The organism is Nocardia sp. NPDC055321 (assembly GCF_053645575.1).
The window spans coordinates 287,053-343,008 of sequence record NZ_JBSHMS010000005.1 but is presented as its reverse complement, the minus strand read 5'-3'; the positions used below and the strand labels follow the sequence as shown (position 1 = coordinate 343,008).

Genomic DNA, 55,956 nt, shown 5'->3' with positions numbered 1-55,956 from the left:
GCAGGTAGCGATGACCTCGTCGGGGGTGAGGGCGTCGCCGAATTCGGCGGCGGCCACCAGGTTCGACAGCAGATCCCCCGCGGGGCGCGTGCGCCGGTCCCGCACGAGTCGCGCGAAGTAGTCGTGGAGTTCGTTGTTGGCGCGCAGCAGTTCTCCGGGGTCGGGCGCGAAACCGGTGGCGGCCGCCGAGACCGGGTCCAGCGACCGCGCCAGCAGGGTGGACCAGTGCCGTAGCCGCGGCTCGTCCTCGAGTGGGACGCCGAGCAGTTCACAGATCACGGTGATGGGCAGCGGATAGGCCAGATCGGCGACGAGGTCGAACGTTCCGCGCTCGGCCGCGCGATCGAGCGCCGCGTCCACGATGGCGGTGATGCGCGGTTCCAGGTTCCGGACCGTGGCCGGGGTGAACGACTTGGCGACAAGGCCGCGCAGCCGGGTGTGGTCCGGCGCGTCCCGAAAGAGCATGGACCGAACTCCCGCGAGTTCCCCGACCCGGTCCCCCACGAGGTCGTGTACCGGCGTGGGCCCCAACGGGATCGTCGCGTAGTGCCGGTCCACACCGGCCGAGCCGTGCCGCAGGATCGTCGCGCAGTCCCGGTACGAGGACAGCACGACCACCGGCGCGTGCCCGAGCCGCACCGGCCCCTGCTCGCGGATGGCCGCGTACAGCGGATAGGGGTCGGCACGGTGCGCGGGATCGAGCAGGCCGGCGAAGAATCCGGGGGTGGGCGTTGCGGTCATCGGAAGCTCCCGGCGCGGCCGTGCCGGATGGCGCGATGGGCGAAGGTCGGCGAGGTGCCCGGATTGAGCAGCGCGCCGGTCAGTTCGCTGGAGGGGAAGTACTGCGGGAACCGTGAGTCGATCTGGGACACATCGGCGATCGTCTTCTCGATGATCAGCGAGTTGTACTGCTCGTAGGTGGTCTCGATGGTGTTGGCGTTGAGGATGACCTCGTGCCCCCACGAGCGGGCCGCGCGGGCGAGGCCGGGAATGCGCGAGTGTTCAGGGGTGAGACATTCGGCGGCGATCGCGTTCTCGCTGATCGCCCAGATCCCGGTGTCGGTGTTGAGGACCAGGGTCTGGTTTCCCATGGCATGCCCGGGGGTGGCGATCAGCGCGACGCCCGGTCCGAGCAGCACACTGCCGTCCAGCGGGACGATCTTCTCCGGCGCGATGTCGACGAAGGTCGCGGGCTGGTACCAGGGGCGCTGGTAGGGGTGCAGGTCCGCCATCGCCTCGAGTTCGTCCCGCTGGGCGAGCAGGACGGCGTTCGGGAACGCCGCGGGCACAGGAGCTTCCGGGCTGATGTCGGGCTGCGGGGCGGTGGTGCCCAGCCAACGGCGCACATCCTGGGTGTGCAGGTGATCGAAGGCGAGGTAGTCGACCTCGGCGGGGTCGAGGCCCGCGTTCCGGCACGCGGTCAGAACGTCGCTGTGCTCTGTGACGAACAGGGCGCGCAACGGCCCCGGGGAGTACCGACCGAGTTCGGCGAAATAGGGCGTGTAGGAGTCGAGTTCGTGATCGCTGGGTTCGAACAGTAGCGTGCGGCGGGTGCCGTCGGTTTCGGTCCAGCGCACGATGAGCATGCGATTGGAGATCGTGACGAACGGCGCCGGGCTGATCGCGGCGCGGAAGAGCCCGTAGCCGGTCGGATACGGCAGCGAGATCAGATCGTGGGTGCGCACCGAATCCGGTGTTCCGGTGGCGGCGAACTCGCGGCGGAAGTCCAGGGCGGCCGTGCGTGCGGCGCGCAGGCGCGGGCCGAAACCGCCGGGTGCGGTGCGTACCCCGTCGAAGGTGTCGATGCGAGCGAACGGGGCGGTGGCGACCGGTCGCGGGATGGCCAGTGGCTCGGTGACCAGTCGTTCGGCGATACTCATCGGAGGCTCCCGGTTACGAAATAGTTTGTCTTCACAGGGTTCTCGGTCGCATCCGGGTCATAGTGAACAGCGGAGTCAGCGGGCGCAGTGGAATCGGGGGTACCCACACGCCCGGGAGGTCGACGCGGTGCAGGCGAGCCTCGATTACGCGGCCGATGCCCAACTGGTCGAGCGGATCGCGTTCGGAGCCTTGGACTTCGAGGTAGAAGTCGTCGACTCGGCGCACCTCGACCACGCTCTCGCGCGGGGTGAACCCGACCAGGAAGGACGGAAAGAGCCCGGCGGCGCCGACGACGTTGCGATGTGGGCGGCCCAGAATGGGCGGCGGGTCGGCGATGAGCTCGCCGAGGCGACCGCCCATCCGCAGGAGGGTGTGCCCGCGCCGGGTCGCCGTCGCGTGAATGTCGATATCGGTGACGGACCAGTCGATCTCGCCCAGTTTCTTGGGGTAGCCCAGCAGCTCGCGGCCGATGATCAACGCCACGTCGTCGTCGAGAATCATCCAGGGGCAATGGATTCCGGTGCCCTGGACGGTGTCGATGTGCACGAACAGCCCGGCTTCGTGGTAGCCCGGGGAATCGAAGTTGTTGTCCGGGAAGCAGGCCGTGAACAGGTCCGCCCGCGGTGTACCGGTCAATCGCACACCGGCCGGCAGCCACTGGCGCATGACCTCGGGATCGATCTCGACCGTGGCGCTGAAGTAGTGGGCGTCGCGGTAGAGGCTGCGGCGCGGATCACCGAGCGCCAGGGCGCGGCGCAGGTCGCCGCCCAGCGAGCGTCCCGCGGTGCGCAGGGCGGGTTCCCATCCCATGTCACTTGACCTTTCGATAGACGGTGCGCAGCAGCGGGCCGCTCACCGCGCGCGGGGTGTACTGGCCGCCGACCGTCTGGACCTTGGCGAATACGCCGGGCACGACGCGACGCCGTCCGGCGGCCATACCCGCGATCGCCTCCGCGGCAGCGTGTTCCGCACTCACCCACAGCGGGCCGGGCAGCAAACGATCCAGATTGGGGATCTCGGCGGCTTCGGCGTATTCGGTGCGCACCGGACCGGGGGCGAGCAGGGTGCATCCCACCCCGGTGCCCGCCAGCTCCCCGTGCAGTGATTCGGCCAGGGTGTTGGCGAACGCCTTCGAGGCGGCATAGGTGGCGTTGCCCGGACCCGGCTGGTTGCCCGCGGTGGATCCGGTGATCAGGATCGCGCCGGCGCCCCGGCGCACCATGCCGGGCAGCACCGCGATCGTGAGGTCGTGCACGGCAACGACATTCAGCTCGACCTGCTGCCGCTCGCGGGCGATATCGGCGTGTACGAGTTCGCCGTAGGTGGCGAACCCGGCGTTGTTGCACAGCACGCCGATGTCGCGGCCGGTCAGCTCGTCGCACAGTTTGCCGCGCGCGTCGTGATCCGACAGGTCGACGGGGCGGATCTCGACCTCGACGCCGTGGGAGCCGGTCAGCCGGGCGGCCAGTGCGCGGAGCCGGTCCTCGCGGCGCGCGATGAGGATCAGCGAATATCCGCGCCGGGCCAGGTTTTCGGCGAGCGCGACACCGATGCCGGAGGAGGCGCCGGTGACGACGGCGCGCGTCGTAGGAGTGGGTGCGGGCAGGCTCATGGGGATTCCTTCGGCTCAGAATTGGGTGAGGGCGCGGACGGTCATCGTGGTGGCGGCCGCGGCCAGGGTTCGCACCGCTCCCGGTCCGCTCACCTGCTCGTCGCCCGCCGCGATGCGGCGGAAATTCGCCGCGTGCCAGGCGAGTTGGAGATAGGAGTTGATCGGCGGCAGCGGCAGCGGAATCCGCGGCGCCGTGGGCAGGGTCACCGGCTCACCGGCGCCCGCCAGCAGTTCCCCGGCGATACCCGGCCGTATCGCGAACGGGCGCCCCAGGCCGATCACATCCACCGATCCCTGCTCCAGCACCTCGTTCATGAAGTCGAGGCTCCGGATGCCACCGGTCAGCATGAGCGGAATCGCGGAGCGAGCACGCAGGTTCCGCGCGTATCGCAAGAAGTACGCCTCCCGCTCGCGCGTGGCGTCGCTCACGACACCCGTCATGGCCGGAGCCTCGTAGTTGCCGCCGGAGATCTCCAGCAGGTCGACACCGGTCGCTTCCAGGGCGACGGCGACCGCGAGTGACTCGTCCTCGTCCAGCCCGCCCTGCTGGAAGTCCGCCGAGTTCAGCTTTACCGACAGGACGGCGTCCGGCCCGATCGTCGCGCGCACGTCGCCGATCACCTCGAGCAGCAATCGACGGCGGTTCTCGGGACTCCCGCCGTACTCGTCCTCGCGCCGGTTGGCCCGAGGTGACAGGAACTGCGAGAGCAGATAGCCGTGCGCGGCATGCACCTGCACGCCGGAGAAGCCCGCCGCGACAGCCAGTTCGGCGGTCCGCGCGTACCGGCGGCGCAGCTCGGCGATGTCGTCGACGGATAGCTCACGCGGCTTGCGCAGGTTGTAGCCGATCACCTCCGGTCGCAGCGCCGAGGGGCCCACCGGTCGCCGGTGCAGCGGGCCGACGGCCACGCGCCCGGGGTGGTTGATCTGCATCAGCATCACCGCGCCGGCGCTCGATCCCGCACGGGCCCAGCGGTTCACCGCGTCCAGGTGCCGCTCGTCCTCCAGTGAGACGTTGCGCGGCTCGACGTAGGCGCGGCGGTCGATCATGACGTTGCCGGTGATGAGCAGGCCCGCGCCGCCCCTGCCCCACGCGCTGTAGAGACGGGTCAGGGTCGGGCTGGGCGAGCCGTCGATCTCGCCGAGCTGTTCACTCATGGCGGCCTTGGCGATGCGGTTGGGCAGGGTCACCCCGCACGGCAGGGTCAGTGGGCTGCCGACGGTGGTGACGCGGCGGCTGTTTCTCGTGGATGGCATGAGCGAGACTCCTTGTCTCCGAAGTTGTTCCGGGTCAGGCGGACAGTCGGGCGGCGGCCAGGATCGGGCGCAGCACACGAAGCGGGCGCGGGCGCGCCTCCCCCGGCGAATCCGACGCCCGGTCGTCGATCGAGGTCGCGGCGCCGGCGAGCAGTGCCCGCAGGGTCAGGAACTCCGACATCGACCGCACCAGCCAGCGGCCGCGCAGGGCCTCCCAGCGCAGTTCGGGTCCGCCCGCGAGGATCTGGGAGGAGGGTTTCGCGATGTGCGCGTAGAGGTCTCCGACCGGGGTGCGCAGCCGCTGCTGGAGCAGCGCGGCCTCGGCGAGCAGGCGGGCGCTGTTCATCAGCAGCATGCCCGCGCCCGAGCGCGGTGCGACCAGCCCGGCGAAGGACAGGTTCGCCCAGCCCGGCGCGAAGGTGTGCGCCACCAGTCGCGGCTGGCCGCGCTCCCAGTCGAGCAACCCGTCGCGCAGGAACGGGAAGGTCGTCCTGAATCCGGTCGCCCACACGATGGTGTCGTAGTCGCCGCTGGTGCCATCGACGAAATGCACTGTGCAGCCGTCGAATCGGGCTATCTCGGGCCGGACGGCGATGCGGCCGTGTTTGAGGAAGTAGGGCAGCTGCTGGTTGACCACCAGGTCCTGGTCGAGGATCCCGTGCGCGGGCTTCTCCAGGCCGAAACTCGCGAAGCTGCCCATGCCCATCGCGACGACGGACCGGAGCACGACCTCCTGCACGATCTTGGGCACCGGCACCGAGCCGATGTCGAACTTGCCGCTGGGCACGCCCAGGACGTATTTGGGAATGAACCAGTAGCCGCGGCGCAGCGAGAGCTCCGAGGTCCCGAACGTGGTGGCGGCCTCGACGGCGAGATCGCAGCCCGAGTTCCCAGCCCCGACCACCAGCACACGGGTGCCCTCCAGGTCGGCGGGACGTTTGTAGTCCTTCGAGTGGATCTGCTTGCCGGTGAATTCGCCGGGGTACGAGGGAATGTTGGTGTCCCAGTAGTGACCGTTGGCGATCACCACGCCCGTGTACTCCCGCGCGGTGCCGTCGGCGAACGTCACGCGCCAGCCGGTCAGGCCCGAATCATCCAGGGGCGCGACATCGGTGACCACCGTGCCGAATTCGATCCTGCGTTCCAGGCCGAACTCCGCGGCGAAGGCGCGCAGGTAGTCGCGCATCTGCGCGGCGCTCGGAAAGTCCGGGTAGTCGGCGGGCATCGGATAGTCCGGGTAGCCGGTGATGTCCTTGGAGCTGATCAGGTAGGTCGAGTCGTACACCCCGTGTGACCAGTTGCCGCCGATGGCATCGGTGGCCTCGATGTGGTCGTAGTCCAAGCCGAGGTCGGCGTGGGCCTTCGCCACCGCCAATCCCGTGTATCCCGCCCCGATGATGCAGTACCGGCGCGTCATTGCGACCTCCTCAAAAGCTACGCTCTCTGTAGCTACAGTGAGTGTAGTATTTGCTCCGAGAGTCGTCCGTGTCAAGACTTCGGGAATGAGAGACCGGCACCCCGCACATCGAGGAGGACAGTCGTGACGAGCGCTGACACGCGTAGAAACAGGTCGTACGCACCGCGCATGACGGCGGAGGAACGCCGCGAGCAGCTGCTGGACGCCGTGCTGGCCATCATCGTGACGCAGGGCGTGCACAAGGTCTCGATGGATACGGTGGCCCGCGAGGTCGGCGTCACCCGCCCGGTGGTCTACAGCGTGTTCACCAACAGCGACGACATGCTGCGCGCCTCCCTGGATCGCGAACAGGCCGCGGCCCTGGCCCAGGTAGCCCCCCTGCTGTCCCGGCTACGACAGTCCGACGCCCCACCCGAGGCGCTCCTGCGGTTCCTCGACGGCTTCCTGACCGCAGTGACCGAGTCCCCCGACCGCTGGCGCGCCGCCTTCAGCCTGGTGGACAGCACCACCCCGAAGTTCCGCCGCCGCGTCGACAAACAACGCACCGCCGCAATAGCTTTCATCGAGTCCTACCTCCGTGAGACCCCACTTCCCCCCGGCATCGACATCGAGGTAACCGCCCGCGCGATCTTCACCCTCAGCTGGGAGGCGGGCCGCCTACACCTGTCCGAGCCGCAGGTGTTCACCCGCGAACGGCTCCTGTCCTTCGCCGCCGGCGTACTGGCGGAGCACCTGCCGAACCAGGCGGACTGAGCGGGAGCGGAGCGATCAGACGGGCTCCCCACGTTCTCCGGGCTATCGGGTCCCGGATTCGTCAGTCACGAGCCGGTAGATGACGTAGGCGTTGAACCACAGCGTCAACGCCACACAGAGAACGAACATGACCTCGACCGCGTGAACAAGCATCGCTCTCCTCCGAATCCGAGCCGGGCCACCCTGCCCGCACTCCGCGTCCGGCCAATGTAGAACTCGCTACGACCATGCGATGCGAGCAATATCTCGGAGCGAGAAAGCTCACGCGACAACAGCATTCGACGAGATCGGACGGACGAGCGCGGATGCTCGGGCCAGGGTCCGGGAATCCGACGCCCCACCGCACATAGGCAATGACGTCCCCGGACTGTCCGGCGTCACTTGGATTTCGTTCCCGGGCGGTATCTGGCGGTGTCCCCGGCCAGGATGGCTCCCACGGTCGGCGGTTCGTGCGGGTCTGCGAACGGGCAGCCCTCGGCCCCGGTGTGCAACCGTAAAGCGCTGTCCGTCAATGCGGTCCAGAACACTTTTCCCGACTCCAGCCAAGGGCGCAGATCGAAATCCTGTTCCGAGGCGGAATCGACATGGCTGCCCCACCCGAGCCACGCACCGTTGTCGTCGTAATCCTGATAGGTGTGCGTACCCCACTCGTTGACCAACGGTACGCCGGCGGGCCGGGGGCCGAAATAGGTTATGGCCCAGCCGTGATGCGGCCCCAGCGCCAGCTCCCGGACCACCGCGCTCACCCCGGGGCGCTCGAGTAGCCGGGGGACCACATACGGCAGGCCCGGACCGGGAAACCGATGGAACGGAACCGATTTCACGGGCTCGACCACGCGCATCGCCCCGGTCATCGCCAGCCACGTGGCGGGCAATCGGTCCGGATGCCTGCGAACGGGCGCGTCCAGGTTCCAGAACCAGCCGTCCAGGTCGGCGACGTCCATCGGAAACAGCACCAACTCACCGGTGACAGGACACCGAGCGGTAGCGACCTCGGGCAGGGTCGACCGGTACCGCTGCCGCAGACCCTGCAACCTCCGCCGAGCCGCGTCGTGGGCTGGCCCGCCGACACCCTCCTCGTGATCCCGCAGGACCCCGAGGAGGGCGTCCCCTTCCTCGAGCAGCCGCCGGCGCTCGGCAACGAATCCTTCGGCGAAGTCTGCCGTCACAACCGTGTAGCCCCCGTGCTCGGCCGGTCGGCATGGATTCGCGTGCCGGTCACCTCATGGTAGGGACCCCTAACTGACGCAGCCGAGGGCATCGACTCTCGGTGATCGCAACCCTGCAACCGTCCGGCATCGGCGCGCACACTCGATGCGGGAGAGCATGCGGGAGCACCGGGACCGACGAAGAGGGATCATGCGGATCGAGCAGCTCGAGTACTTTCAGGCGGTGACCCGGCTCGGGTCGTTGCGGCGGGTCGCCGAGGAACTGCACCTGTCGCAGCCGGCGTTGAGCGAGACGCTGCGGAACCTGGAGCGGGAGCTGGGGGTCGACCTGCTGGACCGGCGGCGGTCGGGGGCGCGGGTCAGTGACCAGGGGCGGGAGCTGCTGCCGTATATCGCGCAGGTGGTGGAGGCGGTGGACCTGCTGCGGCGCGCGGCCGACGAGCAGCACCGGGTCAGTCGCATGGTCCGGGTGGGGACCGTCAACGCCGCGACGGTGTCGCTGGTGCTGCCCGCGATCAGGGAGTTCCGGGAGGCGCATCCGCAGACGCAGGTGGAAGTGGTGGACGCGCAGCAGTCCGAGATCCACACCGCGCTGCGCGAGGGCAGTTTCGATCTGGGACTGGTGAACTACCTGCACGGTGACGATCTCGCGCCGGAGTTCCACAGCACCGAGCTGCTGCGGGGCCGGCCGGTGGTGTGCGTGCGGCCGGACAGCCGGCTGGCGAGACTGCCCGAGGTCGGGGTCGAGGATCTGCTGGGCGAATCGCTGATCGTCATGCGGTCCGGGTACGTCATGCACCGTTTCGTGCACCGGCTGCTCGACGGGCGGCAACCGCTGTTCTCCTATTCCACCGACGGCGCGGAAATGGGCAAGATCATGGTGGCGAATGGCTTGGGGGTCACCGTTCTTCCCGACTACAGCATTGCCGGCGATCCACTCGAGCAGAGCGGCGTGATCACCTGGCGTCCGCTCGATTGCCGCGCCACGGAGGTAATGCTGGTGGCACAGCGGCGCAAATCCGGGGCGCTCCCGCACGCGGCGCGTTCACTGCACGACGTCCTGGTCCGGCGGGCGGGTTCACTCGGCGCGCGAGCGGCCTGACCGCAGCCTGCCGCGCGTGGTAGGGAAAACTTATCACGGAGTCGAATTTGCCTGTTGGACAGTATATTTCACTACTCCTAGGCTGGTGATCATGAGCAACCAGAGCTGTTGTCGCGGCACTTCCTGATCGCGCCACACTGCGCGCGCGGGAATTCCTTCCAGTTCACCGACTTTCACGATGGAGAGCCCTGTGTCCGCGGACAAACACAATGACATCTACGCCGAACCCTTGAAATTCGCCTATTGGGTGCCGAATGTGAGCGGCGGCCTCGTCGTCTCGAATATCGAGCAGCGCACCGATTGGGGCTACGAGTACAACAGGAAACTCGCAGTTCTCGCCGAGAACAACGGTTTCGAGTACGCGCTCACCCAGGTCCGCTACATGGCCAGCTACGGCGCCGCCTACCAGCACGAGTCGACGAGCTTCAGCCTCGCGCTCCTGCTGGCCACCGAACGCCTCAAGGTCATCGCCGCCGTGCATCCCGGCTTCTGGCAGCCGGCGGTCCTGGCCAAGCTCATCGCCACGACCGACCACCTCTCCGGCGGCCGCGCCGCGGTCAACGTGGTGAGCGGCTGGTTCAAGGGCGAATTCACCGCCCTGGGCGAACCGTGGCTCGAACACGACGAGCGCTACCGGCGTTCGGAGGAGTTCATCGAGGTGCTGCGCCGCAGCTGGACCGAGGAGTCGGCCCAGTTCGCCGGCGACTTCTACCGCCTGCGCGGCTACGACCTCAAGCCCAAACCCCTCGCCTCGGAAGGCCGCCCGCATCCGGAGATCTTCCAGGGCGGCAATTCCACCGCCGCCCGCGCCATGGCCGGGCGCGTCTCGGACTGGTACTTCAGCAACGGCAAGGACTTCGACGGCATCACCGAGCAGATCACCGAGGTCCGCGCCTCCGCCGCCGAGCACGGCCGCACGGTCCGCTTCGGACTCAACGGCTTCCTCATCGCCCGCGACACCGAGGCCGAGGCGAAGGAGACCCTGCGCGAGATCATCGCCAAGGCCGATCCCGAAGCCGTGGAGGGCTTCCGGGGCGCGGTGCAGCAGGCGGGCAGCTCCACCGGCGACAAGCGCGGCATGTGGGCCGACTCCAGCTTCGAGGACCTGGTGCAGTACAACGACGGCTTCCGCTCCAAGCTCATCGGCACACCCGAGCAGATCGCACACCGGATCGTGGAGTACAAGAAGCGCGGGGTGAACCTGCTGCTGCTCGGATTCCTGCACTACCACGAGGAAGTCGAGTACTTCGGGAAGAACGTGCTGCCGATCGTGCGCGAACTGGAAGCCGAATTGGCCTCCGGCGCGGGCACCCCCGAGCCGGTGGGAGCGACGCGATGACCACCGTCGAGACACAGACCACGACCGACGCCGAACTCGACGCCATCTTCGGCCCGATCTTCGAGCGCATCGCCGCGGGCGCGGTGACCCGCGAGATCGACCGGCGGCTGCCGTTCGACGAGGTGAACTGGTTGCGCGCGGCCAAGTTCGGGGCCCTGCGGGTACCGGTGGCCGACGGCGGCTACGGCGTCACGGTGCGCCAGCTGTTCCGGCTGCTGATCGAACTGGCCGCCGCGGAATCGAATCTGCCGCAGGCGCTCCGGGTGCAGTTCGCGTTCGTCGAGGATCAACTGCTGGCCGCCCCCGGACCGGTGCGCGAGCACTGGCTGCGGGCGGTGGCCGACGGCACGCTGGTCGGCAACGCCATCACCGAGCCGGGCGTCGGCGCGGTCGACCGCTATCGGACCCGGCTGACCCGCGACGGGGAACACTGGCGGCTCGACGGCACGAAGTTCTACAGCACCGGTTCGCTGTACGCCGATCAGATTCTGGTGGCGGCGGATCGGGACGGCGAGCGAGTCGGCGTGCTGGTCGACGCGAACGCCGAAGGTGTACGCCAGCACGATGATTGGGACGGGTTCGGCCAGCGACTCACCGCCAGCGGCAGCACGGAGTTCACCGCGGTCGCGGTGAGCGAGGACCGTATTCTCGGTCCCGGGTACGGCGCGCCCGGCCCCACCTACGCCACGTCCTACCTCCAGCTCGTGCAGCTGGCGGTGCTGGCCGGCATCGCCCGGCGCGCGGAACGCGATACCCGCGAATGGGTGTCGGCCCGCACTCGCGGCTACACCCATTCCGCCGCGGACCTGCCCCGCCGGGATCCCCTGGTGCAGCAGGTGATCGGGCGACTGTCCGCCGCCGCGTTCGCGGCCGAGGCGAGCGTGCTGGCGGTGGCCGACGTGCTCGACGAGGTCCTCGCGGACGGCGCGCGGGACGAAAGCCTGGTCGTGGCAGCCGAACTCGCCGCCGCCCGGGCCCAGCTGGCGGTCATCGACCTGGTCCTGCCCGCGACCACGCTGCTGTTCGAGGTCGGCGGCGCGTCGTCGGTGTCGGAGGGTCTGCGCCTGGACCGGCACTGGCGTAACGCCCGCACCATCTCGGTGCACAATCCGGCCATCCAGAAGGCCCGCGCCATCGGCGATCATCTCCTGAACGGCACGGACCTGCCGTTCGCATGGAGCGCAGGGGACCGCACTCCGTCCACCGAGGCCCCGTCATGACGCGCCGAATCCGGTTCAACGCCTTCGACATGAACTGCGTCGCGCACCAGTCCCCCGGCCTGTGGCGCCATCCCGAGGACCAATCGCACCGGTACACCGACCTCGCCTACTGGACCGAACTGGCGAAACTGCTCGAGCGCGGGCGATTCGACGGCATCTTCATCGCCGATGTGCTCGGCACCTACGACGTGTACGGCGGCGACGATGTCGCGGCCCTGCGCCAGGGTGCGCAGATCCCGGTGGCCGATCCGCTGCTGCTGGTCTCGGCCATGGCGGCGGTGACCGAACATCTCGGCTTCGGCATCACCACCGGCACCGGTTTCGAGCATCCGTATCCGTTCGCGCGCCGCCTGTCGACCCTCGATCATCTGACGAAGGGCCGGGTGGGCTGGAACGTCGTGACCGGGTATCTGCCGTCCGCCGCAAGGAATTTCGGCGCGGATGATCAGCTGGACCACGACGACCGCTACAACCAGGCCGACGAGTACCTCGAGGTGCTGTACAAGCTGTGGGAGGGCTCCTGGGAAGACGACGCGGTGGTCCGCGATGCCGTCCGCGGGGTCTACGTGGATCCGGCGAAGGTGCATCACATCGGACACCGGGGCGAGCACTACACCGTGCCCGGCATCCACCTGTCCGAACCCTCACCCCAGCGCACCCCGGTGATCTACCAGGCGGGCGCGTCCCCGCGCGGGGTGCGGTTCGCCGCCGAGAACGCCGAGGCGATCTTCGTGGCCGGTCCCTCCAAACGGGTTCTCGCGCAGACGGTGTCCCGCATCCGCGACGCCCTGGAAGCGGCGGGCCGGGACCGTTATTCGGCCCGCGTCTACGCGCTGGCGACCATCATCACCGACGCCACGGACGCGGTGGCACACCGCAAACACCGGGAGTACCAGTCCTACGCCAGCGTGGAGGGCGGGCTGGTGTTCATGTCCGGCTGGATGGGCATCGACCTGTCCACCTACGACCTGGACGATCCGATCGGACAGGTCGAGAGCAACGCGATCCAATCCGCGGTGGCAGCCTTCCAGGAGTTCGACGACGACGGCCGCGAGTGGACCGTTCGCGATATCGGCCGCTGGGCCGGAATCGGCGGTATGGGACCGGTTTTCGTCGGCTCCGGCGAGACGGTCGCCGACCAGCTGCAGGACTGGGTGGCCGACACCGACCTGGACGGGTTCAACCTGGCCTACGCCATCACCCCCGGCAGCTTCGAAGACATTGTCCAGCACGTGGTTCCGGCGCTGACCGAACGCGGCGCCTACGCCACCGACCACACTCCGGGCACGTTGCGCAACGCACTGTTCGAGGCGGGCGATCGACTGCCGCCCGAGCATCGGGGCGCACGCTACCGCCTCGGCGGGCCGGGCTCCACCGCCCTGCCCCCATCGGTGTCCCGCACCGAATCCGCCATCGCACCTTCCCCGACAGGACGGGAGATTCACGCATGACCACCTCGCACACCTCCACCCGCTCGGCCGCCGTGATCGGGGCCGGGCAGACCGGCGTCACCGCTGCGCTGGGCCTGCTCGACGCCGGGTTCGAGGTCACCCTCTACAGCGACCGCGATCAGCGCGCACTGCGCGACGACGTCCCGGCCACCGGCACCGCCCTCGAGTTCGGCGAAACCCAGCAGGCCGAAGCCGCCCTCGGACTGGACACCTACACCGCACGCGCACCCCGCCACACCGGCCTGAGCGTGCGCATCGCCGGACCCGAGCGCGAGGAACTGATCCAGTTCGACGGGCATTTCGAGGGGTACGTGGGCGTCGCCGTCGACACCCGGCTCAAGGCCGACGAGCGCCTGACCGCGTTCCTCGAACGCGGCGGCCGCTTCGTCGTCGAGCAGGTCACCCCGGAGTCCCTCGACGCCATCGCCGCCGCGGCCGATCTGACCCTGGTAGCCACCGGGCGCGGCGGACTGTCCGAGCTGTTCCCCGTGGACGAATCACGCAGCCCCTACGCCGCCCCGCAGCGCTCGCTGCTGACGGTCACGGTCACCGGCCTCGGGCACGACGAGAGCGTGTTCGCGCACCGCAGCCGCGCGGGCGGCGCGCACAGCGGTTTCTCCATCCTGGCCGACCAGGGCGAGGGCTGGTGGGGACCGTACCTGCACAAGGACGCCGGCCCCAGCTGGGCGTTCCTGGGCTGGGCGCGTCCCGGCAGCGAGTGGGAGCAGCGGTTCGCCACGGCGGATTCCGCGGAGTCCGCGCTGCGGGTCGTTCAGGATCTCTACCGCGATCACATCGACTGGGATCTGCCCGAAGTGCTGGCCGCGCAAGTGATCTCCGAGGATCCGCACTCGTGGCTGAAAGGCGCTGTGCGACCGGTGGTCCGGGCCGGAGTCGGTCATACCTCGGGCGGGCACGCGGTGGCCGCGCTCGGCGATACCGCCGCCGCCTACGATCCGATCGCGGGACAGGGCGCGCAGAGCGGGCTGATCCAGGCGCAGCGGCTGGTCGCGGCCGCGGCCGTGCACGACGGGCCCTTCGACGCGGAGTGGATAACCCGGCAGTACCGCTCCTTCCTGGCCGCGCGCGGTGACGCGGCGAACCGGGTGACGCGGCTGTTCCTGGGCGATCCGGAATTCGCCGAGATCGGCGGAGCGCTCTTCGCCGCGGCGGCGGTGGAGCCGGTCTTCGCCTCGGCGCTGGTCGGGCTGCTGCATCTGCCCAAACCGTTGCTGCCGGTGGATTCACTCGACGCGGCGAAGCGGTTCATCACCGATACGACCGGCGAGGACGCCGACGCGATTCTCGCCCGTTTCGAACCCGCCGGGCGGTTCGGCCGTTCGGCCTACGCGGGCGGCCTCACCACCGCCTGATCCGTACCCGACACCGTCACGCACCCGCCGTGGCGATCACCGAGAACACCTGGGGCACAGCATGACCGAGATCGCCGAACGACCGTTGACCGCGCGGGTGATCGCCGACGCCGAGGAGGCGCTGGCGGTCGCGGCCCGGTTCGCGATCCGGCTCGCCGCCGGTGCGGCGGATCGTGACGCCCGGCGCGAACTGCCCCGCGCCGAGCTGGAGGAGCTGTCTGCCAGCGGGCTGTTCGGCATCACGGTGCCCCGGGAGTTCGGCGGGGCGGAGGTCTCGACAGCCGTTGTCGCGGAGGTGTTCCGGCTCCTGGCCTCCGGCGACCCGAATGTGGCGCAGATTCCGCACAGTCACTTCGTGTACGTGAACGCGCTGCGCCAGAACGGGACCGCGGAGTTGCAGCGGCGGCTGTTCGCGGAAGTGCTGGCGGGCAAGCGATTCGGCAACGCGCAGTCCGAGGTCGGCACCAAACACGTACAGGACTACCGCACCCGGCTGCGGGCGCGCGCCGCGGGCGGGTTCGTCCTGGACGGAGTCAAGCACTACTCGACCGGCGCCCTGTTCGCGCACTGGATTCCGGTGCTGGCCAAGGACGACGAGAATCAGATCGTGGTGGCCTACGTCCCCGCCGACGCCGGCGGGCTCACCGTCGTCGACGACTGGGACGGCATGGGCCAGCGCACCACCGCCAGCGGCACGGTGCGGCTCGAGGGCGTCCGGGTGCCCGCCGAGTACGTCGTTCCGCACCACCTCACCTTCACCGGGCCACAGCTCTACGGGGCCCGAGCCCAGATCCTGCACACCGCGATCGACGCGGGTATCGCGCGCGGGGCGCTCACCGAGGCGGCCGAGTTCGTCCGCACCCGCAGCCGGCCGTGGTTCGAGGCCGGGGTGGAGAGCGCGGCCGAGGATCCACTCACGGTGCAGCGCTTCGGCGAACTGGAGGTGAGCGTGCGCGCGGCGGAGGCGCTGCTGGCCGTGGCGGGTGCGGCCGTCGACCGGGCGCAGGCCGATCTGGACGACAGCACCGCGGCGCACGCGTCCATCGCGGTCGCCACCGCCAAGGCCGCCGCCGATCGCGCCGCGCTGGAGGTCACCAATGCCCTGTTCGAGGTCGCGGGCACCCGGTCGGCGCTGGATTCGCTGAACCTGCACCGGCATTGGCGCAACGCCCGCACCCACACCCTGCACGATCCGGTGCGCTGGAAGATCCAGCACATCGGTCGCTACCTGCTCACCGGCACGCCGCCGCCGCGCCACGGCGTGCTCTGAGGGAGTTCGCGGTCCGCCCCTGCACCACGACGCTATCGACAGCGCGCCCGGGCTGCTGGGGGTCCCGTGCCACCCACCGGCGCGTCCGGCTCTCGATCTGCTTCGGCACGTTGATCCCGAGGCGGGCTCCGCTCCCGGTCCGCCCGGCAGCGGAACGCTCAGACGGCGGTTGCGGGCTCGATTCCGGCTGCCTCCCGACCCCTAGAACGGACGAAACATGTTGCGGTTCCACTGGTTCCTGCCCACCTACGGCGACAGTCGCTATCTCGTCGGCGGCGGGCACGGCACGGCCGTCACCGCGGCGAGCGGCGATCGCCCCGCCGATATCGGCTACCTGTCCCAAATCGCGCGCGGCGCCGAGCAATTGGGCTTCGAGGCGGCCCTGACCCCGACCGGCGCATGGTGCGAGGACGCCTGGCTCACCACGGCCATCCTGGCCCGCGAATCCGAGCATCTGAAATTCCTGGTCGCCTTCCGGCCGGGTCTGGTGTCGCCGACGCTGGCCGCCCAGATGGCCGCCACCTACCAGCGGCACACCGGCGGGCGACTGCTGCTCAACGTGGTCACCGGCGGCGAGGATCACGAACAGCGCGCCTACGGCGACCATCTCGACAAGGATCAGCGCTATCGGCGCACCGACGAGTTCCTCACCGTGGTCCGCCGACTGTGGGCCGGTGAGCGAGTCACCCTGGCGGGCGAGCACATTCACGTGGTCGACGCGGCCCTGGACCGCGTCCCTCACCCCATCCCGGACATCTACTTCGGCGGTTCCTCCCCCGCCGCGGGCGGGGTCGCCGTACGGCACAGCGACGTCTACCTGACCTGGGGCGAGCCCCCGGAGGCCGTCGCCGCCAAACTCGACTGGATCCGCGCGCAGGCCGCTGCGGCGGGCCGCACCCCGCCGCGTTTCGGCATCCGCCTGCACGTCATCAGCCGCGACACCGCGGAACAGGCCTGGGCCGAGGCCGACCGCCTCGTCTCGGCCCTGGACCCCGCGGCCATCGCTGCGGTCCAGGCGGGCCTGTCCCGCAGCGGTTCCGAGGGCCAGCGGCGGATGCGCGCGCTGCACGGCGGCACCACCGCGGATCTGGAGGTCTCCCCCAACCTCTGGGCCGGGGTCGGTCTCGTGCGCGGCGGCGCGGGCACCGCCCTGGTCGGCAACCACACCGAGGTCGCCGAGCGGATCGAGGAGTACCACGCCCTCGGGATCGAGGAGTTCATCCTGTCCGGCCACCCGCACCTCGAGGAGGCCTACTGGTTCGGCGAGGGCGTCCTGCCGATTCTCAGCCGAAAAGGGTTGTGGCGGCATCCGTTCCGGAACGCGGATACCGCGGCCGCCGCGCGGGTGCCGTTCGCCAACTGATCCTGCCGAAGATCTCGGATCCGTGTCGCGGTGGGCCGCCGTACCGGTCCGTGTCGTCGGTACGAGACCCTCTGCTCCCGGCTTCGGCTCATCACGCCTTACCTCGGAGCCGCGAGGTGAGGCGTGATCGCATCCACGAAACTGTCGGACCCGCCCGGTACCTTGGGCGCACCCATAGCTGCCGCCGGCATCGGTCGGCGGAGCTCGACCGTGGTTCGCTGAAAGGGTTCCGATGACGCCTCTGGTTCGTGTGCAGAACTTCGCCGTGTCCACCGACGGGTACGGCGCGGGCGAGGGGCAGAGCCTCGACCGGCCGTTCGGTCACGCCGATCCCGCCGCGCTGATGTCCTGGGCCGGGGCAACCGCGCACTGGCCCAATCGCACCGAGCCCGGCGGCACATACGGCCTCGACGACTACATCACCCGCGACTACGCGAACAACATCGGCGCCGAGATCATGGGCCGTAACAAGTTCGGTCCCCTGCGCGGCCCGTGGCAGAACGAGGACTGGCAGGGCTGGTGGGGCGACGAGCCCCCGTTCCGCACCCCGGTGTTCGTGCTGACCCACCACCCCCGCCCGTCCTTCTCCCTGTCCGACACGACGTTCCACTTCATCGACGCCTCCCCGAAAGACGCTCTGGCCCAGGCCCTCGAAGCCGCCGACGGCAAGGATGTGCGCATCGGCGGCGGTGTGGCGACGGTGCGCCAGTTCCTCGACGCCGACCTGATCGACACGATGCACGTCGCCGTCGCGCCGGTCGAACTGGGCCGCGGCGAAAAGCTGTGGAACGGTCCCGACGATCTGACCGACCGGTTCCACCTGGAGCAGGTCCCCAGCCCGAGCGGCGTGATACACCACTTCTTCTGGCGCCGCTGAGCGGTTCGCCCGCGCCCTACGGCGCAGGTGCGGTCAGCTCAGACCGCTGATCTGACGGAGCATGAAGGTCTCGATGCGGTCCAGCGGGCGGGTGCTGCGCTGGGCGCGGGCCATGATCAAAGCGCCTTCGATCGCCGCGACCGCGGTGGTCGCCAGCTCCTCGGCGGTCGCGCGGTCGAGGCCGTGTTGCCACAGGGCCGAGGTGAGGGTCGACTCCCATTCGGCGAAGGCCTCACCCGCCCGTTCGCGCGCGCCCGGGGTGTCGGGGCCGGACATGCCGCCCGCGGCCACCGGGCAGCCGGCGGTGAAGTCCGACTCGAGCAGCTGGTCACGAAAGTGGTTCACGAAGGCCGTGACGGCGCCGGCCGGGCCTTCGGCAGCCAGGAGCGCGCTGATCATCCGGCCCATCGTCCGGCCGGCGAGGTCGGTGGCCTCCTCCGCCAATTGCGCTTTGCCGCCGGGGAAGTAGTGATAGACCGAGCCGCGCGGCGCGCCGGTGCGTTCCATGATGTCGGCCAGCGCGGTGCCGGCGACGCCTCGCTCCCGGAACAGCAGGGTCGCACCGGTCAGCATCCGGTCCCTGGACTCACCTCGCTGCGCCACCCGCACCTCCTCGATCGATCTTCGATCGATACTAGTCTATACCGTTCGACATAGAACAAAGTGCCGCCTTCTTCGCCCAATAACGCCTGCAAACAGCTTTACGCGACGTATTGACAGGCGAAACCGGGCCGCCTTAGTCTCAAGAACTATATCGATCAGCATAACTTTCGTGGGGAGCACGCCATGCCGATAATCGATCTGACCGTGATCGAAGGTTCGATCGCACCGTCGAGAACCCAGCCCCTGCTCGACGAGCTCGCGACAATCCTGCTGCGCTGGGAAGGCGCGCCCGATACCGAGTTCTTCCGCGAGGTCACCTGGGTGTACCTGCACGAGATCGCCGCGGACCGGCTCGCGGTCGGCGGCCGCGCGGGAGGCGCGCCGCGATTCCGGGTCGACATCACCGTCCCCGCGGGCGCGCTGTCCGAGCGCCGGAAGGCCGGTTTGATCGGCGACGTCCACACCGCCGTCCTCGCGGCCGCCGGACTCGACCCGCACAGCGTCCACGCGATGCACGTGTGGACCCTCATTCGTGAAGTGCCCGAAGGCAGTTGGGGTGTCGCGGGGCAGCCCGTCACCTATCAGGCATTGAAGAGCGCCTCCGCGGCCGAGCGCGAACGGACCGGCGCCGCCGGATGACGACCACCGCCCTGAACCCCCTCGACATCGCGTTCCTGTGGGGCGAGTCCGACACCAATCTGATGAACATCGCGCACCTGGACATCTTCCGGTTGCCGCCGGATGCCGGACCCGAGTTCGTATCGGACCTGGTCGACGAGCTCCGCACCCACACCACCGCGACAACACCTTTCGACCGGCGCGTCGACAGCAGCGCGCCCGGGCGGATCGTCCCGCGCTGGGCACGGGTCGACTCGCCCGATCTCGACTATCACGTCCAGCGCCACGTGCTGCCCGCACCCGGTAGCGCGCGCGAACTGGGCATGCTGGTCTCGCACCTGCACGGCATCCGCATGGATCGCGCGCATCCGCTCTGGCAGCTGCATGTCATCGAGGGACTCGACGACGGGCGGGTCGGGCTCTACGTGAAGGGGCATCACGCCCTTCTCGACGGGATCGCCACCGTCCGATTGGCACGCAAGGTGATGTCGGGCGACCCGCACGAGCGTGGCCGTCCCGCGATCTGGGCGTACCGCGAACCCGAGCGACGGAGACCCCCTCGCGACGGGAACCCTTCCGCCGCAGCCGGTTCCGATGTTCTCGCCACCCTGGGAGCACAGCTTTCCGGCCTGCGCGCGATCAGCCGCATGTACGGCGGCATGGTCGGCACCCTGGCCCGCCGCACCCTCCCCGGCCTGCCCGCGCCCACCGACGCACTCGTCGAGCCGTTCACCGCACCCCGTTCGATCCTGAACGGCCCGATCACCGCCGAACGCCGAATAGCAACGCACACTGTCGAACTCGCCCGGATCAGCGCGCTGGCGACCCGCTGCGGCGGGACGGTGAACGACATCATCCTGGCGATGTGCGCGGGCGGGCTCCGGCGCTACCTGATCGAGATCGACGAGCTGCCCGGCGCCGCGCTCGTCGCCGGGATGCCGATGTCGTTCCGCCCCAAGGACAGTGACGATGCCGAGGGCAATGCGACGACGATGGCCCTGGTGACCCTCGCCACCGATGTCGCCGATCCCCGCGAACGCTGTGCGGCGATCATCGCTTCGACCGTCCGGGCCAAGCAACACATGGCCACCATGTCCGCCGCGGCCGTGATGTCCTACACCGCCCTGCTGATGGCTCCGTTCGGCGCCGGCCTGGTCCTCGGCATCGGGAGCCGCGTGACCCCCATGTTCAACGTCGTGGTCTCGAACCTCGCCGGCCCACCCGATGCCCTGCACTACAACGGCATGACCCTGGAGGAGTGGCACGCGGTCTCGATCCCCCTCGACGGCCAGGCCCTGAACATCACCCTGATGTCCTACGCGGGCAACCTGAACCTGTGCGTAACCGCCTGCGCGACAAACCTTCCCCACGTCCATCGCCTGGCCCGGTACTGCGGTGAGGCGCTGGACGAGCTGGAGGAGGCGGATATGCGGTAGCGGCGCAGGCCAGACCGTGCCACGCCCCGGCGACCGGGTGGAAGGCGTGCCCTGAGACTCTACGTACTCACGCGCCATCTCATCCGAATCGGATGAGGCAACCCCTCCCTCCACCTGAAACGCTCGGCTGGGCCCCGCGGGCGGCGCAGGCCGCGCCGGGGTCCATCGACGCCGGTTGACGTGGACTCGGAGGTGGTGGCGTGACAATGTCGGACGGCCTGGCCAGGGACGCATACCTGTACGGATATTCCATCGACGAGGCGTACAAGTTCCTGTACGAGACGACCATCGAGCCGGGGGCCGAGCTGAACCGATTCCAGCTGCTGCGCGACCTCGCGGACGACACCTACACCGCCCACCCGACCATCAACAACGACACCCTGCACCTGCAGGGCTGGTTCGATGTCGGGGCGGAGCCGGTGGTGGTCACCGTCCCCGACTTCGACGCGGGTCGCTACTGGATCCTGCACACCATGGACCTGGGCCACTACACCAACGCCATGATCGGCTCGCGCACCCGCGGCACCGCGGGCGGGCGATTCCTGTTCGCCGGCAGCTCGTGGGCGGGCGCGACGCCGGACGGCGTCGACGAGGTCGTGCGGTCGGAATCGGACCTGATCAAGGTCATGGGCCGCATCATGACCACCGGTGGCGACGACCTCGCCACCGCCCGCGACCTGCAGGACCGGTGGACACTGCAGACGCTGTCGGACTTCCTCGGCACCCCGGCGCCCGATCCGATCACCCGCGCCTACCCGGACCCGGCGTCGACGAACTGGCTCGAGCGGGTCTGCTTCGTCCTCACGATGGGAAACATGGCCGTCGCCGACGCCGACTGGCTCGATCGCTACCGGGAGATCGGGTTGTCCGCCGGCGCAACCACCTTCACCCCGGAACAACTCGAAGCGGCCGAACGCGGGGAACGACTCGGCATGGCACGCATCCATGAACTCGCCCCGCAGCTGACCAACTCCGAGGAACTGCTCGGCACCCGCGCGGACCTGCAGCACACGCCTCGCGACACCTTCGCGATCGGCACCTTCCTCGGCCAGTGGGGACTGCCCCCGGTCGAATCGGTGTACCTGAAGATCGAGACCGGCTCGGACGGGCTACCTCTCAACGGTTCCGGCGGCAAGACCTACCGTGCCCGGTTCCTCCCGCCTCCGGTGAGCGAATTCTGGTCGTTCACCGTGTACGGCAACGACAACCGGCTCATGGCACACAACGCGATCAATCGCCACAGTCGCGGCGACCGCACCCTCACCCCCGACGCGGACGGCTACTACACACTCGAACTCGGCTCCGACGCCGCCGCACACGCCGACGACCCCAACTACCTGCCCATCCCCGCCAAGGACTGCTACGTCATCCTGCGCATGTACGGCCCCAACCAGGACATCCGCGACGGGAAATACCCGCTCCCGGTCTTCGAGGTCTGACACCACTCCGGAACAGGATGGGAGCGTCGATGTGAACGCACGCCGTATCGGTACCCACTCGCTGCGACAAATCTCGGGTTACGTCGGAATCCCCGCGGCGTGCATCGGCTTATCCGTTCTCCTGCTGGCATGTTCGAGCGGAGCGGATCAGCCCAAGAAGGATTCCTCGTCCCCGAGTTCGGACACCCGCGCGACGGACGCGCACGCCGAACAGCAGTGGGCCTATTCGGTCGGCATCCAGAACTACGTGTTCGGGCTGCCGCTGACGATCTACGAACGCGAACGCACGTTGCGCATGGATCCGGCCGCGCTGGAGAAGGCGAAGGCCTACGCGCCGGCCGCTCCGCTCAACCAGATCGGCCATATGAAAACCCTGGCCACGGCCGACGACGTCATGCCGTACACGCCGAACAACGACACCGTGTACAGCGGTGCACTACTGGAACTTCGCGACGAACCGATGATCCTGACCGCGCCGGACATCATGGACCGATACTGGTCGGTCGAGGTCGCCGACACCTACACCAACAACGTCTTCTACATCGGCACCCGCGCGACCGGCGGCAGGGGCGGCGACCACGCGTTCGTGGGACCGGACTGGCAGGGTGAGCTGCCGCCCGGGGTGATCGAACATCGGGTACCGAACAACAGCGTGATGTTCGCGATCCGCATCGGGGTGCTGCCCAACGACGCCGCCGATCTCGCCGAAGTCAATGCGCTGCAGGAGAAGTTCTCCCTCACCGCGCTGTCCTACTGGAGCGATCCCGCCCAGCACGGCCGGGTGACCGTGCCCGACCTGGGCGCCCGCCCGCACTATGACGACGACTTGGCCTTCTACCGGACCGTCGCCGATCTGGCGGCGGAGAACCCCCCGGCGCCCGGCAACGAGGCGGCCATCGAACTGCTCAGCCGGGGCGGCATCACCCTCGGTGCACCCATGGATGTCGGCGCGCTCAGCGATCCCATGCGAAAAGGCTTGGCGCAGGCCGCGATCGACGGTCCGGAGGTGATGTCGTGGAAGGTGAAATACCGCGGCACCCCGTATCCCACGCGCTGGAACAACCTGACGCCCGGAACCTACGGGGTCGACTATCTGGACCGTGCCGCGGGGTCACTGCAGGGTTTGTTCGTTCACGATCGTGACGAGGCCGAGTATTTCAGCACCTACGAGGACGGCGACGCGAATCTGCTCGACGGGTCCCACAGGTATGTGCTGCATTTCGACGCCGATCAGCTCCCGCCGACGTTACCCAACGGCTTCTGGTCGATCACGATGTACGGCGCCGATTTCCAGCTGGTCGAGAATCCGATAGACCGCTATTCGATCGGTGACCGAACCCCCGGACTGACCAAGAATCCCGACGGTTCCCTCGACATCTACATCCAGCACGAGGAACCGGCGAGCCACACGAGCAACTGGTTGCCCTCGGCGGCCGACGGCCAGTTCCGGCTCAACTACCGCATCTACCTTCCCGACGCCGATGCCAAGGATCCGGCGACCCTCGTCAAATACATTCCCCCCGTTCGGAAAGTCGACTGAGACCGGATGTACCGGGTGAGCCCGCCGTGCGAACAGGGCGACTCCGCTCAGCCCCGCCGGCCGGAGATCAGACGATCTCCGGCCGGCGGGGATCAGCCGATCAGGCCCGCAGCGCTTGCGCGAGCGAACTCGTCAGGGTGCGCACCGCCACCGGGCCGCCCTCGGCCTCGGGCGCGCCGAGTATCTCCGCGACGAGCGCCGAACCGACGATGACCCCGTCGGCGTAAGTCGCCACGGCCGCGGCCTGGGCCGGGTTGGATATGCCGATCCCGACACAGACCGGGAGGCCGGTGGTCGACCGGACACGACGGACCAGGGCGTCGGGCGATCCGCCGGCCGACTCCCGGGCGCCGGTCACACCCATCAGAGCGGCGGCGTACACGAATCCCGAACAGGCGGAGGTTATTTCGCGCAGTCGTTCATCCGTCGTGCTCGGCGCGGCCACGAACACGGTGGCGAGGTCGTGGGCGGCCGCCTGCTCACGCCAGGGAGCGGACTCCTGGACGGGGAGATCGGGGAGGATGCAGCCCGCACCGCCCGCGTCGGCCAGCTCGGCGGCGAACCGTTCTATCCCGTAGCGGGACAAGGGATTCCAGTACGTCATCACCAGGACGGGTTTCCCGGTGGCGCGATGGACCTCGCGCACGGTGCGTAGCACGTCCCGAATCCGGGTACCGGAACGCAGGGCGATATCCGCGGCGGTCTGGATCACCGGGCCGTCGAGTACCGGATCACTGTGTGGCAGGCCGACTTCGAGAATGTCGGCGCCGGCATCGAGGACCGACCGCATCGCGGCGATGCCGCCCTCGACGGTCGGGAAACCGGCGGGCAGGTAGGCGACCAGCGCCGCGCGGCCCTCTCGTTTCGCCGCGGCCAGGGTGTTTTCGAGCAGTGTGATGTTTCCGCTCACCGGTTCTCCTCCGATCCGGTCGCGCCGGTCTCCAGGCCGAAATAGTCGACCGCGGTGGCCATGTCCTTGTCTCCGCGCCCGGACAGGCTGACCAGGATCAGGGCGTCCGACCCCAGCTCGCGGCCGAGGTCGAGGGCGCCCGCCAGGGCGTGTGCACTCTCGATCGCCGGGATGATGCCCTCGGTCGACGACAGCAACCGCAGTGCCCGCATCGCGGCGTCGTCGGTGATCGGGCGGTACTCGCCACGACCGCTGTCGTGCAGGAACGCGTGCTCGGGACCGATTCCCGGATAGTCCAATCCGGCCGAGATCGAGTGCGCCTCGGTGATCTGGCCTTCGTCGTCCTGCAGCACGTAGGACCGCGAACCGTGCAGGATGCCGGGCTCACCGGCCGACAGCGTGGCCGCGTGCCGCCCGCTCTCGATACCGTGCCCGGCGGCTTCACACCCGATCAGCCGCACCGCCGGATCGTCGAGAAAGGGGTGGAACAGCCCGATGGCGTTCGACCCGCCGCCGACGCACGCCACCGCCGCCTCCGGCAGTCGTCCGGTTCGTTCGAGCAGCTGCCCGCGCGCCTCCACGCCGATCACGCGCTGGAAGTCGCGAATCATCGCCGGGAACGGATGCGGCCCGGCCACGGTCCCGAAGATGTAGTGGGTGTCCTCCGCGTTCGCGACCCAGTCCCGGAACGTCTCGTTGATCGCGTCCTTCAACGTGCGCGATCCGGACGTCACCGGAACGACCCGGGCTCCCAGCATCGTCATGCGAGCCACGTTGAGAGCCTGCCGCCGCATGTCGACTTCGCCCATGTACACGACGCATTCGAGACCGAACAGCGCGCACGCGGTCGCGGTCGCCACCCCGTGCGAACCCGCGCCGGTCTCGGCGATGACGCGGGTCTTGCCCATGCGTTTGGTGAGCAGCGCCTGCCCCAGCACATTGTTGATCTTGTGAGAACCGGTGTGGTTCAGATCCTCCCGCTTGAGGAAAATCGTTGCGCCACCGGCATGTTCGGCGAAGCGTGGCACCTCGGTCAGGGCTGTCGGCCGCCCCGCGTAGTGGGCGAGCAGCTCCGAGAACTCGGCAGCGAATCCCGGATCGCGCAGGGCCCGGTCGTATTCGACGGCGACGTCTTCCACCGCGGCGACGAGCGCCTCCGGTATGAACTTTCCGCCGTAGTCGCCGAAATAGCCCGCGGCGCTGGGATTCTGCCTGTCGGGGGCGGGGATGAAGAGTTGGCTGATCATGTGGTCGCTCCTGGGCCGGAACAGGCGTTCCGGTGCGATGGCTGGGTGAGGTCGGCGCACGCGCACGCGCGCAGCGAAGAACCCGGCCGTGCACGGCCGGATGACTAGCGGTTACCTCGCTCGACGCGCGGCGCGCACAGCCATCGCATCCCATTGACCTGGCCCGGCTCGGAGCCGATCACCCAGCGCACCCGGCGCCCGTGTACCCGGCGCGCCGGCGCGCGGCAGCCGCGCGGGCGGCAACCGGGGGCGAGACGAGCGGCGATGGGCACGATGCCGACAGTAGCAGCCCGCGGTGCGCGGCGATCGTCAGCGCGATCGCCGCGCACCGGTTATCGAGGGTCGACGGTGTGGGTGAGTCCCCCGGAGTTCGGCCCGTCGGTCATCGGATCGAGGGCTTCCCACATCGCCTGACCGATGGCGAGCACGCCGCGGGCGGGCAGGGCGACCGCACCGATGACGGGGTTCACCGCCAGGCGCGCCGGGCTTCCGAAGTCCAGGCCGTCGAGCGTGGCCGTCGACTCGGAGATCAGGTACATGCGCTCGGGCATGAGGATCCCGGTGTGACCGCTGGGCATGGTGCCCGCCATCCGCAGCCGCCCCATACCCAGCGCGGCGGCGATTCGCTCGCGTGCCCGCACGAGCGCGGGCACGCGCCAGGTGCCCAGCGGCAGCCGTCCCCCGACCGCGTTGAGCGCGCGCAGCGCCGGGGTGTCGTGGGCGGTGAGCGTCCACTCCAGCGCGGGTTCGTCGACCGTGATCCGCAGGGTTGCCGGACCGGTCCATTCCAGTCGAATCGAGGCGAAACCCGTATAGACGCAGGCACTTCCGTAGTAGCGCGGGCACGCCGTCTCGAGCCGGTCGCCGTCGACGAAGATCGACCAGCGGCCCTCGGGGTCGCGGTGCCACACGGTTTTGTACGGTCCGAAATCGTTCTCGGGGAAGACGCGCAGGGCGAGTACGTGACCGCTGTCGAAGGGCAGCCCGAATACGCCCCAGCCCTTGACGTATTCGTGGTCCGGCCACGCCGCGTGGCCGACCGTTTCCGGCAGACCGGTCAATCTCGACGCCAGATCAAGCATGATTTCTCATCTCCGGTATCGCTTCCGCCGGCCGCCGCCGGCATCGCGGAACCTCACTTCGTGCACTGCCGCCGGGACGGCGGAACGGTGTGTGCAGCGAACGTTAGGCGCGCGGCGAGCGCGTGTCGTCGGGTGTTCTCCCTACGAATCGACGGCGAGAGTATCCAGTAGGCCGTGCTGCACCGCGTAGAGCGTGACGGTGGATCGGCTCGAGGACCCCGTCTTGGTGTAGATGCGTTCGATATGGGTGCCCGCCGTTTTCGGCGTGATGCCCAGGGCACGCGCCACATCCCGGGTGGAAGCGCCCCGGGCGATCAGTCCGAGCACCTCGAGCTCGCGCGGGGTGAGGCCGTCCGGACCCGAGACCCGGCGACCCCGGGGCTGTCCTGCCGCTTCGAGAACCGCGTCGACCGCTCCCGCGTCGAGTCGGCCCCCACGGACCTCCGCGCGCATCTCGGCGAGAATCCGCTTGGACGGCAAGGCATCCCGATACGCACGTGGTTCGGTCATGGCTCGGTAGACATCGGCCGCGGCCAGCAGTCGCGCCGTCATCGGAATCGCCGACCCGGTCAGTCCGCGATGCGCGCCCGACCCGTCGAGGCGCTCGTAGGCCAGCGCGGCGACCGCCCCGATCCGGGCGAGCCCGGCCGGGCGGGCCAGCACCCGCTCGGTGTAGTACGAGTTCATCCGAAGCCGTTCGCGCTCGGTCACACTCAGCCCCGCGGGCTTGTCCAGAATGCTCGCCGGGACCCCGTGCAGCCCGATGTCGTGCAGCAGGGCCGCGTGCCGCACCAGGGTGATGTCGGCCTCGGGTAGCCCGGCGACGGCCGCTGCCCGACCACCTAGATCGGCCACCCCGCGCGAATGCCCGGCCCGGTACGGCGACCGCAGATCGGTGAAGTCGGCGATCACCTCGAGCGCCGAATCCAGTTCCGCGCCGGTGAGATTGCGCCGCAGTCCCGGATCGGCGGCGATGAGCTCCTCGTAGTCGGGTTCGACGTCGGAGTCCGCCAGCAGCTCGCGGGCCGACGCGCAGAAGGCGTCCACCACCACCGGATCGAACTGCGTCCCGCGCCGCGCCCGGGCGACCTCGATCGCGGCGTCGATGCCGGCGGTGCGATGCATGACCTCCACGACATCGGCGAGATGAAAGAGCCGCATTCCCAGCCCGATTCGGTCGCCGCCGATACCGCCGGGCACACCCCTGCCGTCCCAGCGCGCGAAGAACTGCCGCAGCGAATCCCCCACCGCCGGGTCCAGCCCGAGCCGCTCGGCGATGGTGGAGGTGGCCAGGCAGTGCGCCATCAGCCCCCGCTCGATGTCGCGACCGCCCGTAGCCGCGATGGTCACCGTCTTGCGCACCCGCTGCGCGAGCGGCCCCGACGACCCGGCGTGCCGCAGGAAGAAGGCCGCGCCGCTCACTCCGCGCAGGTCCACACCGTAGGTGTCCGAGCGGAAAGCGATGTCGTCCCCGAACCACGCGGCCACCTCGGGCCCGTCCGCCACGCACCCGGCCCACGCCAGCACCGCGGTGTAGTACAGGTCGGACCGCTCCCCGGGACCGAGCCCGACCTGCTCCCCGAGCCGCGCCGCCAACCGCCACGACCGCAGCACGTGCGCCATGGGCTGGCCCAGGCCGAGGTCCATCGCGAAGGAGAACGCGGCCAGCAACGCGGCCAGGGAAACACCCGGGTCCCGAGGGGTGCGGGTCATGGTGTGAGCATATGCGCGTGGGCCCGCGCTCCGATCGCCGACCACCGGTGGTCGCCGGGCCGCGACGGGTCGTGGGCGACAGGTCCCCGCCGGCCCGGCAGAACCTCGTTCGACCGCTCGCACCGGTTCCGTGCCATGCGCATTCATCCGATCCCGGGAAGCGCGCGGAACACGGTGGGCGGGGAACCTGTTGCCCGCTGGAACATCACCGAGAACGCGGCGGGGGTGTCGTAGCCGAGTTCGCCGGCGATCGCGGTGACCGAGCTACCCGCGGCGAGGGCGTGCAGGGCATGGGCGACGCACGCCCGTTGTCGCCACTGTTGGAAGGTGAGGCCGGTCTCCGCGTGGAAGAGGCGATTGAACGTCCTGGTGCTGACCCGCATTCGCGCCGCCCAGTCGTCCGGGGTGGACCTGATCGTCGGGACGGACTGGAACGCGTCGCACAGCTCACGCAGGTCCGGCCGACCCGGCAGCGGCAGTTCGAAGGGCACGGGTGTCAGGGTCCGCAGTTCGTAGAGGACGAGGTCGATGAGGGTGCCGTCGCGACCACGCCGGTGGTAGTCGGCGGGCATCTCGACGGCCGCGAGTATGAGCTCGCGCAGCAGCGGCGAAACCTCCACTACCTGGCAGCGCGCCGGAAACCACGGCACCGCAGCGGGTTCGAGGTAGAGACTCCGCGTGCTGACGCCCTCCATGAGCACCGCGTGTTCGACCTCGGGCGGGATCAGCACGGCGCGGTGCGTCGGGACGGTCCATGTTCCGTGGTCGGTGTCGACGCGCATGATCCCGGTGGCCGCGTACAAAACCTGGGCGCGGCGGTGACGATGTGCCGGAAGCGGATGGCGCGCCGGGTAATCGGTCCCGATCGCCAGAACCGCGCGGTCGATCGAGTCGACATCCGCGACCGGGATGTTGCGCATTTCCGGAGCCTACCTCCCGTGTCGGATTCTCACCGCAAACCGTCCGACTATCGAATGCGCGACTGGCCTCTCCGTCCATACCGTGCCTGTGTGCCGACCTGCTTTCTGATCTTGCTGCTGCTCGGATGCCTGACCGGCCTCACCACCGTCCTGTTCGGGTTCGGCGGCGGATTCGTCACCGTCCCGGCCGTTTACGCGGTGACGGCCGCGCACGCCGCGAGCGGCGCGATGCATGTCGCGGTCGCGACCTCGGCCGCGGTCATGATCGTCAACGCCTCGATCGCCACCCTCACGCACGCACGATCGGGCATGCCATTGAGACCACATCTGCACCCGCTGGCCTGGTTCATCGCGATCGGGGCCGCGATGGGTGCGATGGCCGCGACGTTCGTGCCCGATCGAGCACTCCAACTGCTCTTCGCCGCCTATCTCGCGATCACCCTCGCCGATATCGTGCTCCGCGACGGGTTCATCACCGCCCTCCATCGAAACCGTCCCCCGACGACCTTCGGATCCAGCGTCGGTGGCGTCGGGATCGGCGCCGTGGCAGCGTTTCTCGGCGTCGGCGGCAGCGTGCTCACCGTGCCGCTGCTGCGCCGCCGGGGAATGCGTATGGCGCAGGCCACCGCACTGGCCAACCCGCTCAGCATCCCCGTCGCAGTCGTCGCCTCGCTGGTGTATGCCACTGCCGGACAGTTCGATTCACCTTCCGGGTTTCTCGGAAGCATCAACCTGACGGCTGCCGCGGCACTGTTGCTCGGCGCGCTGCCGACGATCGTCGCGCTCGAGCGCGCGCCGATCGACATCCCCGATCGAGTGCACGCGATCGCCTACCCGGCCTTCCTGAGCATCGTCCTGATCGCCATGGTCACGACCGCGGTGTCGTGACGCGCGGGCGGCGACGGGCCTGCGGGCGCCGGGGGGCGGGTCAGTTCGGCAAGGACAGCAGTTCGACGAGAGCGCCGCGGCCGGTGCCCGCGGGCACCAGCGCGAGTGCCTGCGCCTGCAGCAGTCCCGCCAGATGCGCGGTACCGCCCGATCGAGTGGCACGCCATACGCCGCCTTCGACCTGGCGGACCGGCACGACCCTGGTCCGATCGTTGTCCGGGGCGCCGGCGTCCGCGAGCCGCCCCGACGCCGGGTTCGACTCGCGACGGCAGGTGAGAGCGCCGACCAGCGACCGCCCGGTCACCAGTGTGGCGGCGACGGCCGCGAGCGGATTGCCCGGCAGCGCCAGCAGGACGCGACCGTCCGGCAGGCGGGCCACCAACTGCGAGCCGCCCGGCCGCATCCGTACGCCGTCGATCAGGATGTGCGCGCCGATCTCGTCGAGCACACTCCGCAGGTGGTCGGCGCCACCGTGACCGGTCGCGCCGACCGTGACCGCGAGTTCGGCATCGGTGTCGAGATCGAACCAGGTGCGCAGCAGGGCCCGGTCATCGGGGAGCCTCGTCAGGTTCCGGATACCGATGTCGCAGTGGCCCAGGTAATGCGGCAGCGCGGTGCCGAGCGCGTCGCGGACCTGGCCGGGCTCGAGGTCACCGCTCGCGCGGATCTCGTCACCGGTGAGCAGCACATCGGCCCGCAGCGGTCCGCGAACCATCGCGATCGGGGTTTCCGCGCTCTGCGCCACCGATACGGTGCTGATCCCGACCCGGGTCCCGACCGGGGTGAGTTCGTCACCGTCGAGCCAGGATTCCCCACGCCGGCGCAGGTCGTTGCGGCGGCCCGCGCCCGCGACGAGCGCCACCGCGCGCTGTCCGCCGGCGTACACGGCACGCAGGGATTCCTGTCGGATCACCGCCGTGGTTCCGGGCGGGGTCAGCGCACCGGTCGCGATCCGGACCGCTTCACCCTCGGACAGCGAAATGCCCGAACGTCTTCCCGCGGTGCAGGTTCCGATGAGGACCCGCCACTGCGGACCCGGACCGCTCACCGCGAAACCGTCCATCGCCGCGGTGTCGGCGGCGGGCAGCGCCGCGGTCGCCCACAGCGGACCGGCCAGCGTGGCGCCGAGGGCGGTGGACAGCAGGGCGTAGCGCTCGGAGACCGGGGTCAGCTCCGAACGCAGGATGTCACCGATCTCGTCCACCGACACATCAACTCGGCTCGCCGTTCGCATCGATGGGTCCTGTACGGCGCGCACGCATCGGTCCTCTCACAGATATGGGCATCTCTGTGAATCCTCAGATACGGCGATTTCACCGTGTTTTCTCCGTGGTTGCCTATCTATTGCCGGTTACTCACCCGCATCAGCGACACGCTGTGCGATCGCGCGAAACGCACAACCGGCCCAACGCCGCAGAGATGTGAACGTAACAGCGCGTGTGATCGCCCGTTAACAACCGCTTCCTACCGTTGGCATCGGGAACCACGGTCAGGGCGGTGCGAGCGGGGAGGAAACCAAGGTGACGGCAGCCGATTCCGAGGCCGGCGCGGGCGCCACACGAACGGTGTGCTCCTACTGCGGCGTCGGATGTGGGATCACGCTCGAACTCCACAACGGACCCGAAGGACAGCGCATCCGCAAAGTAGCCGGTGACAAAGCCCACCCCGCCAACGGCGGCCGCCTGTGCACCAAGGGCGGCAGCCACGCGGACATGATGGCCGCGGACGGGCGGTTGAGCACGGCCCAGGTGCGTGCCGAACGCGGCGCCGCGCCCGAACCGGTCGCCGTCGACATCGCGATCGCCGACACCGCCACGCGACTGCGAGCGCTCGTGGACGAGCACGGCCCCGACGCGGTCTCGTTCTACGTGTCCGGGCAGATGACCCTCGAGGCCCAGTACCTGGCCAACAAGCTCGCCAAGGGCTTCATCGGCACCAATCAGATCGAATCCAATTCCCGGCTGTGCATGGCCAGCGCCGGCACCGGCTACAAACTCTCGCTGGGCGCGGACGGCCCGCCCGGGTCCTACGACGACTTCGATCACGCCGACGTGTTCTTCGTCATCGGCGCGAACATGGCCGACTGCCATCCAATTCTGTTCCTGCGCATGATGGATCGCGTCAAGGCCGGCGCGAAGCTGATCGTGGTGGACCCGCGCCGCAACGCCACCGGTGAGAAGGCCGACCTGTTCCTGCAGATCAAACCGGGCACGGATCTGGCGCTGCTGAACGGCCTGCTGCACCTGCTCATCGAGAACGGGCACACCGACCCGGAATTCATCGCCGAGTTCACCGAGGGCTGGGAGGGGATGGCGGAGTTCGCCGCGGACTATCCGCCCGACACCGTCGCCGAGATCACCGGAATCCCCGCCGCCGACATCCGCCGCGCCGCGGAGCTGATCGGCGGCGCGGGTGAGTGGATGAGCTGCTGGACGATGGGCCTGAACCAGTCCACCCACGGCACCTGGAACACCAACGCGCTGGTCAACCTGCATCTGGCGACCGGGGCCATCTGCCGCACCGGCAGCGGCCCGTTCTCGCTCACCGGCCAGCCCAACGCCATGGGCGGACGCGAGATGGGCTACATGGGTCCCGGCCTGCCCGGTCAGCGCTCGGTGCTGGTCGAGGCCGACCGCGAGTTCATCGAGAACCTGTGGAAGCTGCCCGCGGGCACGCTGCGCACCGAGGTCGGCACCGGCACCATCGACATGTTCACCCGGTTGGCCGCCGGCGAGATCAAAGCCTGCTGGATCATCTGCACCAATCCCGTTGCCACGGTTGCCAATCGCAGCACCGTACTGGCGGGGCTGGAGAAGGCCGAACTGGTCGTCACCCAGGACGTGTTCGCCGACACCGAGACCAACGCCTACGCCGACGTCATCCTGCCCGCCACGCTGTGGGTCGAGGGCGAAGGGGTGATGATCAACTCCGAGCGCAACCTGACGCTGGTCCAGAAGTCGATACCCGCACCGGGCGAGGCGATTCCGGACTGGCAGCTCATCGCCCGCATCGCCTGCGCCATGGGATACGCCGACGCCTTCACCTACCGCGACGCCGAAGAGATCTTCGAGGAGATCAAACAGACCTGGAATCCCAAGACCGGCCACGACCTGCGTGGCGCGAGCTACGCCCGCCTGCGCGAAGGACCGCTGCAGTGGCCGATCGCTCCGGAAGGGCCCGCCCGCAACCCCATTCGCTACATCAACGACGGGGTCAGTCAGGCCCCGCGGTCCCGCCCCGACGGCTCTGCGCCCAGGTTGTGGTTCCCCACCGCGTCCGGCCGCGCGGCGTTCTTCCCGCGCCCGCACCTTCCCGCCGCCGAACTACCCGATGACAACTACCCCTTCGTCCTGAACACCGGCCGGGTCCAGCACCAGTGGCACACTCTCACCAAGACCGGCAAGGTCGCCAAGCTCAACAAGCTCAATCCCGGGCCGTTCCTCGAAGTGCACCCGGACGACGCGGCGAAACTCGACGTGGCCGAGGGCGATTGGCTGGAAGTGGCCTCGCGCCGAGGTCGCGCGATCCTGCCGGCGGTGGTCACCGACCGGGTCCGGGTCGGTACCACCTTCGCCCCGTTCCACTGGAACGACCTGTTCGGCGAATACCTGACGGTGAACGCGGTGACCAATGACGCCGTCGACCCGATCTCCTTCCAGCCCGAGTTCAAGGTCTGCGCGGTCACCCTGACCAAGGTCGCCGCGCCGATCCGGCCCGAACCGGTCACCGAGTCGATCGAACCGGCAGCGCCGGTCGCCGCCGCAGCTCCCGCGCCGGTATCGGCCCGCATGGGCGACCGGGTGCTGGTGGCCGCCGCCGCGCTCGGCCTCGGCGATCTCGCCGCACCCGCGCTCACCGATACCGAATCCGCGTACCTGTCCGGATTCCTCTCCGGCGTGCAGCGCGGCGAGGCCGATGTGGTGCCCGCGGTTCCCGCGGCGAATCCGTTGCGCCCCAACGTGTCCGCGTGGGTCGACGGCATGATGGCCGGGCTGTTCACCCCGCACGCTCGGGCCGTGACACCCGCCGATCCCGTCGTGACCGCAGACCACGGAGGGCCGGCTCCCGCGCTCGAGAACTCCGCCCCGGCCCGCCCGCTCGTGATCCTGTGGGCGTCGCAGACCGGCAACGCCGAGGACTTCGCCACCGGGACGCTCGCCACGACCCTGACCGCCCGGCAACTCGCACCCACCGTGCACGCGATGGACGCGATGTCCGCCGCCGATCTGCCGCGCGATGCCGATCTGCTCGTCGTGAGCAGCACGTTCGGTGACGGAGACGCGCCCGACAACGGCGCGGACTTCTTCCAAACGCTCACCGACCTGCCCGAATCAGCCCTCACCGGAACACGATTCGCCGTGCTCGCGTTCGGCGACTCGAACTACGACGCGTTCTGCGGGCACGGCAAACGACTCGATGCGCGCCTCGGCGAGCTCGGGGCCGAGCGTCTGCTTCCCAGGGCCGATTGCGAGCCCGATTTCGAGGACACCGCGACCGCGTGGCTCGAACGGATCGTTCCCGCTCTCACCGCACCGGCCGCCGCGGGCGACTCGGCCCCGCCGTCGAGCCCAGCGCCGCCCGCACCCACCGAAGCACAGGGATCGGCGGGCTCGGCGACTCGGCAGCAGGCCACCGCGACGGCCACCGTGACCCGGCCGGCGCCGGACAAGCCGCTGGGCCGGCTGGTGGGCAACCGGCTGCTGAGTCTGCCCGGCGCGCAGAAGGAGGTGCGCCAGTTCAGTTTCGATCTCACCGATACCGACCTGAGCTACGACGTCGGCGATGCCCTGGGAGTGCGCCCGCGCAACGATCTGGGCCTGGTGTGGGAATTCCTGGCCACCACCGGACTCGACCCGGCGGCCGTCGTCGAGCTGCCCAAGATCGGGCCGCTGCCGTTCTCCCTCGCGCTCGAGGAACACCTCGACCTGACCAGGATCAGCCCCGAACTGCTCGAGCACGTGGCCGAACACGACTCCGACCCCTACATGAAAACCCTGCTGCGGCAGAACAACAAGGGCGAACTGTCCAAGTGGCTGTGGGGCCGTCAGCCGGTCGACATCGCCGCCGACTACCCGGTCCTGGCGGACCCACAACGCTGGGCCGACATGCTCAAACGCATTCAGCCCCGGCTGTACTCGATCTCCTCCAGTCCGCTGACGAACCCGGCCGTCGTGCGCACCACCGTGTCGGTCATCCGCTACCCCGGACCCACCGGACGCCCGCGCGGCGGGCTCTGCTCGAGCTACCTCGCCGACGCCGAGCAGAACCAGCCCCTGGCCCTGCATGTGCAACGCGCGCCGCACTTCCGGCCGCCCGACGACCCGGATGTCGCGGCGATCATGGTCGGTCCCGGAACCGGCGTCGCGCCGTTCGTCGGATTCCTCGAACACCGCCGGGCACGTGGTGATCAGGCACCCAACTGGCTGTTCTTCGGCGAGCAACACCGCGCCACCGACTTCTACTACAGCGCGGAACTCGACGAACTCCAGAAGCAGGGCATCCTGAGTCGGCTCGACGTCGCCTTCTCCCGCGATCAGCGCGCCAAGGTCTACGTCCAGGACCGCATGCGCGAACGCGGTGCGCAACTGTGGAAATGGATCAACGCCGGCGCGCACTTCTACGTCTGTGGCGACGCCTCGCGCATGGCCAAGGACGTGGACCTGGCCCTGCGCGAGGTCATCGCACACCACGGGAACATGGACGCCGAGGACGCCGACGCGTACGTCAAGAAGCTCTCGAGCGACAAGCGCTATGTCCGGGACGTCTACTGACGCCCGGACTTCGGGAGCCGCGGCGACCCGGCGCTATTCGACGCCGAGCGTGACCTCGGTCGACTTGATCAATACCTTCACCACCGTGCCCTCGGCGAGGTCGAGATCATCGGCGGCGGCCCGGGTGATCGATGACGTCACCTCGTCACCGCCGGTGAGTCGAACGCGGATGACGGCCATGGCCTCGCCGCGGGTCACCGAGATGACCGTGCCGTCGAGTTGATTTCGGGTGCTCAGTCGCATGGGTCCGACCCTACGCCCGGCGGAACCGGACCGCCGCCAGCGGCTCGCATCAGAATTCATACGCTGACCAGCACAGTTACCGCGATTGCGACGTCCGGACGCACGCTCGCGCCGCCACTGCGGCGATCGTGCTCGCGTTCGGCCGAACCTTCGGTTTCGTACCCCGATCGCTCATCCGACCGAGGTGCCGTCCAGCCACGCGGTCGTCTCCCCGACCGTGCGCAGCCGCACCCCGATCGCCCGGCACTCGTCCGCACCCCGCGGGTACAGCCCCGAGATCGCGTCGGACACCAGCACGATCCGGAAGTCTCGTTCGGACGCTTCGTAGATCGATGTCCGCGGGCAGTTCGGGAAATTGCAGCCGGCGAACACCACGGTGTCGATCCCGTACGCGCGCAGGTGCTCGGCCAATCCCGTGTCGTAGAACGCACCCCAGCGCGACTTGTACATCACGTGCTCGGCGGGACCGACCTCCTGGAACCGCCCCGCCAGCAGGCCCTCGTGGTCCAATTCCACCGCCCCCGGCAACAATTCGGGCGCGATCTGCGATCCCCTCGAACCGGGTGACGCGATCTCGGCGCCCGACTCGACCGCGAACCGGCGCACCATGTCCACGTTCGACCCGTCGCGCCGATACAGCCGCACCACATGCACGATCGGCCGGCCGAGACGGCGAAAGACCGCCGCGAGTTCGGCCATCGCGGGCAGCGCCGCGGCGGTCCCCTCGATCCGGGCGGGAGCGTCGTCCTCGTAGAAGTCCCGCTGGACATCGATGAGCACCAGGGCCGAGGATCCCGCGCGCGGGGTCAGATAGGGGTCGACGACGACATCGTGCGATCGCGTGCTCATACCAACTCCTCAGACAAGTTCGGTCCGTACGAAAGAGTAGTCGGCGGTGCGGAGTTCACGCACCGGCAGGGTCGCGGGAGAACGCGATACGGAGCCGCCGCAACACCCGGCCCTGCGCGGGTGCTGCGGCGGCCGCCGCTCCCCGGCGCACCGCGACATGCCACAGGCGGGTGCGCCGAAGTCTTTCAGCCCTGGTTGCTCCAGGACGCGAGGCGGGCGCGAGCACGCGAATTGCGCACCTGCGCGGCGGCTTGCGCCAATTCCGGGCCCTCGTAGTAGCCGCCGTTGACCACGGGCATCGCGCTGCTGCCGAACGCGGCCACCAACGCGGCCACCGCCTCCACCGGCGCGGTGCGCTGGCTGCGGAACTGCGGCAGATCGATCTCGAAATCCGCGGGATGCACACTCACCGAGGTGATTTCGGCCGGGCCGGTTTCGGCCAGGGTCCGGTTGAACATGGCCACGGCCAGTTTGGACTGGGCGTAGACCGCGAGCCGGGTGTAGGTGCCGCGCTTGCGATCCAGATCCGAGTAGTCGATCCTGCCGCCGATGTGCAGCTTGGAGGTCAGGTTCACCACCCGGCCGTGCGCCGCGGCCACGGCGGGAATCAGCGCGGTGGTGAGCCGCTGCGGGGCGAGATAGTTGACCTGCAGGGTCAACTCGTGCCCGTCCTCGGTGATGGTGCGCGCCTCGGGGGCGGGGATGGCGGCGGCGTTGATGAGCGCGTCGAGCCCGGTCAGCTCCACCGCGAGGGTGCGGCCGAGCTCGTCGACCTCGGCCAGCCGGGCGAAGTCGGCGTGCACCATGCGGACCTGGCCCGCCCGGGATCCGGCGGTGAGCAGCTCCATCGTCGTATCGGCCCGATCCTTGCGCAGGACGTGTGCGATGACGTTTGCTCCGTCGGCGACCAGCCGCTGGGCGGTCGCGAAGCCCAGCCGGTCATCGGCGCCGGTCACCAGCACGGTGCGAGCGGTGGGCGAGTTTGCGGACATAGTTCTCCTGTCGTGGGGTGCGCGACCGTTGTGCCGAACGGCACGAGCCGACGCGAGAGCGGAGCCCGCGCGACGGAGGTCACGAGGATGCGGGAATGTCGCGCGCACGGCGGCGACTGGGCACGGCACTGTGAACCGTGCGGATCGGATCGAACGAACCGACCGGCTACACCGGACTCGGCGGTTCGTCCTCGCCCCCGAAGCCGACGAGCTCCAGGGCCGAAGGCGTTGGCTCCGAACGGAACCGCACAATCTCGGTCCACCCGCACAGGGGGCGGCGGTCGCCGAGGATTGGTGTCATACCGGTATCCAAACGCTCCCCCGCGCCGGCGGCAAGGACGGGCGATCCGAATTCACGGTTTCTTTGCGCACCGGTCCGGATCGACACCGCGGCACACCCCACTGCGAACCCGTGCACGCTGGTCGAATGCGGCGGCATCGCAACCGTATTCACCTACGCCGGGCCGCGTTCGGAATTCGTCAAGAAGCGTCTAATCGACTCTCCAGCACCATAATTCGCGACCGGACAGCTGCTACCTTTCCATCCCTGTCCATTCGTCCACCTCGCCGCGGAGCGCAGTTCTCCCGCCGGCGTCTTCAGCTCGGGAGTGTTCGCACGCAATGGTGATCCGGTGATGAACAAGGGGGTCTTCGATGACGGCTGGGACCACGAACCGCCGCGCGAACGCACCTCGGCAACACATGAATCGGCCTGGGAAGCAGACGGTCACGAGCCGGATTCCATCGATTCGCCCTATGTGACCATGCAGCTGGACAGCGGACTGCTCCCGGTCCGCCTGGAATTCCACGCGGACTGGAGTCAACAGGTGGCCCCGAGCGCGGCGGGCCGCGAACTCTTCACCGCCTACCAGGCGGCCGTGGTCCGGCAGCACAGGCAGAACATCGAGAACCGGGGCGGCTGGAAACACGGCCGATCCACCCATCCCGGCGCCACCCCGCGCCGCAAACAACTGGAACTGCTGCTGGACGCCACGACCCGGGAGCAGTACGTCGAGGTACTGCGACTGATCGGCTCGCTGGGCGACTACACGGCCGACGGTCCCACGAGCGAGTACGACGATCCGGTGCTGACCATCAGGGCCAACCGCTTCTCCATCACCTCGTTCAGCGTTGTGCCGCAATGGGTTGCGCACGCCGAGCACTGGGCCCTCGAGACCGAGATCCTGACCTGCACGGAGACCATTCGCGCGATGCGGCCCGTGCCGACGGTCCGCGGCGATTACGCACGGTACACCGACGCGGAACTCGAAGCGTGGAACCAGCAGCACTATCAGCGATTGATCGCGCAGAGAAAGGCTTCCTAGCATGGTAGGCACCCCGAGCAGAGACGCGATCCTGCTGGCACTGAGCGATTTACGCGGTGCGGCCCAGAACTGGGCCAACGCGCACAACCGTCTGGTCAATGCGAGCGTCGCCATTCCCTCGGTCCGGATTTCGGAGAGCGAGATGGGGATCTTCAACGAAATGCGCAACCGCTACCGGGATTGCCCCGAATTCGTGCTGGCCCGTGTGACGGAGGGGCAAACCGCGTGCCGGGAGATCGCCGAGGTGCTGGCCGACGGCCACGACACCTACCTGCGGGAAGAACAGGCGAACCTGCACGCCATGAAGCGACTGTACTAGCACACCAGGACTGCGATACCAGTGACGAAAGAACAGCTCCAGGCGCATGTCGACACCGTGCTCATCGAGGAACCCAAACTCAGTGGGCTGAGCGGACAGGTCGACAACAAGTTCGAGGATGCCATGAAATGGCTCCCGCTCATGGGACTCGCCGGTATAGGCGGAGCCGTGTACCTCGACGGCGTGCGCGATGACATCAACGAGTGGATCCGCAAGGCCATCTACGGTGATCACGCCAACAATCAATTCGGCATCCTGGACATCATCGACGGCATCAGCCTGCCGGTCACCCTCATCGACGTCGCCAACGACTGGCGCACGATCGGCGGCGAGATCGACGAGGGGCACACCGAACGCAATTCCGCCGACCTGACCGCGCGCTGGTTCGGCCCGGCGGCCGGCGCGTACAAGACCGTGTGGGAACAACAGTCGCTGGGATTCAAAGCGGTGTCGAACATTTGCGTCGTCATCGCGACCGAACTCGAGGACCTGGCCCAGAAGATCCTGGACTTCTACGCGGACCTGGCCTTCGGCGTGGCGGATCTGGTGGCGGCCATCGTCACCGACCTGGCGGGAATGGCCAGCATGCGCCTGTTCGACGGCGCGGACAACATCGCCGATTCCGTGCAGGCCGCGGCACGCCTGATCATGACCGCGGTGACCGGCACCTACAACCTGACCAAAGACGTCACCATCGCGATGAACGTGATGAACCAGAACTTCACCCAGGTCGGCCTGCCGCAACAGACCTGGCCCGCCTCGAAGACCTCGGGCTACAGCGACGCGACCGTGCGCGACGGCAACGCCGCGTGGTCCGTGGTGACCGATCGCTACTACCGGTGAACCGCGCGGCGCGCGCGTTCGCGCTACTGCCCGTTCTGCTGGCCGCGGTCGGGTGTGGCCCCGATCCCGCCGACGCCGGCCTCGACACCGGGGCCGGGTCGTCGAGCTTCGGAAAGCAGGCGCTGTGCGATCGATTCCGCGGCTTCGCGGTCGGCGAGTTGGGCATGGTCGTCCCGGAATCGGAGCGGGAGCCGAGCGACGACCCCATCGGGTGGTCGGCCAGTTGCACACTCCGCCGCGACGATTCGCTGATCCTGGCGTCCCTGCAGGTGCACAACCACCGTGTAGCGGGTGAGGTCGAGCAGCCGGCGAACTTCCATCCCCTGGACGGCTACACCGACAAGGTGTGGATGGCGAGCGACGACCCCCACTGGACCGAACTGCGCACCCAGGTCGGGCCGTGGGTGACCAAGGTTCGGTTCACCAAGAACACTCGAACCGACGGCGGCGCACCGGAATTCGGTGATACCGAGACCGCCGGGACCGCTCGGTTCCTGGGTCGGATCACCCGCGATATCCAGGGGTGACCCGACGTCGATGAGCCGGCGCGGAGGGCCGTCGGTTCAGTCGTCGCAGCATTCGCAGTCGTGCTCGGCGACTTCGCTTTTCGCGCCGAGCGCGACCGGGGGCGGGCAGCAGGTATCGCCCTTCCAGGCGTTCAGGCCCTCCTTGACCGCGATTCCCGCGATCACCAGCGCGGCGATCGGATCGGCCCACGACCAGCCGAGCACGCTGTTGAGCAGCAGTCCGGCCAGCAGCACCGCCGAGAGATAGGTGCACAGCAGGGTTTGCTTGGAATCGGCTACCGCGGAAGCGGATCCGAGTTCACGGCCCGCGCGGCGCTGCGCCCACGACAGCACCGGCATGACAGCCAGGCTCACCGCCGCCAGCGCGATCCCGGTCGGCGAATGCGCGGCCTCGCCCGCGCCGAAGAGGCTCCGGAGCGAGTCGACAGTGACGTAGGCGGCCAGCGCGAAGAACGAGAACGCGATGATTCGCAGCGCGACCTTCTCCCGCTGCTGCGGGTCGCGCCCCGCGAACTGCCACGCGACCGCCGCCGCGGAGGACACCTCGATCACCGAGTCCAGACCGAACCCGATCAGCGCGGTGGACGACACCCGTGCACCCTCGGTCAAGGCGATGATCGCCTCGATGACGTTGTAGGTGATGGTCGCCGCGACGAACCAGCGGATCCGCGACGCCAGCAGCGCCCTCCGCTCGGGCGTGGGTCCCGGCGTCACCGCCGCGGGCAGCGACGGCATCCCGAGTGACGACGACATCAGCAGCACTCCTTGGTATCCGCGTCCGCGCAGCACGCCGGATCGACGGCGAGCACGAGTCCCGTCAGGTCGTCCAGGGCGCGGCCGATGCGCGGGTCGGCGAGTTCGTACCGCACCCGCCGCCCTTCCGGCACCGCCACGACCAGTCCGCAACCCCGAAGGCAGGCAAGATGATTGGAGAGGATCTGACGCGACACCCCGATCTGCTCGGCCAGTTCGGCCGGGTAGCCGGGCCCGCGGCGCAGGCTCAGCAAGATCTGGGTACGGGTCGGGTCCGACAGCGCGTGTCCGAATCGGGCCAGCGCGTCGCGATGAAGCAGGGTGTCCACCCCTCAGACAGTACATGCATTTCTGTATTCAGAAAACGGTGAATTGTTCGTCGGGTTAACGCCCCCGGTCTCGCGTAACAGGCCTCTCGTGGCGAGATGTAACGCCTGCTACATTTCTGGTCGTGACGGAAAGTTCTCCCGCGGTCCGCTGGATCGTGCTACTGGTGAAAATGCCCGCCGACCCTTCCCGGCATCGGGTCGCGGTGTGGCGCGAGCTGCGCCGTGTCGGTGCGCTACCGCTCGGGCAGGGCGTCTGGGCCGCACCCGACGTCCCGGTCTTCGCCGCCGGGATCGCACGGGCCCTCGAACTGGCCGATAAAGCGGGCGGGGAAACGATCTCGCTGCAGGCAGCGGGGGCCAGCGCGGCCGACGCCGCCCGATTCGAAGCGCTGTTCACCGCCGCTCGGGCGGAAGACTGGGCCGAATTCCTCGCCGACTGCGGCAAATACGAGGCCGAACTCGACAAAGAGATCCGCAACGCCAAATTCACTCTCGCCGAACTCGACGAGGAGGAGCAGAGCCTCGAACGGCTACGACGCTGGCATCGAGACATCAAGGCGCGCGACGTCTTCGGCGCACCGGCCGCCGCCGAGGCCACCCGGCGCCTACAGCACTGCACGGACCGATTCACCGACTACACCGAACAGGTCATCGCCGCACTGCACGCCCCGACCCCGCCCGGCGGCGACCAGCTATGAGCAACGCACCCGACTCCCAGCTCCCGCCGAGCTGGCGGATGTGGCCGCTCTACGCGGCAGGATTCACCACCGCGTTCGGCGCCCACGGCATCGCGGCGAACCTGGGCGCCGAACCGGGCGACCTGCGAATCTCGTTGCTGTACTTGGGATTGCTGCTGGCCCTGTACGACGGCGCCGAAGTGATCCTCAAACCGATATTCGGGTCCATCGCGGACCGTATCGGAGCCCGCCCGGTCCTGATCGGAGGTCTCGTCGCGTTCGCGGCCGCCTCCGCCGCCTTCGCGATCGCCGATGATCCGAGCTGGCTGTGGCTGGCCCGGCTCGGCCAGGGCGCGGGCGCATCCGCCTTCTCCCCCGCGGCGAGCGCTCTGATCGCCCGCTTGAACCCGAAGGCGAAGCAGGGCAGGGCATTCGGCAGCTACGGATTCTTCAAGAGCATCGGCTACACCCTGGGCCCGCTGCTCGGCGGAGTCATCGTGTGGATCGGCGGCCTCTCGCTGCTGTTCACCATCATGGCCGCCCTCGCGGTCGCGGTGGCCATCTGGGCGACCTGCGTTGTCCCCGCGGCGCCTCCGCTCCCCCGCGCCCGGCAAACCCTGATCGACCTGGCACGGCGGCTGTCGGACTCGTCGTTCACGCACCCGACCGCCGCGCTCGCAGCGGCCACCGCGGCCCTGTCGGTGGGCGTCGGATTCCTGCCGGTGTCCGGCGCCGCCGCCGGGCTCGGACCGGTCATCACCGGCGCGGCGGTATCGGTGCTGGCGGCTACCGCGGCATTCGTACAGCCCCGGGCCGGACGGGCCCTGGACGACGGGCGTCTGTCCGCACCGACCGGAATCACCATCGGGCTGATGATCACCGCCGCCGGGCTGGCGTGCGCGATGATTCCCGGGCTTGCCGGGGTTCTGCTCGCCGCGTTCGGAATCGGGATCGGCACGGGTCTGATCACTCCACTGGCGTTCGCACAGCTGGCTGCCACCACCCCGCAGGAGCGCATGGGACAGACGATGGGCGCCGCCGAACTCGGTCGCGAACTCGGTGACGCGGGCGGGCCCCTCCTGGTCGCCGGCGCGGCGGCGGCCGCCGGCCTCACTCTCGGCTACGGCGCCCTGGCCCTGCTCATCGCTGCCGCCCCCGCGTGGGCGGTCGTGAGCTCACGTCGCGCCGTCGCCCCGCGCGAAATCTGAAAAGGGCTGGGCGTAAACACAATCGGAAGATGCATCAATAATTCGTCATGATTCGCGCGCCCAGGCGCGCAGCATTGACTCGGTCCATTCTCGAGATGATCCTTGTTGCTTCGGCAACCCATCGGGCTGCCCCTTCCCGAGGACACCGTGATGATTGTCAGCGCATTCGCCCGCCGTTTCGCCATCGTCAGCGAGTCGTTCCATCGCTTCCTGGAACGCCACACGTTGACCGCGGTCGAGCGTCATAATCTGCGAGCCGCGGGCACCGGTGCGGCGGTGTACACGGCCTCCATGGGCGGGCATCCGCGGTATCGCTGACGCGCCGCCGAGGGGCGGAGCCCTTTCCTCGCCGCGGAGTGCTCGGCCACCGCCCCCGGAACCGTTCGGAAATCGTCAACGATCGAGCACGAGGCGCAAAAGACCCATCAGGAAAGCCGTCACCCGAGCCCGGTCGGCTTAGCGTCGGCTTCCTGTCCGGTTGTGCTCTCAGGACAGTGAGGAGATGGTTCGGATGTATTACGCCCCCGCGGACTCGACAATGCTCGCCGAGTTGACAGCGCACCGCCATGTCGTGGAGATCCTCGAACTACTCTCCGAATCCGGCTGTGCCACGGCGCTTTTCCCGCGCCTCATGCGAGCTCCGTACACCGAGCTGATCTCCGCGCTCGACCTGCTCGCGACGCACGGACTACTGGCCGGGGACGCGGCGACGGACTGGAACGCGACGCTGAGCAGCCGGGGCACGATCCGATTGAGCGACCAGGGCGAAGCGATCGCGGAGGCTCTGTCGAACCCATCGGTCAGCCGGTCGCAGCGGTACTTTCGGTTCCTGCGCCGCCACGCGGGCAAGGAATCGCCGTACGCCGGGATTCGAAGATGGGGCGAAACCGCCACGCCCGCTGAAACATTCGCGATCCGATGAGCCCGGTACCGCCCGGCCCCACTCGCTCCGGGACCGGCTCCCACACCCGTCATCCGCGGCCGACTAGTCTGCGGTAGTGCTCGAGATCGGTTCCCGCATGAGGACCCTCCCCGCACCGCCCCCTGTCGTGTGGCGGTCCCTGACCGAGCCCGACGCGCCCACCGCTCGCCCCTGGCTGGACCTGCGATCGGACGAGGTGGCCCCGACCGTGATCACCGCGACCGAGCCCACCCTGGTCCTCTGGTCGTCCCTGTGGCCCGGCAGACCCGGCGACCGGATACGACTCGACCTCGCGCCGACACCCGACGGCGGTACGGCACTACGCTTCACCCTGCTCGCCGCCGGAGATCCGCCCGATGAGAGCAAGACCGGACATCTCCGCCTGCGCCTCAATCAGTTGCTGTTCAGAGACCTGCGCTATTCGTACGGCCAGTAGCCGGCCGCGCCGGTCGGCACCACTCGACGTTCAGCCAATCCGTTCGGACCCGTTGTCGCCATGAGGGATTCGTATCGGTCGGTCCGCCGCCACCCTCAGACCTCCAGGGCCATATGGGGATCCAGGGCGTACCGGCCGGCGTCCGGGCCCGTGGCACACCCGCGGAACACCGTCGCGACCATGCGCCGCACCGCGCTCTCGCGCTCGCCCGGATCGAGATCGGCCAGCGGCCCGTCGACCATCAGGGTCGCCAGGCCGTGCACCGCCGCCCAGACGGTGAACTCGGCGCCCGTGCGCTGGCGCGGGTCCATGAAGCCGGAGTCCGACAGGATGTCCAGGTTCTCGCCGATGAGCGCGAAGATCGGGTCGTCGACCACGTCCTTGTGGGGCGTGGCATCGGTCGGGGAGAACGCGGTCCGGAACAGGCCGGGCTCGCGCTCGGCGAACGCTATGTAGGCGCGGCCCGCGGTCGCCAGGCGGGCGATCGCGGTCGTCACCGGATCCGCTTGGTCGGCCACCTCCCGCATGGCGGAGTTCATGGCCTCGAACAGCACCTGCCCGGCCAGGTCGCAGACCGCCGCGAGCAGCTCCTCGTGTCCGCTGAAGTGGCGGTACGCGGCCGTGGCGGTGACGCCGGTCGCGCGGGCGGCGGCCCGGACCGTCACCGCCGCCGGGCCGCCGAGCTCGGCCAGCTCGGCGGATGCGCTCACGAGCGCGTTGCGCAAGTCGCCGTGGTGGTAGGGGGTCTGGCGCGCGGGCGCGGGGGCCGCGCCGCCCGTATGACCTTCCACACTGCTCACCCCGCCAATGTTGACGCCCGTACAGATCGATGACAAGTTAACACTCGCAAAGTTTACAGTCACAAACATCATGTTCGCCCGAAAGGACCTCCATGAGCGGGCTACTTCGACGGCTCGGCGATGTCGCGTACCGGCGGCGCCGACTGGTCACGACCATCTGGATCGCCGTGCTGATCGCGCTCGTCGGCGCGGTGGGCATTGTCGGCGACCGCCTCAACGACCAATTCACCGTGCCCGGCACGGAATCGCAGCGGGCACTCGACGTGCTGGCCGACACCGCGCCCGAATCCGCCGGTGCGAACGCGCAATTCGTCTTCACGGCGCCGGACGGGCACGTCATCACCGAGCCCGCCTACGTCACCGCGATCCAGCAGGTGCTCGACCGGGCCGGGACGGCTCCGAACGCCATCGGCGTGGTCACACCCCAGCAGACCGGGGCCATCTCCCAGGACCGAACCACCGCGGTCGGGATCGTCAGCCTCGCCGACGACCCGCCCCTGGTCTCCGAGGACACCCGGCGGGCTCTGACCGACTCCGCCGAACCGGCGCGGGCAGCCGGGCTCGAGGTCGCGGTGGGCGGCACCGCGTTCAGCCTGCACGAACTGAAGCCGGGCATCGCGGAAGTCCTGGGCCTGGTGGTGGCCATGGCCGTTCTCCTCATCACCTTCGGCTCCCTGCTGGCAGCCGGAATGCCTTTGCTGTCCGCACTTTTCGGCATCGGTGTCACGGTCGCCGGACTCTTCGCGGTCACCTCCGTGACGTCCGTGTCCTCCACCGCGCTCACCCTCGCGGTGATGCTGGGCCTGGCCGTCGGTATCGACTACGCGCTGTTCATCCTGACGCGGCACCGCGCCCAGCTGGCCGCCGGAATGACACCGCGCGAGTCGGTGTCGCAGGCGAACGCGACCGCGGGCAGCGCCGTGGTCTTCGCCGGCACGACGGTCATCATCGCCCTGGCCGCGCTGAGCGTCATCGGCATCCCGTTCCTGACCGTCATGGGCTTGGCCGCCTCGGGCGCGGTGCTCGTCGCCGTGGCGGTGGCGGTCACGCTGCTACCTGCCCTGGCGGGTTTCGCCGGCACCCGGCTGGCGCCGCGCAGCGGCTCACGGGCGCATCGGCGCGCGACCGCGACGGATGCGGACGGCGGTGCGCGCACCATGGGCGCCCGCTGGATCACGCTGGTCACCAAACGCCCGGTGATCACCATCGCCCTGGTCACCGCCATCCTCGGACTGCTCGCCGTCCCCGCCGCCTCCATCCAGATGTCGCTGCCCGACAACGGATTCGCCGCGCGCGGAACCGGCGAGCGAGTCGCCTACGACACCATCGCGGACAAGTTCGGGCCCGGCCTCAACGGCCCGCTGCTGGTCGTCGTGGACGCCCCCGCGGGTGACACGCGCACCGCCCAGCAGGTGGCCGCCGCCGTCCAGCGGCTCCCCGGCGTCGCCCTGATCGCTCCGCCGCAACCGACGAGCGCGGCCGGGCAATCGATCGTCACGGTGTTTCCGGAAACGGCTCCCGAGGACCAGCGGACGGCGGACCTGGTCACCGCGATACGCGACGAGGTCCCGGCACAGATCCCCGGCGGCGACATCGCGGTGACCGGGTACACCGCGGTCTCGATCGACGTCTCCCAGCGATTCGCCGCCTCGCTGCTGCCGTTCCTGGGCATCGTCGTCGGGCTGAGCCTGATTCTGCTGGTCCTGGTGTTCCGCTCGATCGCGGTCCCGATCAAGGCCACCGTCACCTTCCTGCTGTCACTGGCGGCGACCCTCGGCACGACCGTGGCGGTGTTCCAATGGGGTTGGGCCGCGGACCTGTTCGGCATCGCCCGCACCGGCCCGATCGTCAGCTTCCTGCCGATCATGGTGATGGGCGTGCTGTTCGGCCTCGCCATGGACTACCAGGTCTTCCTGGTCTCGGGCATCCGCGAGGAGTGGTCGCGCACCGGCGACGCCCAGCGCTCCATCACCGAGGGCGCCCGGCACAACGTCCGCGTGGTGACGGCCGCCGCGACCATCATGGTCGTCGTCTTCGCCTCCTTCGTTCCCATCGAGGACGCGCAGGTGAAAGCCATCGCCTTCGCGCTGGCCGTCGGCGTCCTGATCGACGCGTTCGCCATCCGGCTCACCCTCGTCCCGGCCGTCCTCGCCCTGCTGGGCCACCGCGCCTGGTGGCTGCCGCGCAGCCTGGACCGGATACTGCCGAACCTGAATATCGAAGGGACACACGAGGAGAACGCGCACAACCCCGAGGGCGAGACATCGGACCGGCGTGATCGCGAGGTGGTACATGCGTCCTCCGCGACCTGACCGTGGCTAATGTTGACGCCGTGAACGGCCTCCGCATAGACACCGCCGTCGGCAGCGACACGGGCACTCGCTACTCGGCCAACTTCGATGTCACGCACCTGGTTCGGCAACCGCTGCTCGCGGTGGTGGCCGACGGCATGGGAGACGGGCCGGGTAGCGCCGCCGCGGGGCGAATCGCCGTCGACACCCTGGTCGAGTACGCCACGCGCGCGGCGGAGCCGGACAGTTTTCGCGACGCCGTGGCCGCCGCGCACGCCGCGGTGAGTCGGGTAGGGCGGGAACTACAGATCCTCGCCGGATGCACCCTGACCGCCATTGCCGCCGGGCCCCAGGGCTGCTGGCTCGTACAGCTCGGCGACTCGCGCGTGTATCGCTGGCGGGCGGGCCTGCTCGAGCTGCTGACCACCGATCACACGGTGGCGTGGCTCGGCGCGGTCCACGGCTGGTACCCGTTCGACTCGCCGCGGGCCGCGGCGGCCCGGTACCAGCTCACGCGCTACATCGGCCACGGGTCCGCGCCCGAGCCCGATGTGCTCAGCGTGACGATGCGGCCGGGTGACCGCTACCTGCTGTGCACCGACGGCGTATCGGAGCAGGTCGGTTACGAGGACCTCCGGATGCTGCTCGGCAGCGATACCTCACCGCAGTCCGTCGTGAGTGCTCTGTTGGCCGCGTGCGAGTCGGCCGGCGGCAACGACAACGCCTCCGCCATCGTGATCCGGGTCGATGGAACACCCTGATACACAGGGGTTTCAATGGACCGGGCCGTGCGCAGCACCTCAGGGGATGTGGTTGACCAGGGAGTTCGCGATACGCTGAGCATCGTCGCAGGAGTTGAATCCGTCGGTGCCGCCCTGGGGCTTCCAGACCCGGGACGCCAGGAGCAGGATGTCGCCACCGAAGGACGCCGGGACCGCGATGTAGCAGCCGAGCTTGTGGGTGTCCTGCGCCGCGCGGAACTGCTGAGATTGCCTGCCCGCCACCGTCACCGTGCTGAAGTCGACGTACTTGCCGGACTGGCGTAGCTCGCTGACCGGCTGGCCGTAGGCCATGACGTAGAACTCGAGCACGTCGTCGGCGGTCTTCCACTTACAGGACTTCTCGCCGGGGACAGCGGAATTCGGTACCGCCTGCCCGCTGGCCGCGTTCAACCCCGCGGCCGCGAGCGCGGCATCGGGTGTGTCACAGGGATTCCAGCTGCCCGCGGGCCGGTCGGTGTCGGTGCCGGGAGCCTTGGTCGTGGACTCGGGCTCGGCGGTGGTCACCGGGCCCGATGCCGACGCCGACGTGGTCGCACCGCCGGCGGATGTGGTCGTGGTGACCGCGGCGGCCGACGTGGTCGCGGTACCGGTCGCTGAATCTCCGTCGTTCGAAGCTGTACCGCACCCGGCGAGCAGCAGCACGGTACCCAGGGCTATCGTCGCGGCGCTGCGCGATCGCGTTGTCGTACGGCTCATGACTGTCTATTCGCACATCGGAAATTGTTGTTACACACTGTAATTACGACGTACAACACATCGGGACATCGCCGGTCCGCCGCCCGGCGCCGCGTCGAGGTTCGGTTCGACCGCACCCGCGCCGACAGGAACAGGCGCTCACCGACCGACGGGTTGACCACCACGCCCGTTCGAACGATCGGCGTGCCCGAGGGCCGCACGTTCCTGTCGAGCGGCGGCGTCGAGTAGAACTGGACCATGGCCGAACCCGATCGCGATACCGACGACGAGCAGCCGACGGCAGCCCCGGCGCCGCGCAAGCGCACGGGCGGCCGGTCGGCGCGGGTGCGGGAATCGGTGCTGTCGGCCACCCTCGAACAGGTCGCCGAGCACGGTATCGAAGGACTGAGCATCGGGGACGTGGCGGCGCGGGCCGGCGTCGCGGAGACGACGATCTACCGGCGCTGGGGCACGCGCACCGCGCTGATCGCCGATGCGATCGCGCAACTGGCCGAGGACGGCAACCCGGTGCCCGACACCGGCGCGGTCCGGACCGATCTGCGCGTGCTCGCCGAGCAGGTGTCGCACCTGCTGGTCCGCCCGGGCATCGCGCGGCTGGTCGGAACCGCGATCGCGCTCTCCACCGATCCGGAAGTCGATGCCGCGCGGCGCCGGTTCTGGAACGATCGTTTCGAACGCAGTGCCGAGATCGTCGTCCGGGCCGTCGAGCGCGGGGAGCTGCGGGCGGGATCGGAGCCGCGAGAAGTCATCGAGAACGTCTCCGCGCCTTTGTATTTCCGACTGCTCGTCGGGGACAGGGCGATCGATGACGAGTTCATCGGCCGGTGCATCGACAACACGCTGACGTTGTACGGCGAGCCGATAGCCTGACCCCGCGCTCCCCCGATGCGCGGCGCACCCGGGCACCGGAGCGATTCCCGCACCACGGGAACGCCTTCAGTTCTCCCCCGGGCCCCCGGCGCCGATCGCGGCGAGACACAGACGGGTGCACGCGGCCGCCAGTTCGGCCGCCGACTGCGTGGGCTCGCGGAGCCAGGCCTCCAGAACCATATTGACCCCGCCGACCACGAACAGCGCGCTGCGCCGCACCTCCGCCGGGTCGGACAGGTCCGCGTCGATGAGGTCGGGACCGTAGTGCAGCACCAATTCCGTTATCAGGTCGTGCGTTTCGGTGCGGTACTGCACCAGGGAACCGGCGGTGGCGACGTCGGACACCATGCGATGCACGTGGCGGTCCTCGGTGAGAAGTTCGAAGAACGCGGTGAGCGCGGCCCGCAGTTTGAGTTCGAGACCGCCGGGAGTCGCCAGGCTGGTGGCGACCATCAGGTCCGTCACCTGGGCTCGCACCCCGAGGGCGACCTCGCCGATCAACGCCTCGCGATTGGGAAAGTGCTCGTAGAAGTAGCGCGGGGTGAGCCCCGACGCGGCGCACACCCCGCGCACGGACACCTCGGCGACGCCCGATTCGCCCCAGACCTGCCGACCCGCGGCGAGCAGCTTGGTTCGGCGGTCCGCACGGCGCGTTTCCGCGCTGACTCCGCCGTAGTCACGCACTACATCCGATCTCGACATTGACATCACCATACCGCGAACCTAAATTTGGAACACGGCCGTTATCCAATATGGCCGCGACTCAATGAGGAGTGCTGATGTCCCAGGTCATACCGTCGCGTCATCCCGCCGGACCCCTGCCGGTACCGGGGGTCATTCGAGGTTTCGCACTCGCCCTGGGGCTGCGCAAGCCCGACGCCGGCCAGTTCCGCCATCTCGGCGAGTGCCTGACGGTGGGCGACGAGCCCATGGATCAGCTGGTCGAGTGGATGTACTCCGTCGGCATGAGCACCGCCCGGCCGCTGTTCGAGCGGGCGCTGGCCGACGGCATCGCGAGTCTGCAATCGCCGCCGGAACCACTGCGCGCGTTCTTCGCCGACATCGAGGAGATACCCGCCTGGGTCGATCCGGACACGCTCACCCGGGCCGCGCTGGTCCTGCGCGGCGGTGGATCGGACGGGATGTACCTCGCGCGTGATGTCTCGCTGCTGGGCGGCTACCAGTTCGCCGGATTCAACCAGACCCTCTTGCGGACAGGCGCTTTGGAGAAGGGCTCCAATACCCGCTTCGCCGAGACGATGAAGTGGGCGATGGACGTCATCTCGGCCGACGGTCTGCTGCCCGGCACGACCGGGTATCGATCCACGGTGCGGGTCCGGATGATTCACTCTTTCGTGCGCCGGCACGTGGTCGCGATGCCGGACTGGGAACCGCAGCGCTGGGGGCTGCCGATCAACCAAACCGATATGGCGGCAACGCTGGTGGGCTCGTTCATCGCCCCGACGACGGGCGGGCTGGGCATGGGCATGCTGCTGCCGCCGTCCGATCTCGACGCGATCGCCCATCTGACCCGCTACACCGGTTGGCTGCTCGGCGTGCGGGAGGAGTTCCTGCCGCGCTCGTTCCGCGATGGCGTCCGCGTGCTGTACCACACGATGACGGCCCTCGCGACGCCCGACGAGACCACCAAACAGCTCGCCGCCCCCATGGTGGACGATCCACTGACCTGGAATTACAGCCGATTCCCGCAGCTGCGAAGGAAACTGGCGCGATCGGCGCACCTGTCGGTCACGAGCGCCTTCCTCGGGCCGCGCGCCATGCGCGCACTGGGCCTGCCGAAGGCCGTCCCGCCGTGGTATCCGCTGGTCCGGATTCCCGTCAACCTCACCAGATCCGTTACCTCACAGGTGGTTCCCGGCGGCATGGAACGCGCCGCCGCCCGTGGTGAACGCGAGAACGCGACCTTCCTGCGCACCATGACCGACGCCCCGACGACCATCGGTGGCGCGGTCTCGAACCTGGTCAAGAGCGCGTAGGCGCGCTGCGGGCAGGAGTGCGGCGGGTCGCTAGCGGTCGAACGCGCCCGCCCGCACGCGCCCCAGGAAGGCGTCCCACGCCGGTCCGTCGAACACCAGGGCGGGCCCGGCGGGGTTCTTCGAATCCCGCACTCCGACCGAGCCTTCCGCGAGGTGAGCGGCCTCGACGCAATCACTCTGCGGCCGACTGAAGCTGCTCTTGAACCAGTTCGCGTCAGCCAGGGCGTTGTTCACGCTTCGTACTCCTTCGCAAAATCCAGAACCAGAGCTCTGCTGTCATCTTCAGACAACGCTACCCGCTCGGTATCCGCCAACGCTTTTCTGTGACGGTCGATCACGCCGGACTCTTCCAGGAAGAGAGCACCTTCGTAGCACTCGACGAAAACAACGGGCGGCTCCTCGAGACCGCTATGGCGCAGCGGCGAGAACTCGAAGAGCGTGAAGGACTGCACGATCAGCCCAAGGTAGCCAACGGCTCCGTGGGGAACAATCCGAAGAGAGATGTTCGGTCTGCGGCTCATATTCACCATGTAATGAAGTTGGTCCGCCATCACCGCGTGCCCGCCGACCCGGTGCCGTAGCACCGATTCCGACAGCACCACCACCATCTCGAAATCACCTGCGACGACCCGAGACTGGCGGCGAGCCGCGAACTCCACTTCCCGCTCGACGTCTACCGCTGACCGCGCGGGCTCCGCAGTCGTGATCATGGATCGACGGAACGATGGCGCCTGGAGGAGTCCGGGCGGGAGGGTCATCTGAAACGACGTGAGTCGAGTGCAGGATTGTTCGAGACTCATGTAGTGATCGAAATGCTTTGCCGTCACATCTCGATATGCCCTCCACCAACCACCGCGAGGATCACCCTTCGCCGCTTTCGCCTCCACGACCAAGCCCAGTGCTTCGTTCCGAGCCGCATCGTCAGCCCGATAGAAGTCCAACAGCTGCTTGAATTGAGCTGTACTGATCTTGACGATCCGTCCGTCTTCCATTCGCCCGATAGTTTGCGGCGAAACCTCAATTTCCAAACCCGCTGATAGTTGCGTCTTTTCGGACTTCACACGCAAGTCATGAAACAGGCGACCGAGCGCGCGGCGGGGAATCGTCGATCCAGTCATCTCGTTAGCCTCGCTATCCGGGTTGATCCCTGATGGATGCTTCACAGTGGATGTCCACCTGATTGCGTGGAAATCCTCGGTGCATATTCCATGATAACGCCGCAGGGTGTGTACTTAGGAAGCTCGGACGATCGAAACCTCTAGCCACGCAGGCGATATCGCGGTCCGAGATTTGAGCAATAGGGACATTTCAGCCAGCGCCGACGATCCCGACTCGGGGACTTCGAGTCCATTGGACCGCCGGACACCAACCCGCCGATGCCATTGCCGACTGGAGATGCCGAATGAGCGCCGTCGCTTCGCAGTTCGACCACGATGCCCTGCCCGACACGGAGATGACCGCCGGCCGCGCGCTAGCGGAATTGGCAACCCATCGCGACTGCCCGACCAGCGTCTGCCGACGGCGCGCGCAGGCGAAGGCGGTGCTGGCCGCGAGTCCGAACGGACTCGATCCGACGCCGGTCGAGTTCGCCCTGCCGGACTGGGTGAAACCCGGCGGGCAGGTGGTCGAGCTGTCGCAGACGCGGGGAATCGTGCTGTCGCGCCTCACGATCGAGGAGATCACCGACACCGAGATCGTGCTGCGCGGCGGCTACCGCTATCGCATCGCGACGATGCACATCTCGATCACGACCGGGCACGTGGTCTTCACCCGCCAGAACCCCTTCCTCCCCCACTGCCGCCTCCGGCTCGCCGGCCCCACCCACCCGGACGCACGACCCACCGCGTGAAAACAGATGTCCACCAACAGTTCCTGGCCAGAGATCATGCGATAGGAAAGGCAATGGGCTGACCCATGATCGAATCCAGCGCCCCGCAGGACCCCCGAACGCTCCGGTGCGATTTCCCCACCGACGCGTACATGAGCGTCCCGGAGGCCCAGCACGCCCGCACCGCCCACCACGACTGCGACCCGGCCGCGTGCACCACCAGCCTGCGCGCCGCCCAGATCCTGGAGGCCGCCGCCTCCATGCCCGCCCGCGAGCCTCGGCACTGATGGGCGCCATCCCGGCAGTGGCGAGCCAGACGGTTCCGACAGCCCACCGGGATCGGTGGGCAGCCCGCGACCGCAGTGCATCAGGATCGAGCTTCACCATCCGCCGCACCGATCGGCTGCGGCCGATCCGGCGCGGCGAGGGTGAACACGAACCTCGTGCCGTCGGTGTAGTCGGTATCGATCCACATCTTCCCGCCGTGGAACTCCACGATCTTGCGGCACAGCGACAACCCGATGCCGGTGCCGCTGTACTCCTCCCGGCTGTGCAGCCGTTGGAAGATCACGAACACCTTGTCCGCGAACTCGGGGGCGATGCCGATTCCGTTGTCGGAGAAGCGCACCCGCCAGCCGGGGGTATCTCCCGATTCGGGTTCGCACTCGATCGTTATCGTGGGTTCCCGGTCGGGCCGGCGGAACTTGATGGCGTTCGTGAGCAGGTTCTGCCACAGCATGATCAGCAGGGTCGGGTCGCCGACCAGCTCGGGCAGCCGCTCGGGACGGTGCAGGTGTACCCCGGCCTCGTCGGCCGCGGTCGAGACGTTCGCGAGGGCCTTGTCCAGGGCGCGGTCCAGCTCGGTCGGCACCATGTGCTCGTTCACACGTCCGACGCGGGAGAAGGTGAGCAGATCGTTGATCAGCACCTGCATCCGCTTCGCGCCGTCGACCGCGAAACCTATGTACTGCCTGGCTCGATCATCGAGCTGGTCGCCGTACCGCTTCTCCAGCAGCTG

General features: G+C 68.8%; 56 protein-coding genes (2 of these 56 cut by a window edge). 30 read left to right on the top strand and 26 right to left on the bottom strand.

The window, feature by feature from the left end:
* The 6 genes in view from ACWIGI_RS10740 to ACWIGI_RS10715 are tightly spaced (at most 34 nt apart) and all read right to left on the bottom strand, a layout consistent with a single transcriptional unit that may run on beyond the window.
* On the bottom strand, window positions 1–741 hold the 5' portion of the coding sequence (locus ACWIGI_RS10740) for a cytochrome P450 (RefSeq protein ID WP_454202131.1). 528 nt of this gene lie to the left of the window's left edge; 741 of the gene's 1,269 nt are visible here — the first part of the coding sequence; its start codon is at window positions 739–741; the stop codon falls past the left edge of the window.
* Window positions 738–1,880: a hypothetical protein gene (locus ACWIGI_RS10735; RefSeq protein ID WP_454202130.1), complete on the bottom strand. Its 1,143-nt coding sequence runs from the start codon at window positions 1,878–1,880 to the stop codon at window positions 738–740. The genes ACWIGI_RS10740 and ACWIGI_RS10735 overlap by 4 nt, the downstream gene beginning before the upstream one ends.
* 31 nt (window positions 1,881–1,911) lie before the next feature.
* The gene (locus tag ACWIGI_RS10730; protein ID WP_454202129.1) at window positions 1,912–2,691 is read right to left on the bottom strand and encodes an acetoacetate decarboxylase family protein; all 780 of its coding nucleotides are present in this window, start codon (window positions 2,689–2,691) and stop codon (window positions 1,912–1,914) included.
* Between the two features lies 1 nt (window position 2,692).
* A complete protein-coding gene (locus tag ACWIGI_RS10725; protein WP_454202128.1) occupies window positions 2,693–3,493 on the bottom strand; it encodes an SDR family NAD(P)-dependent oxidoreductase in 801 nt (266 codons plus the stop codon).
* A 15-nt stretch (window positions 3,494–3,508) separates the two neighbouring features.
* Entirely contained in the window at window positions 3,509–4,750 is a 1,242-nt protein-coding gene (locus ACWIGI_RS10720) for an NADH:flavin oxidoreductase/NADH oxidase family protein (protein WP_454202127.1), read from the bottom strand.
* Window positions 4,751–4,784: 34 nt separating this feature from the next.
* Window positions 4,785–6,167 carry a flavin-containing monooxygenase gene (locus ACWIGI_RS10715; RefSeq protein WP_454202126.1) on the bottom strand — a complete coding sequence of 461 codons (1,383 nt, stop codon included), beginning with the start codon at window positions 6,165–6,167 and terminating at the stop codon, window positions 4,785–4,787.
* A 168-nt stretch (window positions 6,168–6,335) separates the two neighbouring features.
* Between ACWIGI_RS10715 and ACWIGI_RS10710 the strand changes: the two genes are divergently transcribed.
* Window positions 6,336–6,920, top strand: a complete 585-nt coding sequence (locus tag ACWIGI_RS10710; RefSeq protein WP_454202125.1) for a TetR/AcrR family transcriptional regulator — start codon at window positions 6,336–6,338, stop codon at window positions 6,918–6,920.
* A gap of 377 nt (window positions 6,921–7,297) precedes the next feature.
* Here the strand turns inward: ACWIGI_RS10710 and ACWIGI_RS10705 are convergent, their stop codons facing one another.
* Window positions 7,298–8,089 (bottom strand): hypothetical protein, encoded by a 792-nt coding sequence (locus tag ACWIGI_RS10705; protein WP_454202124.1) that lies wholly within the window; start codon window positions 8,087–8,089, stop codon window positions 7,298–7,300.
* Window positions 8,090–8,279: 190 nt separating this feature from the next.
* Between ACWIGI_RS10705 and ACWIGI_RS10700 the strand changes: the two genes are divergently transcribed.
* The 8 genes from ACWIGI_RS10700 (at window position 8,280) to ACWIGI_RS10665 (ending at window position 18,084) form a co-directional block, all read left to right on the top strand.
* The gene (locus ACWIGI_RS10700) at window positions 8,280–9,191 is read left to right on the top strand and encodes a LysR family transcriptional regulator (protein WP_454202123.1); all 912 of its coding nucleotides are present in this window, start codon (window positions 8,280–8,282) and stop codon (window positions 9,189–9,191) included.
* 190 nt (window positions 9,192–9,381) lie between these two features.
* Window positions 9,382–10,530: a dimethylsulfone monooxygenase SfnG gene (gene sfnG / locus ACWIGI_RS10695; RefSeq protein ID WP_454202122.1), complete on the top strand. Its 1,149-nt coding sequence runs from the start codon at window positions 9,382–9,384 to the stop codon at window positions 10,528–10,530.
* On the top strand, window positions 10,527–11,750 hold the full coding sequence (locus ACWIGI_RS10690; RefSeq protein ID WP_454202121.1) for an acyl-CoA dehydrogenase family protein: 1,224 nt from the start codon (window positions 10,527–10,529) through the stop codon (window positions 11,748–11,750). Before sfnG ends, ACWIGI_RS10690 begins: the two co-directional genes overlap by 4 nt.
* Window positions 11,747–13,201 (top strand): LLM class flavin-dependent oxidoreductase, encoded by a 1,455-nt coding sequence (locus ACWIGI_RS10685; RefSeq protein ID WP_454202120.1) that lies wholly within the window; start codon window positions 11,747–11,749, stop codon window positions 13,199–13,201. Before ACWIGI_RS10690 ends, ACWIGI_RS10685 begins: the two co-directional genes overlap by 4 nt.
* On the top strand, window positions 13,198–14,574 hold the full coding sequence (locus ACWIGI_RS10680; RefSeq protein ID WP_454202119.1) for a styrene monooxygenase/indole monooxygenase family protein: 1,377 nt from the start codon (window positions 13,198–13,200) through the stop codon (window positions 14,572–14,574). The genes ACWIGI_RS10685 and ACWIGI_RS10680 overlap by 4 nt, the downstream gene beginning before the upstream one ends.
* A 61-nt stretch (window positions 14,575–14,635) precedes the next feature.
* Complete coding sequence (locus ACWIGI_RS10675) at window positions 14,636–15,844, top strand: SfnB family sulfur acquisition oxidoreductase (RefSeq protein ID WP_454202118.1); 1,209 nt, start codon at window positions 14,636–14,638, stop codon at window positions 15,842–15,844.
* A 217-nt stretch (window positions 15,845–16,061) separates the two neighbouring features.
* Window positions 16,062–17,207, top strand: a complete 1,146-nt coding sequence (locus ACWIGI_RS10670) for an LLM class flavin-dependent oxidoreductase (RefSeq protein WP_454202117.1) — start codon at window positions 16,062–16,064, stop codon at window positions 17,205–17,207.
* Between the two features lie 232 nt (window positions 17,208–17,439).
* On the top strand, window positions 17,440–18,084 hold the full coding sequence (locus tag ACWIGI_RS10665) for a dihydrofolate reductase family protein (RefSeq protein ID WP_454202116.1): 645 nt from the start codon (window positions 17,440–17,442) through the stop codon (window positions 18,082–18,084).
* A gap of 33 nt (window positions 18,085–18,117) precedes the next feature.
* On the opposite strand, the gene ACWIGI_RS10660 is transcribed toward ACWIGI_RS10665, so the two are convergent.
* Window positions 18,118–18,687: a TetR/AcrR family transcriptional regulator gene (locus ACWIGI_RS10660; RefSeq protein ID WP_454202115.1), complete on the bottom strand. Its 570-nt coding sequence runs from the start codon at window positions 18,685–18,687 to the stop codon at window positions 18,118–18,120.
* A 183-nt stretch (window positions 18,688–18,870) separates the two neighbouring features.
* Here ACWIGI_RS10660 and ACWIGI_RS10655 point away from each other — a divergent pair, with 183 nt between their 5' ends.
* The 4 genes from ACWIGI_RS10655 to ACWIGI_RS10640 all read left to right on the top strand — a co-directional run bounded on the left by ACWIGI_RS10655 (window position 18,871) and on the right by ACWIGI_RS10640 (window position 23,720).
* Window positions 18,871–19,326 (top strand): tautomerase family protein, encoded by a 456-nt coding sequence (locus ACWIGI_RS10655; protein WP_454202114.1) that lies wholly within the window; start codon window positions 18,871–18,873, stop codon window positions 19,324–19,326.
* Window positions 19,323–20,741, top strand: coding sequence for a wax ester/triacylglycerol synthase family O-acyltransferase (locus tag ACWIGI_RS10650; RefSeq protein ID WP_454202113.1), 1,419 nt, complete (start codon window positions 19,323–19,325; stop codon window positions 20,739–20,741). Before ACWIGI_RS10655 ends, ACWIGI_RS10650 begins: the two co-directional genes overlap by 4 nt.
* 206 nt (window positions 20,742–20,947) lie before the next feature.
* Window positions 20,948–22,180 carry a DUF1254 domain-containing protein gene (locus ACWIGI_RS10645; RefSeq protein ID WP_454202270.1) on the top strand — a complete coding sequence of 411 codons (1,233 nt, stop codon included), beginning with the start codon at window positions 20,948–20,950 and terminating at the stop codon, window positions 22,178–22,180.
* A gap of 31 nt (window positions 22,181–22,211) precedes the next feature.
* Window positions 22,212–23,720, top strand: coding sequence for a DUF1254 domain-containing protein (locus ACWIGI_RS10640; protein WP_454202112.1), 1,509 nt, complete (start codon window positions 22,212–22,214; stop codon window positions 23,718–23,720).
* Between the two features lie 100 nt (window positions 23,721–23,820).
* On the opposite strand, the gene trpA is transcribed toward ACWIGI_RS10640, so the two are convergent.
* From trpA to ACWIGI_RS10610, 6 genes are all read right to left on the bottom strand, one after another.
* Window positions 23,821–24,630, bottom strand: a complete 810-nt coding sequence (gene trpA, locus ACWIGI_RS10635; RefSeq protein ID WP_454202111.1) for a tryptophan synthase subunit alpha — start codon at window positions 24,628–24,630, stop codon at window positions 23,821–23,823.
* On the bottom strand, window positions 24,627–25,877 hold the full coding sequence (gene trpB, locus ACWIGI_RS10630; RefSeq protein ID WP_454202110.1) for a tryptophan synthase subunit beta: 1,251 nt from the start codon (window positions 25,875–25,877) through the stop codon (window positions 24,627–24,629). Before trpB ends, trpA begins: the two co-directional genes overlap by 4 nt.
* Window positions 25,878–25,981: 104 nt before the next feature.
* Window positions 25,982–26,149, bottom strand: coding sequence for a tryptophan biosynthesis modulator TrpM (trpM, locus tag ACWIGI_RS10625; protein WP_454202109.1), 168 nt, complete (start codon window positions 26,147–26,149; stop codon window positions 25,982–25,984).
* 60 nt (window positions 26,150–26,209) lie between these two features.
* Window positions 26,210–26,959, bottom strand: a complete 750-nt coding sequence (locus ACWIGI_RS10620; protein ID WP_454202108.1) for a hypothetical protein — start codon at window positions 26,957–26,959, stop codon at window positions 26,210–26,212.
* A 141-nt stretch (window positions 26,960–27,100) separates the two neighbouring features.
* Complete coding sequence (locus tag ACWIGI_RS10615) at window positions 27,101–28,672, bottom strand: HD domain-containing phosphohydrolase (RefSeq protein WP_454202107.1); 1,572 nt, start codon at window positions 28,670–28,672, stop codon at window positions 27,101–27,103.
* A 143-nt stretch (window positions 28,673–28,815) separates the two neighbouring features.
* Entirely contained in the window at window positions 28,816–29,592 is a 777-nt protein-coding gene (locus ACWIGI_RS10610) for an AraC family transcriptional regulator (RefSeq protein WP_454202106.1), read from the bottom strand.
* Between ACWIGI_RS10610 and ACWIGI_RS10605 the strand changes: the two genes are divergently transcribed.
* Window positions 29,497–30,480 (top strand): sulfite exporter TauE/SafE family protein, encoded by a 984-nt coding sequence (locus ACWIGI_RS10605; protein WP_454202105.1) that lies wholly within the window; start codon window positions 29,497–29,499, stop codon window positions 30,478–30,480. The two genes, ACWIGI_RS10610 and ACWIGI_RS10605, sit on opposite strands and share 96 nt — an antisense overlap.
* A gap of 40 nt (window positions 30,481–30,520) precedes the next feature.
* Here the strand turns inward: ACWIGI_RS10605 and ACWIGI_RS10600 are convergent, their stop codons facing one another.
* The gene (locus tag ACWIGI_RS10600; protein ID WP_454202104.1) at window positions 30,521–31,714 is read right to left on the bottom strand and encodes a molybdopterin-binding protein; all 1,194 of its coding nucleotides are present in this window, start codon (window positions 31,712–31,714) and stop codon (window positions 30,521–30,523) included.
* 286 nt (window positions 31,715–32,000) lie between these two features.
* Between ACWIGI_RS10600 and ACWIGI_RS10595 the strand changes: the two genes are divergently transcribed.
* On the top strand, window positions 32,001–36,251 hold the full coding sequence (locus ACWIGI_RS10595; protein WP_454202103.1) for a molybdopterin-dependent oxidoreductase: 4,251 nt from the start codon (window positions 32,001–32,003) through the stop codon (window positions 36,249–36,251).
* A 33-nt stretch (window positions 36,252–36,284) separates the two neighbouring features.
* Here the strand turns inward: ACWIGI_RS10595 and ACWIGI_RS10590 are convergent, their stop codons facing one another.
* The 3 genes from ACWIGI_RS10590 to ACWIGI_RS10580 form a co-directional block, all read right to left on the bottom strand.
* Window positions 36,285–36,494 (bottom strand): TOBE domain-containing protein, encoded by a 210-nt coding sequence (locus ACWIGI_RS10590; protein WP_454202102.1) that lies wholly within the window; start codon window positions 36,492–36,494, stop codon window positions 36,285–36,287.
* A gap of 171 nt (window positions 36,495–36,665) precedes the next feature.
* Window positions 36,666–37,343, bottom strand: coding sequence for a cysteine hydrolase family protein (locus ACWIGI_RS10585; protein WP_454202101.1), 678 nt, complete (start codon window positions 37,341–37,343; stop codon window positions 36,666–36,668).
* Window positions 37,344–37,528: 185 nt separating this feature from the next.
* Entirely contained in the window at window positions 37,529–38,335 is an 807-nt protein-coding gene (locus tag ACWIGI_RS10580) for an SDR family NAD(P)-dependent oxidoreductase (protein WP_454202100.1), read from the bottom strand.
* 635 nt (window positions 38,336–38,970) lie between these two features.
* On the opposite strand from ACWIGI_RS10580, the gene ACWIGI_RS10575 reads away from it, so the two are divergent.
* The 4 genes from ACWIGI_RS10575 to ACWIGI_RS10560 are packed head-to-tail and all read left to right on the top strand — an operon-like array spanning window position 38,971 to window position 41,349.
* Window positions 38,971–39,660 carry a hypothetical protein gene (locus ACWIGI_RS10575; RefSeq protein WP_454202099.1) on the top strand — a complete coding sequence of 230 codons (690 nt, stop codon included), beginning with the start codon at window positions 38,971–38,973 and terminating at the stop codon, window positions 39,658–39,660.
* Window position 39,661: 1 nt separating this feature from the next.
* On the top strand, window positions 39,662–39,979 hold the full coding sequence (locus tag ACWIGI_RS10570) for a hypothetical protein (RefSeq protein WP_454202098.1): 318 nt from the start codon (window positions 39,662–39,664) through the stop codon (window positions 39,977–39,979).
* Between the two features lie 21 nt (window positions 39,980–40,000).
* A complete protein-coding gene (locus ACWIGI_RS10565) occupies window positions 40,001–40,822 on the top strand; it encodes a hypothetical protein (RefSeq protein ID WP_454202097.1) in 822 nt (273 codons plus the stop codon).
* Entirely contained in the window at window positions 40,819–41,349 is a 531-nt protein-coding gene (locus ACWIGI_RS10560) for a hypothetical protein (protein WP_454202096.1), read from the top strand. Before ACWIGI_RS10565 ends, ACWIGI_RS10560 begins: the two co-directional genes overlap by 4 nt.
* A gap of 36 nt (window positions 41,350–41,385) precedes the next feature.
* Here the strand turns inward: ACWIGI_RS10560 and ACWIGI_RS10555 are convergent, their stop codons facing one another.
* Entirely contained in the window at window positions 41,386–42,102 is a 717-nt protein-coding gene (locus ACWIGI_RS10555; RefSeq protein ID WP_454202095.1) for a cation transporter, read from the bottom strand.
* Complete coding sequence (locus ACWIGI_RS10550; RefSeq protein ID WP_454202094.1) at window positions 42,102–42,431, bottom strand: ArsR/SmtB family transcription factor; 330 nt, start codon at window positions 42,429–42,431, stop codon at window positions 42,102–42,104. The genes ACWIGI_RS10555 and ACWIGI_RS10550 overlap by 1 nt, the downstream gene beginning before the upstream one ends.
* Window positions 42,432–42,553: 122 nt before the next feature.
* On the opposite strand from ACWIGI_RS10550, the gene ACWIGI_RS10545 reads away from it, so the two are divergent.
* From ACWIGI_RS10545 to ACWIGI_RS10525, 5 genes are all read left to right on the top strand, one after another.
* Window positions 42,554–43,129, top strand: a complete 576-nt coding sequence (locus tag ACWIGI_RS10545) for a Chromate resistance protein ChrB (protein WP_454202093.1) — start codon at window positions 42,554–42,556, stop codon at window positions 43,127–43,129.
* Window positions 43,126–44,316, top strand: a complete 1,191-nt coding sequence (locus ACWIGI_RS10540; protein ID WP_454202092.1) for an MFS transporter — start codon at window positions 43,126–43,128, stop codon at window positions 44,314–44,316. Before ACWIGI_RS10545 ends, ACWIGI_RS10540 begins: the two co-directional genes overlap by 4 nt.
* A 150-nt stretch (window positions 44,317–44,466) precedes the next feature.
* Window positions 44,467–44,634, top strand: coding sequence for a hypothetical protein (locus ACWIGI_RS10535; protein WP_454202091.1), 168 nt, complete (start codon window positions 44,467–44,469; stop codon window positions 44,632–44,634).
* A 184-nt stretch (window positions 44,635–44,818) separates the two neighbouring features.
* Window positions 44,819–45,238: a hypothetical protein gene (locus ACWIGI_RS10530; RefSeq protein ID WP_454202090.1), complete on the top strand. Its 420-nt coding sequence runs from the start codon at window positions 44,819–44,821 to the stop codon at window positions 45,236–45,238.
* 97 nt (window positions 45,239–45,335) lie between these two features.
* Window positions 45,336–45,674 (top strand): hypothetical protein, encoded by a 339-nt coding sequence (locus ACWIGI_RS10525; RefSeq protein WP_454202089.1) that lies wholly within the window; start codon window positions 45,336–45,338, stop codon window positions 45,672–45,674.
* Window positions 45,675–45,769: 95 nt separating this feature from the next.
* On the opposite strand, the gene ACWIGI_RS10520 is transcribed toward ACWIGI_RS10525, so the two are convergent.
* Window positions 45,770–46,474, bottom strand: coding sequence for a TetR/AcrR family transcriptional regulator (locus ACWIGI_RS10520; RefSeq protein ID WP_454202088.1), 705 nt, complete (start codon window positions 46,472–46,474; stop codon window positions 45,770–45,772).
* A gap of 92 nt (window positions 46,475–46,566) precedes the next feature.
* Between ACWIGI_RS10520 and ACWIGI_RS10515 the strand changes: the two genes are divergently transcribed.
* Both ACWIGI_RS10515 and ACWIGI_RS10510 read left to right on the top strand, forming a co-directional pair.
* Complete coding sequence (locus ACWIGI_RS10515) at window positions 46,567–48,786, top strand: MMPL family transporter (RefSeq protein ID WP_454202087.1); 2,220 nt, start codon at window positions 46,567–46,569, stop codon at window positions 48,784–48,786.
* A gap of 20 nt (window positions 48,787–48,806) precedes the next feature.
* The gene (locus tag ACWIGI_RS10510; RefSeq protein WP_454202086.1) at window positions 48,807–49,526 is read left to right on the top strand and encodes a PP2C family protein-serine/threonine phosphatase; all 720 of its coding nucleotides are present in this window, start codon (window positions 48,807–48,809) and stop codon (window positions 49,524–49,526) included.
* Window positions 49,527–49,565: 39 nt separating this feature from the next.
* Here the strand turns inward: ACWIGI_RS10510 and ACWIGI_RS10505 are convergent, their stop codons facing one another.
* Complete coding sequence (locus tag ACWIGI_RS10505) at window positions 49,566–50,243, bottom strand: DUF3558 family protein (protein WP_454202085.1); 678 nt, start codon at window positions 50,241–50,243, stop codon at window positions 49,566–49,568.
* 237 nt (window positions 50,244–50,480) lie between these two features.
* Between ACWIGI_RS10505 and ACWIGI_RS10500 the strand changes: the two genes are divergently transcribed.
* On the top strand, window positions 50,481–51,113 hold the full coding sequence (locus tag ACWIGI_RS10500) for a TetR/AcrR family transcriptional regulator (protein ID WP_454202084.1): 633 nt from the start codon (window positions 50,481–50,483) through the stop codon (window positions 51,111–51,113).
* Window positions 51,114–51,179: 66 nt separating this feature from the next.
* On the opposite strand, the gene ACWIGI_RS10495 is transcribed toward ACWIGI_RS10500, so the two are convergent.
* On the bottom strand, window positions 51,180–51,815 hold the full coding sequence (locus ACWIGI_RS10495; RefSeq protein WP_454202083.1) for a TetR/AcrR family transcriptional regulator: 636 nt from the start codon (window positions 51,813–51,815) through the stop codon (window positions 51,180–51,182).
* Window positions 51,816–51,892: 77 nt separating this feature from the next.
* On the opposite strand from ACWIGI_RS10495, the gene ACWIGI_RS10490 reads away from it, so the two are divergent.
* Window positions 51,893–53,110, top strand: a complete 1,218-nt coding sequence (locus tag ACWIGI_RS10490; protein ID WP_454202082.1) for an oxygenase MpaB family protein — start codon at window positions 51,893–51,895, stop codon at window positions 53,108–53,110.
* A gap of 30 nt (window positions 53,111–53,140) precedes the next feature.
* On the opposite strand, the gene ACWIGI_RS10485 is transcribed toward ACWIGI_RS10490, so the two are convergent.
* Together ACWIGI_RS10485 and ACWIGI_RS10480 are read right to left on the bottom strand one after the other, a co-directional pair.
* Window positions 53,141–53,344, bottom strand: a complete 204-nt coding sequence (locus tag ACWIGI_RS10485; protein ID WP_454202081.1) for a DUF397 domain-containing protein — start codon at window positions 53,342–53,344, stop codon at window positions 53,141–53,143.
* Window positions 53,341–54,228 (bottom strand): helix-turn-helix domain-containing protein, encoded by an 888-nt coding sequence (locus ACWIGI_RS10480; RefSeq protein ID WP_454202080.1) that lies wholly within the window; start codon window positions 54,226–54,228, stop codon window positions 53,341–53,343. Before ACWIGI_RS10480 ends, ACWIGI_RS10485 begins: the two co-directional genes overlap by 4 nt.
* Window positions 54,229–54,512: 284 nt before the next feature.
* On the opposite strand from ACWIGI_RS10480, the gene ACWIGI_RS10475 reads away from it, so the two are divergent.
* Together ACWIGI_RS10475 and ACWIGI_RS10470 are read left to right on the top strand one after the other, a co-directional pair.
* Entirely contained in the window at window positions 54,513–54,959 is a 447-nt protein-coding gene (locus ACWIGI_RS10475) for a hypothetical protein (RefSeq protein WP_454202079.1), read from the top strand.
* Between the two features lie 65 nt (window positions 54,960–55,024).
* Complete coding sequence (locus ACWIGI_RS10470; RefSeq protein WP_454202078.1) at window positions 55,025–55,225, top strand: hypothetical protein; 201 nt, start codon at window positions 55,025–55,027, stop codon at window positions 55,223–55,225.
* An 80-nt stretch (window positions 55,226–55,305) separates the two neighbouring features.
* Here the strand turns inward: ACWIGI_RS10470 and ACWIGI_RS10465 are convergent, their stop codons facing one another.
* Window positions 55,306–55,956, bottom strand: the end of a protein-coding gene (locus tag ACWIGI_RS10465) for a sensor histidine kinase (RefSeq protein WP_454202077.1). 966 nt of this gene lie beyond the right edge of the window; the window shows 651 of its 1,617 coding nt (coding positions 967–1,617); the start codon falls outside the window, past its right edge — the gene reads right to left on this strand; its stop codon occupies window positions 55,306–55,308.

What these genes read in the sequence shown, in the direction of transcription:
- ACWIGI_RS10735 (WP_454202130.1), bottom strand. Translation starts at nt 1,880, where the DNA reads ATGAGTATCGCCGAACGACTGGTCACCGAGCCACTGGCCATCCCGCGA.
- ACWIGI_RS10730 (WP_454202129.1), bottom strand. Translation starts at nt 2,691, where the DNA reads ATGGGATGGGAACCCGCCCTGCGCACCGCGGGACGCTCGCTGGGCGGC.
- ACWIGI_RS10725 (WP_454202128.1), bottom strand. Translation starts at nt 3,493, where the DNA reads ATGAGCCTGCCCGCACCCACTCCTACGACGCGCGCCGTCGTCACCGGC.
- ACWIGI_RS10720 (WP_454202127.1), bottom strand. Translation starts at nt 4,750, where the DNA reads ATGCCATCCACGAGAAACAGCCGCCGCGTCACCACCGTCGGCAGCCCA.
- ACWIGI_RS10715 (WP_454202126.1), bottom strand. Translation starts at nt 6,167, where the DNA reads ATGACGCGCCGGTACTGCATCATCGGGGCGGGATACACGGGATTGGCG.
- ACWIGI_RS10710 (WP_454202125.1), top strand. Translation starts at nt 6,336, where the DNA reads ATGACGGCGGAGGAACGCCGCGAGCAGCTGCTGGACGCCGTGCTGGCC.
- ACWIGI_RS10700 (WP_454202123.1), top strand. Translation starts at nt 8,280, where the DNA reads ATGCGGATCGAGCAGCTCGAGTACTTTCAGGCGGTGACCCGGCTCGGG.
- ACWIGI_RS10690 (WP_454202121.1), top strand. Translation starts at nt 10,527, where the DNA reads ATGACCACCGTCGAGACACAGACCACGACCGACGCCGAACTCGACGCC.
- ACWIGI_RS10685 (WP_454202120.1), top strand. Translation starts at nt 11,747, where the DNA reads ATGACGCGCCGAATCCGGTTCAACGCCTTCGACATGAACTGCGTCGCG.
- ACWIGI_RS10680 (WP_454202119.1), top strand. Translation starts at nt 13,198, where the DNA reads ATGACCACCTCGCACACCTCCACCCGCTCGGCCGCCGTGATCGGGGCC.
- ACWIGI_RS10675 (WP_454202118.1), top strand. Translation starts at nt 14,636, where the DNA reads ATGACCGAGATCGCCGAACGACCGTTGACCGCGCGGGTGATCGCCGAC.
- ACWIGI_RS10670 (WP_454202117.1), top strand. Translation starts at nt 16,062, where the DNA reads ATGTTGCGGTTCCACTGGTTCCTGCCCACCTACGGCGACAGTCGCTAT.
- ACWIGI_RS10665 (WP_454202116.1), top strand. Translation starts at nt 17,440, where the DNA reads ATGACGCCTCTGGTTCGTGTGCAGAACTTCGCCGTGTCCACCGACGGG.
- ACWIGI_RS10655 (WP_454202114.1), top strand. Translation starts at nt 18,871, where the DNA reads ATGCCGATAATCGATCTGACCGTGATCGAAGGTTCGATCGCACCGTCG.
- ACWIGI_RS10650 (WP_454202113.1), top strand. Translation starts at nt 19,323, where the DNA reads ATGACGACCACCGCCCTGAACCCCCTCGACATCGCGTTCCTGTGGGGC.
- ACWIGI_RS10645 (WP_454202270.1), top strand. Translation starts at nt 20,948, where the DNA reads ATGTCGGACGGCCTGGCCAGGGACGCATACCTGTACGGATATTCCATC.
- trpB (WP_454202110.1), bottom strand. Translation starts at nt 25,877, where the DNA reads ATGATCAGCCAACTCTTCATCCCCGCCCCCGACAGGCAGAATCCCAGC.
- ACWIGI_RS10620 (WP_454202108.1), bottom strand. Translation starts at nt 26,959, where the DNA reads ATGCTTGATCTGGCGTCGAGATTGACCGGTCTGCCGGAAACGGTCGGC.
- ACWIGI_RS10615 (WP_454202107.1), bottom strand. Translation starts at nt 28,672, where the DNA reads ATGACCCGCACCCCTCGGGACCCGGGTGTTTCCCTGGCCGCGTTGCTG.
- ACWIGI_RS10605 (WP_454202105.1), top strand. Translation starts at nt 29,497, where the DNA reads ATGTGCCGGAAGCGGATGGCGCGCCGGGTAATCGGTCCCGATCGCCAG.
- ACWIGI_RS10610 (WP_454202106.1), bottom strand. Translation starts at nt 29,592, where the DNA reads ATGCGCAACATCCCGGTCGCGGATGTCGACTCGATCGACCGCGCGGTT.
- ACWIGI_RS10600 (WP_454202104.1), bottom strand. Translation starts at nt 31,714, where the DNA reads ATGCGAACGGCGAGCCGAGTTGATGTGTCGGTGGACGAGATCGGTGAC.
- ACWIGI_RS10590 (WP_454202102.1), bottom strand. Translation starts at nt 36,494, where the DNA reads ATGCGACTGAGCACCCGAAATCAACTCGACGGCACGGTCATCTCGGTG.
- ACWIGI_RS10585 (WP_454202101.1), bottom strand. Translation starts at nt 37,343, where the DNA reads ATGAGCACGCGATCGCACGATGTCGTCGTCGACCCCTATCTGACCCCG.
- ACWIGI_RS10580 (WP_454202100.1), bottom strand. Translation starts at nt 38,335, where the DNA reads ATGTCCGCAAACTCGCCCACCGCTCGCACCGTGCTGGTGACCGGCGCC.
- ACWIGI_RS10575 (WP_454202099.1), top strand. Translation starts at nt 38,971, where the DNA reads ATGAACAAGGGGGTCTTCGATGACGGCTGGGACCACGAACCGCCGCGC.
- ACWIGI_RS10570 (WP_454202098.1), top strand. Translation starts at nt 39,662, where the DNA reads ATGGTAGGCACCCCGAGCAGAGACGCGATCCTGCTGGCACTGAGCGAT.
- ACWIGI_RS10555 (WP_454202095.1), bottom strand. Translation starts at nt 42,102, where the DNA reads ATGTCGTCGTCACTCGGGATGCCGTCGCTGCCCGCGGCGGTGACGCCG.
- ACWIGI_RS10540 (WP_454202092.1), top strand. Translation starts at nt 43,126, where the DNA reads ATGAGCAACGCACCCGACTCCCAGCTCCCGCCGAGCTGGCGGATGTGG.
- ACWIGI_RS10535 (WP_454202091.1), top strand. Translation starts at nt 44,467, where the DNA reads ATGATTGTCAGCGCATTCGCCCGCCGTTTCGCCATCGTCAGCGAGTCG.
- ACWIGI_RS10530 (WP_454202090.1), top strand. Translation starts at nt 44,819, where the DNA reads ATGGTTCGGATGTATTACGCCCCCGCGGACTCGACAATGCTCGCCGAG.
- ACWIGI_RS10525 (WP_454202089.1), top strand. Translation starts at nt 45,336, where the DNA reads ATGAGGACCCTCCCCGCACCGCCCCCTGTCGTGTGGCGGTCCCTGACC.
- ACWIGI_RS10515 (WP_454202087.1), top strand. Translation starts at nt 46,567, where the DNA reads ATGAGCGGGCTACTTCGACGGCTCGGCGATGTCGCGTACCGGCGGCGC.
- ACWIGI_RS10505 (WP_454202085.1), bottom strand. Translation starts at nt 50,243, where the DNA reads ATGAGCCGTACGACAACGCGATCGCGCAGCGCCGCGACGATAGCCCTG.
- ACWIGI_RS10500 (WP_454202084.1), top strand. Translation starts at nt 50,481, where the DNA reads ATGGCCGAACCCGATCGCGATACCGACGACGAGCAGCCGACGGCAGCC.
- ACWIGI_RS10495 (WP_454202083.1), bottom strand. Translation starts at nt 51,815, where the DNA reads ATGTCGAGATCGGATGTAGTGCGTGACTACGGCGGAGTCAGCGCGGAA.
- ACWIGI_RS10490 (WP_454202082.1), top strand. Translation starts at nt 51,893, where the DNA reads ATGTCCCAGGTCATACCGTCGCGTCATCCCGCCGGACCCCTGCCGGTA.
- ACWIGI_RS10480 (WP_454202080.1), bottom strand. Translation starts at nt 54,228, where the DNA reads ATGACTGGATCGACGATTCCCCGCCGCGCGCTCGGTCGCCTGTTTCAT.
- ACWIGI_RS10475 (WP_454202079.1), top strand. Translation starts at nt 54,513, where the DNA reads ATGAGCGCCGTCGCTTCGCAGTTCGACCACGATGCCCTGCCCGACACG.
- ACWIGI_RS10470 (WP_454202078.1), top strand. Translation starts at nt 55,025, where the DNA reads ATGATCGAATCCAGCGCCCCGCAGGACCCCCGAACGCTCCGGTGCGAT.